At 37.7% G+C, this 57,671-nt stretch carries 48 protein-coding genes, 1 tRNA gene and 1 pseudogene (1 of these 50 running past the window's edge); 6 read left to right on the top strand and 44 right to left on the bottom strand.

The annotated features are described in order from the left end of the window. Positions 1–435: 435 nt before the first annotated feature. The 8 genes from QZR90_RS00925 to QZR90_RS00960 all read right to left on the bottom strand — a co-directional run bounded on the left by QZR90_RS00925 (position 436) and on the right by QZR90_RS00960 (position 8,644). Positions 436–807, bottom strand: a complete 372-nt coding sequence (locus tag QZR90_RS00925; RefSeq protein WP_295787757.1) for a pyridoxamine 5'-phosphate oxidase family protein — start codon at positions 805–807, stop codon at positions 436–438. 132 nt (positions 808–939) lie between these two features. After that, positions 940–1,767 carry a hypothetical protein gene (locus QZR90_RS00930; protein WP_295787759.1) on the bottom strand — a complete coding sequence of 276 codons (828 nt, stop codon included), beginning with the start codon at positions 1,765–1,767 and terminating at the stop codon, positions 940–942. Between the two features lie 12 nt (positions 1,768–1,779). Then, positions 1,780–2,577: a hypothetical protein gene (locus QZR90_RS00935; RefSeq protein ID WP_295787760.1), complete on the bottom strand. Its 798-nt coding sequence runs from the start codon at positions 2,575–2,577 to the stop codon at positions 1,780–1,782. A 110-nt stretch (positions 2,578–2,687) separates the two neighbouring features. Next, positions 2,688–3,422 (bottom strand): DUF805 domain-containing protein, encoded by a 735-nt coding sequence (locus QZR90_RS00940; protein WP_295787762.1) that lies wholly within the window; start codon positions 3,420–3,422, stop codon positions 2,688–2,690. 51 nt (positions 3,423–3,473) lie between these two features. Continuing rightward, positions 3,474–3,713 carry a helix-turn-helix domain-containing protein gene (locus QZR90_RS00945; protein ID WP_295787765.1) on the bottom strand — a complete coding sequence of 80 codons (240 nt, stop codon included), beginning with the start codon at positions 3,711–3,713 and terminating at the stop codon, positions 3,474–3,476. A 934-nt stretch (positions 3,714–4,647) separates the two neighbouring features. Beyond that, complete coding sequence (locus QZR90_RS09390) at positions 4,648–4,695, bottom strand: hypothetical protein (protein WP_366208656.1); 48 nt, start codon at positions 4,693–4,695, stop codon at positions 4,648–4,650. A gap of 899 nt (positions 4,696–5,594) precedes the next feature. Next, positions 5,595–7,136 carry an AbgT family transporter gene (locus QZR90_RS00955; RefSeq protein WP_295787769.1) on the bottom strand — a complete coding sequence of 514 codons (1,542 nt, stop codon included), beginning with the start codon at positions 7,134–7,136 and terminating at the stop codon, positions 5,595–5,597. Positions 7,137–7,507: 371 nt separating this feature from the next. After that, positions 7,508–8,644, bottom strand: a complete 1,137-nt coding sequence (locus tag QZR90_RS00960; protein ID WP_295787770.1) for a zinc ribbon domain-containing protein — start codon at positions 8,642–8,644, stop codon at positions 7,508–7,510. A gap of 291 nt (positions 8,645–8,935) precedes the next feature. Between QZR90_RS00960 and QZR90_RS00965 the strand changes: the two genes are divergently transcribed. Beyond that, positions 8,936–9,346, top strand: coding sequence for a hypothetical protein (locus QZR90_RS00965; protein WP_295787772.1), 411 nt, complete (start codon positions 8,936–8,938; stop codon positions 9,344–9,346). A gap of 67 nt (positions 9,347–9,413) precedes the next feature. Here the strand turns inward: QZR90_RS00965 and QZR90_RS00970 are convergent, their stop codons facing one another. Beyond that, positions 9,414–10,055 carry an NAD(P)H-binding protein gene (locus QZR90_RS00970; RefSeq protein WP_295787774.1) on the bottom strand — a complete coding sequence of 214 codons (642 nt, stop codon included), beginning with the start codon at positions 10,053–10,055 and terminating at the stop codon, positions 9,414–9,416. 301 nt (positions 10,056–10,356) lie between these two features. Next, positions 10,357–10,445, bottom strand: a tRNA-Ser gene (locus QZR90_RS00975). 295 nt (positions 10,446–10,740) lie between these two features. Here QZR90_RS00975 and QZR90_RS00980 point away from each other — a divergent pair. Then, positions 10,741–11,940: a hypothetical protein gene (locus tag QZR90_RS00980; RefSeq protein WP_295787776.1), complete on the top strand. Its 1,200-nt coding sequence runs from the start codon at positions 10,741–10,743 to the stop codon at positions 11,938–11,940. A 91-nt stretch (positions 11,941–12,031) separates the two neighbouring features. Here the strand turns inward: QZR90_RS00980 and QZR90_RS00985 are convergent, their stop codons facing one another. The 19 genes and pseudogenes from QZR90_RS00985 to QZR90_RS01080 all read right to left on the bottom strand — a co-directional run bounded on the left by QZR90_RS00985 (position 12,032) and on the right by QZR90_RS01080 (position 35,296). Further along, a complete protein-coding gene (locus QZR90_RS00985; RefSeq protein WP_295787777.1) occupies positions 12,032–12,484 on the bottom strand; it encodes a GNAT family N-acetyltransferase in 453 nt (150 codons plus the stop codon). 50 nt (positions 12,485–12,534) lie between these two features. Then, positions 12,535–13,239: a B3/4 domain-containing protein gene (locus tag QZR90_RS00990; protein WP_295787779.1), complete on the bottom strand. Its 705-nt coding sequence runs from the start codon at positions 13,237–13,239 to the stop codon at positions 12,535–12,537. 351 nt (positions 13,240–13,590) lie between these two features. After that, positions 13,591–14,550 (bottom strand): magnesium transporter CorA family protein, encoded by a 960-nt coding sequence (locus QZR90_RS00995; protein ID WP_295787780.1) that lies wholly within the window; start codon positions 14,548–14,550, stop codon positions 13,591–13,593. A gap of 238 nt (positions 14,551–14,788) precedes the next feature. Next, entirely contained in the window at positions 14,789–16,912 is a 2,124-nt protein-coding gene (locus QZR90_RS01000) for a heavy metal translocating P-type ATPase (RefSeq protein ID WP_295787782.1), read from the bottom strand. Positions 16,913–17,229: 317 nt separating this feature from the next. Beyond that, the gene (locus QZR90_RS01005; protein WP_295787784.1) at positions 17,230–18,000 is read right to left on the bottom strand and encodes a transcriptional regulator; all 771 of its coding nucleotides are present in this window, start codon (positions 17,998–18,000) and stop codon (positions 17,230–17,232) included. Between the two features lie 70 nt (positions 18,001–18,070). Beyond that, entirely contained in the window at positions 18,071–18,925 is an 855-nt protein-coding gene (locus tag QZR90_RS01010; RefSeq protein ID WP_295787786.1) for a DMT family transporter, read from the bottom strand. A gap of 163 nt (positions 18,926–19,088) precedes the next feature. Then, positions 19,089–19,760: a TerC family protein gene (locus QZR90_RS01015; RefSeq protein ID WP_295787788.1), complete on the bottom strand. Its 672-nt coding sequence runs from the start codon at positions 19,758–19,760 to the stop codon at positions 19,089–19,091. Positions 19,761–19,778: 18 nt separating this feature from the next. Next, complete coding sequence (locus QZR90_RS01020; protein WP_295787790.1) at positions 19,779–20,963, bottom strand: M20 family metallopeptidase; 1,185 nt, start codon at positions 20,961–20,963, stop codon at positions 19,779–19,781. Between the two features lie 112 nt (positions 20,964–21,075). Next, a complete protein-coding gene (locus QZR90_RS01025) occupies positions 21,076–22,500 on the bottom strand; it encodes a YfcC family protein (RefSeq protein ID WP_295787792.1) in 1,425 nt (474 codons plus the stop codon). A gap of 22 nt (positions 22,501–22,522) precedes the next feature. Beyond that, complete coding sequence (locus tag QZR90_RS01030; protein WP_295787794.1) at positions 22,523–23,560, bottom strand: uroporphyrinogen decarboxylase family protein; 1,038 nt, start codon at positions 23,558–23,560, stop codon at positions 22,523–22,525. Between the two features lie 5 nt (positions 23,561–23,565). Next, a complete protein-coding gene (locus QZR90_RS01035; protein WP_295787795.1) occupies positions 23,566–24,813 on the bottom strand; it encodes a serine dehydratase subunit alpha family protein in 1,248 nt (415 codons plus the stop codon). A 262-nt stretch (positions 24,814–25,075) separates the two neighbouring features. After that, on the bottom strand, positions 25,076–25,444 hold the full coding sequence (locus tag QZR90_RS01040; RefSeq protein WP_295787796.1) for a Rid family detoxifying hydrolase: 369 nt from the start codon (positions 25,442–25,444) through the stop codon (positions 25,076–25,078). 283 nt (positions 25,445–25,727) lie between these two features. After that, positions 25,728–26,285 carry a Fe-S-containing hydro-lyase gene (locus tag QZR90_RS01045; protein WP_295787798.1) on the bottom strand — a complete coding sequence of 186 codons (558 nt, stop codon included), beginning with the start codon at positions 26,283–26,285 and terminating at the stop codon, positions 25,728–25,730. A gap of 17 nt (positions 26,286–26,302) precedes the next feature. Continuing rightward, positions 26,303–27,145, bottom strand: coding sequence for a fumarate hydratase (locus QZR90_RS01050; RefSeq protein ID WP_295787800.1), 843 nt, complete (start codon positions 27,143–27,145; stop codon positions 26,303–26,305). 675 nt (positions 27,146–27,820) lie between these two features. Beyond that, a complete protein-coding gene (gene narI / locus QZR90_RS01055; protein ID WP_295787801.1) occupies positions 27,821–28,483 on the bottom strand; it encodes a respiratory nitrate reductase subunit gamma in 663 nt (220 codons plus the stop codon). Beyond that, the gene (locus QZR90_RS01060) at positions 28,476–29,081 is read right to left on the bottom strand and encodes a nitrate reductase molybdenum cofactor assembly chaperone (RefSeq protein WP_295787803.1); all 606 of its coding nucleotides are present in this window, start codon (positions 29,079–29,081) and stop codon (positions 28,476–28,478) included. The genes narI and QZR90_RS01060 overlap by 8 nt, the downstream gene beginning before the upstream one ends. A gap of 1 nt (position 29,082) precedes the next feature. After that, positions 29,083–30,630 carry a nitrate reductase subunit beta gene (gene narH / locus QZR90_RS01065; RefSeq protein WP_295787804.1) on the bottom strand — a complete coding sequence of 516 codons (1,548 nt, stop codon included), beginning with the start codon at positions 30,628–30,630 and terminating at the stop codon, positions 29,083–29,085. Continuing rightward, positions 30,620–34,433: pseudogene (locus QZR90_RS01070) on the bottom strand (nitrate reductase subunit alpha). Before QZR90_RS01070 ends, narH begins: the two are co-directional and overlap by 11 nt. A gap of 179 nt (positions 34,434–34,612) precedes the next feature. Continuing rightward, positions 34,613–35,296 (bottom strand): Crp/Fnr family transcriptional regulator, encoded by a 684-nt coding sequence (locus QZR90_RS01080; RefSeq protein ID WP_295787813.1) that lies wholly within the window; start codon positions 35,294–35,296, stop codon positions 34,613–34,615. Positions 35,297–35,497: 201 nt separating this feature from the next. Between QZR90_RS01080 and QZR90_RS01085 the strand changes: the two genes are divergently transcribed. Next, positions 35,498–36,832 (top strand): MFS transporter, encoded by a 1,335-nt coding sequence (locus QZR90_RS01085; RefSeq protein WP_295787816.1) that lies wholly within the window; start codon positions 35,498–35,500, stop codon positions 36,830–36,832. Between the two features lie 171 nt (positions 36,833–37,003). Here QZR90_RS01085 and QZR90_RS01090 read toward each other — a convergent pair whose 3' ends face one another. The 4 genes from QZR90_RS01090 to QZR90_RS01105 form a co-directional block, all read right to left on the bottom strand. Beyond that, positions 37,004–37,438, bottom strand: coding sequence for a DNA starvation/stationary phase protection protein (locus QZR90_RS01090; protein ID WP_295787819.1), 435 nt, complete (start codon positions 37,436–37,438; stop codon positions 37,004–37,006). 394 nt (positions 37,439–37,832) lie between these two features. Next, positions 37,833–38,633 carry a sulfite exporter TauE/SafE family protein gene (locus tag QZR90_RS01095; RefSeq protein WP_295787822.1) on the bottom strand — a complete coding sequence of 267 codons (801 nt, stop codon included), beginning with the start codon at positions 38,631–38,633 and terminating at the stop codon, positions 37,833–37,835. Positions 38,634–38,817: 184 nt separating this feature from the next. Beyond that, positions 38,818–39,537, bottom strand: a complete 720-nt coding sequence (locus tag QZR90_RS01100) for an LrgB family protein (RefSeq protein ID WP_295787824.1) — start codon at positions 39,535–39,537, stop codon at positions 38,818–38,820. Beyond that, positions 39,531–39,908 (bottom strand): CidA/LrgA family protein, encoded by a 378-nt coding sequence (locus QZR90_RS01105; protein ID WP_295787829.1) that lies wholly within the window; start codon positions 39,906–39,908, stop codon positions 39,531–39,533. The genes QZR90_RS01100 and QZR90_RS01105 overlap by 7 nt, the downstream gene beginning before the upstream one ends. A gap of 204 nt (positions 39,909–40,112) precedes the next feature. On the opposite strand from QZR90_RS01105, the gene QZR90_RS01110 reads away from it, so the two are divergent. Then, positions 40,113–41,018, top strand: a complete 906-nt coding sequence (locus QZR90_RS01110) for a LysR family transcriptional regulator (protein WP_295787832.1) — start codon at positions 40,113–40,115, stop codon at positions 41,016–41,018. A 206-nt stretch (positions 41,019–41,224) separates the two neighbouring features. Here the strand turns inward: QZR90_RS01110 and QZR90_RS01115 are convergent, their stop codons facing one another. From QZR90_RS01115 to ahpC, 6 genes are all read right to left on the bottom strand, one after another. Beyond that, positions 41,225–41,611, bottom strand: a complete 387-nt coding sequence (locus QZR90_RS01115) for a hypothetical protein (RefSeq protein WP_295787835.1) — start codon at positions 41,609–41,611, stop codon at positions 41,225–41,227. Between the two features lie 68 nt (positions 41,612–41,679). Beyond that, positions 41,680–42,921: a hypothetical protein gene (locus QZR90_RS01120; protein WP_295787839.1), complete on the bottom strand. Its 1,242-nt coding sequence runs from the start codon at positions 42,919–42,921 to the stop codon at positions 41,680–41,682. 12 nt (positions 42,922–42,933) lie between these two features. Beyond that, complete coding sequence (larA, locus tag QZR90_RS01125; RefSeq protein ID WP_295787842.1) at positions 42,934–44,259, bottom strand: nickel-dependent lactate racemase; 1,326 nt, start codon at positions 44,257–44,259, stop codon at positions 42,934–42,936. Further along, positions 44,216–45,412, bottom strand: coding sequence for a DNA polymerase IV (locus tag QZR90_RS01130; protein ID WP_295787844.1), 1,197 nt, complete (start codon positions 45,410–45,412; stop codon positions 44,216–44,218). Before QZR90_RS01130 ends, larA begins: the two co-directional genes overlap by 44 nt. A gap of 4 nt (positions 45,413–45,416) precedes the next feature. Then, positions 45,417–45,752 (bottom strand): helix-turn-helix transcriptional regulator, encoded by a 336-nt coding sequence (locus QZR90_RS01135; protein ID WP_295787846.1) that lies wholly within the window; start codon positions 45,750–45,752, stop codon positions 45,417–45,419. A gap of 349 nt (positions 45,753–46,101) precedes the next feature. Beyond that, entirely contained in the window at positions 46,102–46,665 is a 564-nt protein-coding gene (ahpC, locus tag QZR90_RS01140; protein ID WP_295787848.1) for an alkyl hydroperoxide reductase subunit C, read from the bottom strand. Between the two features lie 1,026 nt (positions 46,666–47,691). Here ahpC and QZR90_RS01145 point away from each other — a divergent pair. Both QZR90_RS01145 and potE read left to right on the top strand, forming a co-directional pair. Further along, a complete protein-coding gene (locus QZR90_RS01145) occupies positions 47,692–49,878 on the top strand; it encodes an ornithine decarboxylase (RefSeq protein ID WP_295787850.1) in 2,187 nt (728 codons plus the stop codon). Between the two features lie 276 nt (positions 49,879–50,154). After that, entirely contained in the window at positions 50,155–51,489 is a 1,335-nt protein-coding gene (gene potE, locus QZR90_RS01150; RefSeq protein ID WP_295787851.1) for a putrescine-ornithine antiporter, read from the top strand. A gap of 218 nt (positions 51,490–51,707) precedes the next feature. On the opposite strand, the gene QZR90_RS01155 is transcribed toward potE, so the two are convergent. The 5 genes from QZR90_RS01155 to argS form a co-directional block, all read right to left on the bottom strand. Continuing rightward, positions 51,708–53,282: a glycine betaine ABC transporter substrate-binding protein gene (locus QZR90_RS01155; protein WP_295787853.1), complete on the bottom strand. Its 1,575-nt coding sequence runs from the start codon at positions 53,280–53,282 to the stop codon at positions 51,708–51,710. Position 53,283: 1 nt separating this feature from the next. Beyond that, the gene (locus tag QZR90_RS01160; protein ID WP_295787855.1) at positions 53,284–54,411 is read right to left on the bottom strand and encodes a betaine/proline/choline family ABC transporter ATP-binding protein; all 1,128 of its coding nucleotides are present in this window, start codon (positions 54,409–54,411) and stop codon (positions 53,284–53,286) included. A gap of 320 nt (positions 54,412–54,731) precedes the next feature. Beyond that, complete coding sequence (locus tag QZR90_RS01165; RefSeq protein ID WP_295787856.1) at positions 54,732–55,370, bottom strand: GntR family transcriptional regulator; 639 nt, start codon at positions 55,368–55,370, stop codon at positions 54,732–54,734. Between the two features lie 96 nt (positions 55,371–55,466). Continuing rightward, the gene (locus tag QZR90_RS01170) at positions 55,467–57,077 is read right to left on the bottom strand and encodes a CTP synthase (RefSeq protein ID WP_295787858.1); all 1,611 of its coding nucleotides are present in this window, start codon (positions 57,075–57,077) and stop codon (positions 55,467–55,469) included. 48 nt (positions 57,078–57,125) lie between these two features. Next, on the bottom strand, positions 57,126–57,671 hold the 3' end of the coding sequence (gene argS / locus QZR90_RS01175) for an arginine--tRNA ligase (protein ID WP_295787860.1). Its footprint extends 1,119 nt past the window's final position; 546 of the gene's 1,665 nt are visible here — the last part of the coding sequence; its start codon lies beyond the right edge, outside the window; it ends in the stop codon at positions 57,126–57,128.

Here is a 57,671-nt window from a genome sequence, read left to right on the forward strand (position 1 = left end):
TAACTCAATATTGAATTTTATCTATGTACTTACTGTACTATCTTACCTTATAGAGGCACCTTTTACAACTTTCTTATTTTATAAGCATTTAATCCCCATTTCTTTTTAACCTGTTTTTACATACGCCATTCTTTTTATAATTCTATTTTTAATTATCTATTTCTCTTAATACCTCTTTTTCATGCGCATTTCTTTTGCTTTTTTACATAGGCATTTCTTTTTAAGCTTCATTACATATATAGTTTTTATGCTATATTGCCAACTGTCATAGTAAAAAAACAAAAAAGCTGAAGCCCTCTGCTGAGAACTTCAACTTTTTTGCATTTCATTAAACTAAGCAAGGATTATATATTACTCAAGCACATTCTGCTCATACAGACTTACAAACAAATGTAATCTTTTAATACAAACAAGATACTATGCTAGGTAATTCAATTAAAGTAATTGTTTAACTGCATTCGCTTTTACAGCTAGCACACGAGTTAAGAAAGGAAATTCTGTTTTCATTTCTTCAAAAACAGCGCCCCCTGTAATAAAAGAGGCTGTCCCTTCAATGCGGAACCCCGTGCCTTGGTAGCCATTGAAGCCTTCTACTTCACGAGCGCCTAGAGTAATAATAATGCGTTCGTTAACCTTTAAATCTGCCTCCGTACTGGTCATTCCTGCTGCAGGCAATAAAATAGTATCATCTTTTATCTTTAAATACGAATTCCATGTATTAGTTACATGCGCTTCATTATGACTCCAGGTAGTAAGAGAAACAACACCTTCATGAGAAATTACATCAAAAAACTTTTGTGGGAACATATTCATATCTCCTTATACATACTAGTAGTACCTTAATAAACGATACATACATTCTAAACATATGTTTACATTATACCACAGTTTAATGAGTAATAATATCAAAATTAGTATTCCTAAATTAACATGCCTAACTTAACGCGCCAGCTCATAAAAAAGTTTCGTATGATGAATGACGCGCTCATCTTTTACTGGTGCTTGATAATGACTTGGTGAACCACCTAGAGCGCTAGTAATACGCGTTTCATCTAAACCAGATGAGCTCAAAGAAAAATAAACTGGTATATAGTGCATTTGACCTGACCAAAATCCTAAATCTAGATCGGCTGTCTTATAGTCTTTATCAAAAAAGCCTAAATTCAAAATCCATACACCATTATATTCTCGTCGCTCTGGCGTCACTGTAATCACATCTTTATACTTTGCATCATACAAATAATGAGCCCCTCCAAAAACTTGTTCTTGGCGATGAATTACTAATGCGTAAAAACCATCAGAATTAGCTTTTTCAATACTGATTTTACCTAAAGGCCCTGTATACTTCTGCAAAATATCTGTAAGGAATTCATTTTTCTCTTTATCGTAAAAATCGAGCCAATTAGTTTTATGACGACCATTAATGCGCATCTTATCCCAATCAATGGAATCCCCACGCTTATTCACCGGCAATTCAATATCATCATTCTTGTAAACAGCTTTTACAATGGGGCCTCGCTCTGTATGTCCAGCAGCCCATTTAATCTCCTCTGGTTTTATTTCTATATTATCGTTTTCAATAGAGAAGATTTTATTGACTAGTGTTTCACCGGTATATTCTTCATATACCTCTGGCACCAATGAATTTTTCGCAATAGAGATTTGTTTATTACTTTCATGCGTGCGGTACCCCCAAAAGCCAGCTATACAGGCAATAATTACACTCATCACAATAATGGCAATTGGCCAAACTTTATTCTGTTTCATCAGAGCCCCTCCTTAATTCCGAATTAATCCAACGGATAAATTGCGCCGTTTTATATCAGCCATTAGGGAGTTAGCTTGATTCACTACTAGATTGGCCATGCGAATCGTAGCTGGATCACTGAGTTCTTGGTTATACTCTGGTGGTGATGTTATAGCTGTCGTTTTCATATCTTTAGCCTGAGCTACTCCATTCGCTACAGTATACGCAGTCTTAATCGTAATATAATCACCAATTGCTGAAGGCCGTATATATGCCCTATCTTTATTGTCATTTAAAGGATAATGCATATTACCCAAAGGGAATCGCAAGGAAAAAATGAGCTCATAATCACCAGCAGTAGGTGCTGTAAGGCGTACAAAATCTGATTTAAAATTGGTCAAATTACCATGCACAAAAGTCCAAGCTTTAGTAGGTCTATCAATAACAATGAGTCGAGAATATGCATAATCAGTAGATCGTGCTAACACAACTACACCATCTTCAGAAATATCAGATGTAGCCAATACGCGATAGCCACTGCCGCGCTCATCGAGTAGCTGCTGTGCTGCCACTACATTGTTTACCATTTGCGTAGGCGTCACTACGCCTTTGCCTTCACTCATAGGAACTACTTTCATATTAGGCGCCGTAACTGCATTGTCACCCATTTTAGCATAAGCAAAGCTAGCGATTAAGGAAACCACTACGATAGCTCCACCTATAATACTAGCTAAAGTTACAGCTTTTTTATTAGAACCACCACTAGGCGCGCCAGAGTTCATAGGTGACATATTAGGATTCATGGATTGTCCATTATCTTGTAAACTCATCATATTCCCCCTTTATTCGAAAAGAAACCTAGGCAAGTATATCACCTAGGTTTTTGATTTTATATTACCCTTACATGTATTCAAACAAATTGCTATTTATAAAAATCTATCTAAGCTTGAGGTGGTTGTACTACACGGTCCGGACCAAATTCATTAGGCCCTACCATGCCTGGTAAAACAAGAAGAACTAATTCGGCTAAGTATATAACACCAAGTGCAATTGTGAAGAATGTATCGGCACGGCTATCAAAGAGTGTTTCTAAGCCTACATTAGCAGAACAAGCTATAATCAAAATCATCAACGCCAACACACCAGTAATAGGCAATGCCGCCTTGCGAAGATCTTTTATATCTAGTAAACGTCTAAAACTTAAACATAAGAAAGAGGCCCCATACGCCATAGTGACTAAGAAGAATACAATTTGTCCACCGGTATCAAGATAGCCAAAGAATGGGTCTCCAAATAACTCTCGTACTAATAATTCAACAACCAAGTAAATAATTTCTATAATTAAGAGCCGCTTAAAATAACGCAACCGATTTAAGCGTCCTTTAAAGGAAAAGAAATTTTCTACAATCCCTACATCATTCATAGTTGGGCTATAAAACTGCATATTTTGAATATACTGATTCACAGCCTGCATACCTTCCTGTGCTAATTTTTGCCCATCTTGCACTAGCTTTTCACCGCTTTGCTGCAAATTGTTTAGTGTATCTTGTGCGCCCCCATTACTTTGAGTCCCCTGGTTATTTGCTGCACTGACATCAACGGGCGTGCCACAATTATTACAGAACTTACTCCCTGGTTCTAAGGCATTGCCACAATTAGAGCAAAACTTACTCATATTCATCCCCACCTTACCTACTAATAACTAACTATTTTGTTTTATCATACTTCAATCGAGCTCATTAGGATGTAAAAATGCACTCACTTCCACTTGAAGTGCTTCAGCTATATCAAGCAATAAATCTACCGATAAGCTCTGCCAATACTGGCCTCGTTCTATGCGACTCAATGTGCCACTACTTATGCCTATGCGCTCAGCTAACTCACTTTGTGTTAGCCCCCTCACTGATCGACAATAGGCAATTTTTGCCCCAATTAATCGATGAGCAGTCCCATGTTTAGCTTCCAATCAAACTCACCTCAAAAAATATACAATCATTTAGTAATATTATTACAGAAATTTGTATATCCAACCTAGGCGCAGTCTGCCGCAAACTAAACACATAGAGATTAGTTTCAGGCTCATTAAGTTCAGTCCATTACACTTGCCCTATCTTTTCATCCCCATACGGGGCTTTTCATTAAATATTTTAATGAAAACACCTATTTCAATACAGTATTGTCAACAACCACTGTATGTCCATTGGTATGAATATTACTATTCGTACGATCTTCATTGGCAAGTTTAGTTACATAGGAGTCAGCCGTTACATTCCAAGTTGAACCCTTTCCTATATATAGTTCTACAGACTTGGCTTCATTTCCTGCATTAATAGCGCCAGTTAATGTAGAGTTCTCTAATTTTACTTCAACCTTACTAGTACGATCCGCTACAATATGACCCGTTAAGTTTTCGCCCACAGCCTTCAAAACGAGTGCACTATTTCGCTTACTGTCCCATTGGCCTTGACTAACACTCACTAGAGTTTGACTCTTTGGCATAGCTATATCCACACCGGATAAATTCACTTGCGCCTTCGTGTTTTGCACCGTAATAAGAGCGCCTGTTCCCTTCATTACAAGCGAGCCACCATCTATAGTGAGTTTACTAGTTCCTGATTTAGCTAAACCTAAATCACTTTGATAGAGAACCACACCAGATTCACCTTGAAAACGACTGTTTTTAAGCTGTACTTCACTAGCCCCCTCGAGCATGAGTATTTCACTTTGGGATTGTCCCACTACATCAATTAAGTTCATTTCATCAGTGCTATATAGTAAAGGCGATACAGCCCCTGTAGTCACTAAATTCATTTGACTTATCTTAAGTGTGCCTTCCTCTCGGTCAATTGCTAAGGCCGGGGAGTATTTGCCAGCCGTCTGAATAGATCCACCCTTCATGGTCACCGCCCCTTTATAGGCCACGTTAATGCCACGAGAATACATGCCATCAGTCTTAATTTGAACTGATTCACCTTTTATCTGAGCTTCCTTCCCACTAGCAACAAGGCCACTAGCCCCAGTACCAGATGTAGTTATACTGGTGTTCTTTAATTCAGCCTTACTATAAGGAGCTACTAAGACGGCCGCATTCTGACCTCGCCCTAAGCTTTTCTCCAAAGAAGAAGCTTCACCAGTTTTTACAATCGTTGCGCCTTTTAGCGTAGCTTTCCCTTTTTTCTGGACCAATACTACATTTTTATCTGAATCAGAATTTGTCAGCCTTTTCTTTAAAGTTTGGCTTCCATTCACTACTTTAGTGGCTTTAAATTTATAATTAGAGTCCACCTTCTTACCATTTTTTACATCCTTATCTGAATCCTTTACAAGGCCTAAAATTTTGCCAGCCATTTTTAATGGATTTAGACTAATGGAAGGTAAAGATGGCACTGGTAATACTTTAGCAACCACAATCTCGCTCAGGCCATATGCTTGAATCGATGTAGTGAATACAGAGCTACTTCCCAATAAAGCAAGCAAAATACCACTTACCAACACGCGTTGTCTTAATTTTTTATTTAATCTCATAGGATACCTCTCATCATGAATCAATATCCCCTATTTTATCAAGAAACGCCTCTTAGGAATAGTCAAGTTATACAAATTTAATAATAAATCAAGTTTTATTATGTCATAATTGCTTTTTTACCATGCGCCTAAATACAGTCAATTTTGTCATACATAAAACCAAAATTTGCACAAATGGTATTTCTACTCCCTAGCATTTTATTACAGTCTATATTTCTACTTTTTAGCAATATAGATTGACGCGATTATTAGCCAAAACACAAGCTAACACAAAAAGCTCTTCTCGAAGTCATCCTTCGAAAAGAGCTTTAATAGTAAGATATTATAAATAAATATTACCGCCAGGTCCTAATGGTAAATCAAATAGCATCCATACAACAATCATAATGAGCCAAACTATGGTAAAACAGAAAGAATATGGCATCATATTAGCTATAATTGTCCCCATGCCTGCATCTTTTTCATATTTTCTCACAAAGCCTAGTACTAATGGGAAATAATAGAACAATGGAGACAGTGGATTCGTAATAGAGTCACCAATGCGATACGCCACTTGTGTCAACGCTGGGTCATAACCTAGCATCATCATCATAGGTACCATAATAGGTGCTAGAATAGCCCATTTAGCAGAGGCAGAGCCAATGAAAATATTAACAACACAAGATACTAAAATTAAACCTATAATAAGAGGAATTCCAGTGAAATCCCAAGCTTGCAAAGTTTCTGCCCCTTTAACCGCTAGCACAGCACCTAAATTAGACCAGTTAAAATAACTCGTAAATTGTGCACAGAAGAAGCATAGCAAAATATAGGATGAAATATCTTTAAACGCCAAGGATATATCAGCAAACATATCTTTATCATTCTTATATTTCCCTGATGCAAAACCGAAAACACAGCCTGGCACAAAAAGAATCAATGTTACGAGTATGATAATCCCCTGCATGAATGGTGATTTGCCATCCATAATAGAACCTGTTTCAGGGTCCCCTAAAATTGGTTTATCGCCAATACAAAGTAATACAATAACTGCTAATGTAATAAATAAAGCCCAAAGTGCTTTTGTAACAGCCTTACTTTTTTCTGGTGTTAATTCAAAAGCTTCATGATCCAACTCATAGTTCTCTAAATTATCATTTGAAAAACGAGGGGCCATAATTTTTTCTGTTACAAAAGTCCCCGTAATACTTAAGAAAATACAAGAAGCAAAGAGGAAATAATAATTTATTGCCGGCGAAGCCATATAATTAGGGTCTACAATATGAGCCGCCGCTTCTGTAAAGCCATAGGCTAAAGAATCTGACATGCCCAATAATATATTGGCACAAAAACCTGCTGCCACACTGGCAAAGGCGGTAAATACACCTAATAATGGATTTCGTCCCATGCCCAAGAAAATAGCACCAGCCACTGGTGGCAATACGACAAAGGCTGCATCGCCAGCCACATTACCATTAATACCAATGAAAATAATAACAAATGTAACCATCGCCTTTGAGGCATCACCTAACATTTTTTGCATAAAGGCCGATAGAAAACCACTTTTCTCAGCCAAGCCAGCACCGATTACAGCCACTAGCACCATGGCTAAAGGAGCAAAGGTGGAAAAATTACTTACAGCTTTTGACCAGATTTCGCGGAAGCCATCTACCGATAAAAGATTTACAACTTTAATCGTTTTATGTGTCCCTGGATGAACAACTTCAACTCCTAAATTCGCCATAATAGCAGAAATAACAATGGTCACTAAGGCAAGAATAATAAATAAAGATACAGGATCTGGTAATTTATTCCCCACCGTTTCTACACCACTTAAAAATAACTCCATAATCGTTTTTTTATTTTTTACTTCAGATTTTGCCATACTTCTCCCTCCTCGTGCTTTTACAGACTATATATCTGATATATCGCCAAATAAATCATTATATGTCTACAAAAAATAAGGAATCTAATCAAACTACTGTACTTCTATACAATTGGTACCTTTTTTGATTAGATTCCTCATTGAATCAATATTATTTTTTAATAAGTATTTATACATATTTCTATAGAATACATATTAACATTCTTTTCAAGTCTATGTCAAGAAAACATTTGTATATAAAAATAAAAAGCAGGTAGTGGCATAACTACCTGCTTTAATACTAAGAAAGGAAATTACTTATAGCTCCTTATATAAACAACTAATTGTAATTAACCTTCCCATAGTTATATATTGTTTCATTATCTCCATTATTAAGAGAATAAATCGCTGAAAAAGTCTCCTAGTGCATCACCCGCATCACTCACTGCATCGCTAGCATCACTAACTAAGTCTCCATCTAAACTTTCTTCAGCCAAATCATCTAGAGCTTCAAATGCGCCATCAGATACATCAGCTAGGTCATCCACTAGATCATTAACCTCTAATCCTACATCAGCCACGATATCATCAGCGGCAACCGCCATGTCGTTCAATGCTTCAAAGGGAGTCGCAACCAATCCATCTAAAGTCTCTGATGCATTATCAGCCATAGCACTTAACTCAGCTGTTGCCTCATCCAAAGTATCTTCTAAAGAAGCAAGCGGTGCCGAATTATCATCACGCAACATATCTCTAACTACACCGCTCGTCACGCCACCAACAACACCAGCTACAGCAGCTTGTCCCCAATTAGAACCAGTTCCAGTTGCCCCCGTATTAGCCGCTGCATGGCCTACTGTACCAGGTACACCATTAGTGCCTGTAGGCATAGAGACACCACCTAACTTACCAGTGCCACCAAAGGAGTTAATAGCTCCACTATGATGGGCGCTACTTCCTTCTACTTGCTTAAGCGCTTGCTGTAATTGATCAATTGATTCATATAAATGAGCCAATGATAACAGTAAAGACGCCTTTGCTCCTGGATTCGCCACTTGCTGTAAAGAAGCCATGGCCTGTTTATAATCTGGCATAGCTACATTGTTAAGTAATATTTCCTCTGCTCTCGCCAGTTCATTGGAAGCCACTGTTGTTGGATTACGCTTTAATTGAGCTGGCTGTCCAACTTGATTTGATGATATATTACCACCTGGTAAGGTAGCTCCTGCCAATTGAACATCTTGTAATGGTGTAGTACCCATCGCATCTGGTGCTGGCTGTGCGCCTTGCTCTGCCAAAGGCCTCGTAGCGCTTGGCCCTGTAACACGCGCTGCAGGACTTACTTGGGCGCCACCTTGCCCAGCTCCTACTACTTGACCGCCCTGTACAGATTGGCTAGCTACTCCTTGAGGCCCAGTTTGTACATTGACATTGGCTGCAGCAACACGTTTCCCACAACCGGTACAAAATACAGAGCCTACCTTTATAGCCGTTCCACAAGAAGTACAAAACTTCGGTGTCCTATTCATTTCATCACCCTAATCCTTTCCATGCAATCGACCTAACTAAACATATACTTTATTTTAAATTCATTTTATCTTTATATTTTAATTGTAATAGAGATTTAAATATTTTTCTACACATAACACGTATATTATTGACACAAATAGGCCTACTTTTTTCTCAACTCATCATATAGACGATATAGTCATTTTCATTTATACTATTATTAACAAGTATTTCTTCATCTATTTTTTATTTTCAAAGATTGTTTCTTTCATCTATGTACCAAACAATCTAACTGCGAAAGAAGGGATTTTATGTTCTCATTGACTCAATTGCAACATCAAAGAAAATGGCGTATGCTCCTTTGTGTAACGCTCCTTTTACTCATGACGGCCCTCATTGCCGGCTGTGGCAATGATAAATATGTAGATATCGTCAGAGAAGGAAATTTTTATAGCCACCCTAATATAAAAATTGGTAAAGCCTTTGACCAGTTCTTTGAGGATAGCAAGTGGAAATCCTTTACTAGCGATGATGGCCGTAAAGTTGTTGAGTTTACAGGCAAATGTCTCGTACTCAATCAAAAGTCTAAAGTAAAAATTCAATTTATTGTTAAAAAAGACGAAACCTTCGAAGTAAACTATGCCGACATCAACGGAGAGCCTATGTTAGAAATCGTATATAGCGCCCTCATTGATAAAGTTATGGATAACTACGAAAAATAAATATCTAAAACAAAAAGCCACTGAATTTTCCAGTGGCTTTTTCTCTATGTGAATCTAGGTGATACGCTCATATGCGCCACAACTCATCTGCTCCCCACGTCACTACACCAGGAGCCTGAATAATAGATGCTTTTACCATAGCATCTGCCACAACCTCCGTAGGCATAGGCTTGAATTTCGTAAATATACCAAACTCACTGAGCTTATTTAACAGTTTAACTGATAGCCCTTCGCTCCATCTTTTTTCCTTTGCCTTCCGGATTAAAGACGGTGGCTGTACAATAGTTGTCTTTGTAAAATTCAATTGCTTAATGGCCTCTTCTAATTGCCCTTTCATGCGTAAATAAAAGAAGGATGAGCCTGAATCAGCACCTACCGATGATACTAAAATATAATGGGTAACGCCCTGCTGCTTAGCCATTTGTGCTACTTGAAACTGATAGGCATAATCGACCTTCCATTGTAATTCTTTGCTGCCGGCCGCTTTACGTGTTGTGCCTAAACAAGAAAATAACACATCGCCAGTTAATAAATGCCCCCATTCACTGATACGATCAAAATTTACCAAATGAGTCACTAACTTCTTATGGCTAATGCCTAGACTTTTTCTCACAAATATAACCACTTCTTCATAGCGGTCATCTTGTAATAGCAAATTAAGTACATCACGCCCAGTTGCACCACTAGCACCTAAAATAAGCGCCTTCATATCATACACCTCTCTTTAAAATCAATTTATTTCTATTAGCATACATTACAATAATTCGATATAGGGGAGCAAAACTCCTACATAAAGAGAATTTTCCCCTAATAACTTTTCTTTTATCTCCGACAAACCTGTCTTCAAATACAACAAAATTTAACAGCACTGACTCTATTAGGCGACTCAATGAGCATCAGCTTTAAACTAATTGCCCTCTACCTAGCAAAACAAGCGACAAAACAAGCAGCAAAAACTAAATAATAAAAACAAGCTACTTTTCAAAACACTGAAAAGTAGCTTATATACATGGCGGAGAGGGTGGGATTCGAACCCACGGCCCCTTGCGGAGTCACTGGTTTTCAAGACCAGCTCCTTAAACCACTCGGACACCTCTCCATATTAAATTGTACTATAATATAATACTCTTTTTTTTCTAACAAATCAAGATGTATTCCTAAATTTTGCATACACTATCTCTGCCTAATTTAGCCTATACTATCTTTTCCTCATCTTACCTATGCTATCTCCACCTGATTTTGCATATACTATTTCTATCTCATATTATATATTACTATCTCCATTCATTTTCCTCATGTAATATTCATAATCACCTTCCCCTAAGCAAATCCTTTATGTTATGATTTTACTATATAGTTAATTCTTTTTATCAGTTTTGAGGAGGTCATTTATAATGAAACGCTTTTTTATATTATGTATCCTAGGAACCTTTTTATTTTCAGCCCTCCCAGTCCCCAGTGAAGCCGCTTCATTTTCACAAATTGTAGTAAAAAAACTATTCAATGCCTTTACCAATGAATACAAGGAAAATACAAAAAAGACAAATGACACCACTAAAACCGATAAAGCACGCAGTTCCTCCAGTCAAACAGACTCAGATGTACATGATTCAACCCAATGGGTCTCTATAGATTCAACGAACTCATACTTAAAAGACTGGTATATCAGTACAGGAGATATTAAAGAACATAATGATCCAAATGCTATGCCCGTACGCGTCAAAAACATTGATAATAAAAAGGGAACCTATAGCATTAAATATATATTAGCCTTTAAAGACGCTGATTATCTTCGGGTTGAAAAAACAGAAACCTATAATTTAAAATCTGGTCAACTATTAACTACCTCTCCGGCCTATACAGACCGTCTAAATTCGTTCAATGGACCACTCGTAAAAAAAGTATTTGAATTGCAAGAAATCGCTGCACAAGAAGTAGAAGCTGCTGAAAAAGAAGCACAAGAAGCTAAAGAAAATTCCATTATCTATACCTCGATTATAGGCGCTACTCTATCCCTTATCATTGGCGGTGTAGTAGGTGCATTCATAGGCCGGCGCAAAGCTAAAAAATCAGTATTACCACTTTTCATTTTATTCTTGCTAGCCAATCCTATTGTACATGCCGAAGAGTGGGTGAAAGTCCCTACCTATGAAAGCCATATCAATATGTACATTGATGCCGATGATATAAGAAAATCCTCTAACAACAAGGCTATTGAAGCGGCTGTTAAAATTGAGTATCCGAAAACTCCAGGCCGTTTCTATATGCAAAATGTGCTCTTTTTGCCAAATAATCTCTATTTAGGCGTAAATAATACAACCTCTACCAATACAATCACTAATGAAACGAAAAAGCTTTATAAAGCAGGTGGTTTTGATGGAAATAAAGAATTTATCTACGCTGATCTTCATAAAGAGGCGTGGCGCATTCGCCATGAAATAGATATGGCTAAAGCAGAAGAAGCAGCCGAGGAAAGACAAGCAGAAATACAAAAAAATATCTATCGTCTTCTCGGAATCAGTCTTGTATCCTTACTTATTGGTGGCGGAATCGGCTATAGCATAACAAGTCGCCGTAAAAAAGTACAACAATAAACACCAAAAATCAAATGGCACTATACTCTAGATACAGGAGTATAGTGCCATTTTTTTACTAATGCCTAAATTAATATCTAAATACAGTCAATTATAAATTAATTTCGTAATTTAACCATTCTGTATTTTCTTCAGCGCCAATGCCTTTGTAGAACTTCTTACCTGCTTCATTCCAATCAGCCACAGTCCATTTAATTTGTGTACAGCCTTGCGCCTTAGCTTCCTCTTTAAGGGCCGCCATTAGTTTTGTCCCTAAAGACTGGCCGCGATACGCTTCATCTACATAAAGTTCTTTCATATAAATAGCTGGTTTGTTTTGTGCCGTATACATCAAATAATAATACACCAACATGCCAGCTATTTTACCATCCACTTCAGCAACTAAACAGTAAAATAGAGGCTCATCTGTGTCTAATCCTTTTTCTAACACAATCTCTGGAGTAATATTAAAGCTGTTAATGTATTTCTCAAATACAGCCAAGCCCTTCATTAACTCATATACTTCTGCCACATCTTCTTTTCTTGCTTTTCTAATAATAGCCATCATATTACCTCATTTCTTAATATATTTATATTTCAAAAAAATATACAAATCTATAACTCAATAGCAGGTTCAGCTTGAGTTACTATATATTTATTTACCTTAGCCTGTAAAGTAGTGCTAGCTTTTTCTACAATAAAATCAAGTGCCTCCTGCAAAGCAGCTTCACGACTCGGATCGACAAGCTCAATCACCAAGAATGCATTTTTTGTATTTGGCGTAATCATAGTACGAGCCCCATCGCGCCAATTGAAGCAGCGACATACCGCACCGGCGTCATCCTTATAGCACAACTCATTCGGCAATGTTGGATTATTTTCTTCTTCCCCAATTAGGTAAAATTCATCGCCCCCTTCAGTGATTGTCAATCGTAAATCACCTACAAAGGTATCCATATCTTCTGCCCCACAAGGAAGCGCATAGCGTAAGCTAGCTGCATTGTAAATATCTACTAAAGGATTAATGCTGCCTACGGCCTTCTCCCCCTGGGAGCGTTTCAATAAGTTTTCAATGCTAGAGCGCACACCTTTTTTAGTCTTAAACTTTTTATACGCATCGCGATACACCTTAATGACCGCATTATCGCTGAATACAGGTTCAGTTAAATAGGCCGCGGCCATCTCATTACTTTCTTTTAATAAGCTTTCAAACTCTGGCAATTGCTCCTGAATATTGTTAAAATCTTTCAAGGTAACAACGCCGATTTTTGCATCAGGAAATAATTCCCAAAATGATGGATCAACAATAAATTGGCTCATAATAACACCTCCACAATCACTCGTGCAATATGCATTCCTACGAATAGTATTAACTATTCAATAGACTACTACCACACACTATGTTAGGTTACCAATGTCCTCACTAGTTATATAATCCTCTAGCCATCTACTAGGTCTCCTTTTACAAAAAAAGCACACCTTACATATCTTCTAAGACCTAATGATATGCATGGCATGCTTTCGCACACTACCCGGTGGCAGTATTTCATATTAGATTGTACAAATAAAATACACTTTGTAAATTATCAAACATAAATTAATACAACATGAAGTACATACTCAATAACTCAGCTTTATACTCAATTAACGATGACTACATATTCTATTAGCTTATAAGAAATCATTTTTCCATAATAATATACTTGCAATGCAAGTAACTAACACAGCTATGCCAATGACAATCTCAAAGCCACCGCCTCCAGTCCAATCTTGGAATGGCACCGGTACATTGACCCCCCATAAACTAAATATTACAGTAGGTACAGCTAAAATAATCGTCATAGAAGCCAACAATTTCATAACCATATTTAAGTTATTAGAAATGATGGAAGTAAAGGCATTCATCATATTCATTAAAATATTGGAATACATTTCAACCATTTCAATGGCCTGCTTATTTTCAATGATTACATCTTCTAGCAAATCTTCGTCTTCATCGTACATCTTGAGCAAATGACGCACATCTTCATGGCGGCGAATACGCAAAATACGCTCCATCACCGTTCCATTAGTTTTAAGTGCAGATGTAAAATACGTCATAGACTTCTGCAATTCTAACAATTGGAAGAAATCCTTATTTTTAGTAGTATGACGCAATTGAATTTCAATATCATCACTACGGCGATTGATTTGTTGCAAATAACGTAAAAACAAAGTGGCTGTGCGATACATAATTTGAAATAAGAAACGAGTTTTCTTATATGTATAAAATGTGGCCACTTGATTATTTAAAAATGGATATAAAATTTCAGTTTCTTCTAAGCATACAGTAATAAAGAAATCGGGTGATAAGAAAATCCCCAATGGAACTGTATCATAGCTATCGCTGCCACGCAAAGCTGGAATATTGATTACTACAAAAATATAGTTTTCTTCAATTTCCACGTGAGAACGTTCTTCCGTATCCAGGGCTGTTTTGAGCACATCCGTAGGGATTTCCGTCATAATATTGACAAGTGCTAGCTCATCGGGGTCAGGATTCACCAAGTTAATCCACGAGCCCTTTGTTGCATCCGCTACTGTTGTATCTGATAAAAGCTCGCCGTCTTCATGTTTGTATACCGTGAGCATACGCCACCTCCCATTCAATTTATCTTATACTTCATCATAAACAACAATGATAAGGTTCGTCAAGAGTTGAAACTAGGGATTTTTCAAAAAGAAAATATCCTGCTCTTATGTAATTTACTCCGTGTAAATTTGTCATATAGAGCAGGACTTTTTCTCAAAATTTATACTATTTTATAGAATCTTAATTTAGTTTTATTTTAATCTATATTTATATTAATCTATTTTTACAAAATTCACATTATTTTTTATACAAAATGCGAATGGCATTTAAAATACAGATAATGGATACACCAGTATCAGCAAATACAGCTAACCACATATTAGCATAGCCAAGAATACCGATAATCATGACCAAGATTTTTACACCAAGGGCGATAATTACATTTTGCCACGCTATACTTAAAGTGCTCTTAGCAATGCTTAAGGATCTAACAACAGACTCCATACTTGGACTCATATACACTACATCCGCCGCTTCAATAGCCGCATCAGCACCGCTACCCATGGCACCCCCTACATCGGCCCCTGCTAATACAGGGGCATCATTGATGCCGTCACCTACAAACATAGTAGGCCCATAGGCTGTACGCAATTCTTGCATAACTGCTAACTTATCTACAGGCAAAAGATCGGCTCGTACATCATCAATACCTGCTTCAGAAGCCATGTATAAAGCACCTGCTTTTCCATCGCCAGTGAGCATTACTGTTTTTAATCCTCTATTCTTTAAAGCAGTAACAGCAGTTTTAGTATCCTCTTTTAGACTATCAGAAATTAAGATAGTGCCCACATATTCTGCGTCAATAGCTACTAATACTTCGCTGCCATAAGAAGGTGCTTCAGGCAACGCCCCCTGCACACCAAGTTCAGACATTAAGCGACGATTCCCTACAGCCACAGATTTTCCAGCTACTACACCAGTCATACCACGACCAGATAGCTCCTTTAAGTCCATAGCTTTTTCAAAATTTAATCCCCGTCGACTTGCTTCATTGACGATACTAACCGCTACAGGATGAGTTGATTGCGACTCTAGACTTGCAGCCATTTTCAATACATAATTGTCTGCTCCTTCAAGGCTATCCTCTAGGTCTTTTACTTGGTCCGCCAATTTCACTTCACGAACTGCAAATACCCCTGTAGTCAATGTGCCCGTCTTATCCATAGCAATCGCCTTAATATGACTCATAGCCTCTATGGACAAACCACCTTTAAATAAAATGCCATGACGCGAGCCCTTACCAATCCCTGCAAAGAAAGCAAGTGGTACGCTCAATACTAATGCACAAGGGCAACTGATTACAAGAAAGGTTAAGGCTGTATAAATCCAATGATTCCAGTCCCCTGTGATTAAGGACGGAACGATAGCCACCAAGACAGCCGCTGCCACTACGATAGGCGTATAAATACGAGCAAAGCGCGTAATGAAGCGATCCAATTTAGGTTTAGTAGCCGCCGCATTTTCTACTGCTTCTAAAATCCGCGTTACCATGGAGTCTTTCAAGGCTTTGTCGACCCGCATCACTAAACGGCCACTTTCATTAATACAACCAGATAATACTTCATCACCTGGCTTTACTTGAATTGGTACTGGCTCGCCAGTTACCGGTGCTGTATCAATTCGAGTAGTTCCTTCTAATACTGTGCCATCTAGAGGAATACGCTCCCCTGCCAACACTTCCATAGACTGTCCTACTGCCACTTCTTTCGGATCCACTAAAGTTACATTTCCATCAGCATTGACTAAGCGCACTTGTTCTGGTCTCATATCAATGGCTTCCATAATCGCAGAGCGACTGCGCGCCGTTGCTTTCTCTTCAAAAAATTCGCCAATTCTAAAGAAGAGCATAACCCCTACAGCTTCTGGCGCTTCACCAATAATCAAGGCCCCTAATGTGGCCACACTCATGAGGAAGTTTTCGTCAAATACTTGGCCAGACCCGATATTCTTAATGGCACTCCATAATACATGCCAGCCTAAATATAAGTAAGTAATAACAAGCATAGCTAACTCAATATGAGACGGAATACCATCCACTAAAACATCAATGAGCATAACAATGGCACCAATAAGGATAGCTATAATATCGTTACGACTACTTTCATGATGATGGTGGTGGGACTCACCTTTATTGGGCCGTTCATACATCTCTACAGCCACACCATCTTCAATGGAGTCGCAAATCGCTTGAATATCTTTGATAAGCACTGCATTATCCATTTGTGATGACGTAATCCTGAGCTGCTGCGTCCCAATCGAAAACGACGCGGCTTTCACCGTATCCATTGTTTTTATTTTATCTTCAATTTTTGCTGCGCAATTGGCACAAGTCAAATTCTTTAATAGAAGCACCCGTTCCATATTATAGTCCCTTCTTTACAATATACTATATACAAATCCTCATAACTTCGCTTCTCTAATGCGCACTTGCACACTTTCATTTACTCTTTGTTAAACTACTATCACTAATCTACATATTGCTACTTAGCAAATATACTACACATTCATCGGAATAACATATGAACAACTGTTCATATGTTTCTTTATATATATTATAAAATGACTGGAAAGATAAAGTCAATATGGGGGTAGGGGAATAAAAAAGGAACTGTAATAGATTAAATGTATCTATTACAGTTCACTTCATAAAATTAATATTTAGCAATAATTTAGCAGTACTATGCTCTCATCTTTTTTATATTATTTATATATCTATAAATAGTCGGTTCAGAAACCCCTAACTTAGATGCAGTTGCACTAATGCCACCTTTTAAAAGGAATAACCCATTATCATATAATTGAGTCACAACTTCCATACGTTCTACTTGAGATAATCTATTGGCTTCAACATTATATGGCAATAATTGCTTTTCAATAATGTTTTCAATCAAATCGTCTGCTGTATGGAAGAAGCTTTCAGAGATATCTGACAAAGAAATATGCTCATCGTTAGTTTCTTCTACTTCCTCAGCAGCATTAGTAGCATTACTGATTCCTTGTTTCAGTACATCTGTAATTTCTGGTATATTAACAGGTCCCTTTACAGGTAATTCCAAATCCTTCATAGCCGCATTAATAAAAAACAATTTATCAATAGTCTCACGTGCTTCAATATATGGACTCAAATCATAATTAATACATAAAACTCCAATAGGCTTTTTTTCACTATCATGTATAAAAAATGAGGAGCAACGTAATTTATGACCCTTATAGCTTTTCGCCATATAATTAGTAATATAATTAACTTTCTTTTCACTGCGCAGTTGCATCAATTTTAAGACAAAATCTGTTGCAGGACCACCAATATGTCTTCCACTAATCTCACTATTTGCAATAGCAATAATAGAGTTTTCTAGATTTGTTATATCATGCAATACTATTTCACAATTTTTCCCCAACACTTCGCCTAAAAAAGGTACTAGTAACTCATATTTTTTTAAAATACTCATAATTCTACTCTTTCTATAAAGGCATAACGCCTTTAATTTAATTGCTCTCAAACAACACACTTCATACACATTATATGTGTTTCTCATTTTCCTTAATTTTAGCCAACATAACTGATGCTATAAATAATACAATTCCTGATCCCAAAACAACTGGTGACAAGAATTCATCAAATATAACAAATCCCCAAAACGCATGAAAAAACACTGATATATACTGCATAAATTGTGCAACAACAGCATTAGTTACAATAAATGCACCAGTCATAAAGAACTGTGCAACTACTGAAATTAGACCTATGATTATGATATAAAGCCATTGTGTCTCATTTGGTACGACAAAATCATTTATCATAAACGCCGCCCCAACTATTGTACTTGTAATCAAAAAATACGCCATAATCTCATATGTACTATGCTTATTGTTTAAACTAATTTTTCTAATCGTTGTATAAGCTGCTGCCGAAAAAGCCGCCCCACCTATTGCAAATAATGCATATATAGAAAAAGAAGAATATGTCCATGGATTTACCATAAAAATTACAGCTACTAATATTACAAACAGCCATTTTGCCGAGCCTTTAGGTAACTTCTCTTTCAATACAAGCGTACTAAATATGAATACAAAAATCCCCGATAATTGAAATAATATAGAGGCATCAGCTAACTTCATTTTAGCCAAAGCCAGAAAATTACATAAAGTACCTAGACCACCTAAGACGCCTCGTACAAAAAGTAGCCCTTTATCTTCACTCGAGAATGATATATTCTTTATCCCCATATAGATTAATACAGATACAGTGCCTATTAATCCTCTAAAAAAATTTATCTCTGCTGAAGGCATTCCTTGTCCTAAAAGCTTTACGAATACATTCATTATACTAAAACATAACGCAGAACTCATAGAAAATATAAAAGCCTGCTTCATACATCTCACCCTTTTACACTTCACATCCAAAAGAAAAAGTAAATTAAAACATTTTTAATTGTTTCAATTTACTTTTATAGACTTCTATTAATAGCTTCTATTAAATTATAAGAGTTTATCACTTGTTTGGCAACATTCATAAAAATTTTTTAAGTCAATAATGCTATGATATTTTCTCTTTAGAAGTCTTCCAAATTGAAACCATTATTACTAAAGCTGTACAAAATAGTTTTACGATAATCTCATGACCAGCTATAAACTCTTTAATAAGATTATCTTCTACAATCATACCACCAGCTACCCATCCCAGTAAGGACCCACCTAAAGTCAAAATTATTGGATATTTGCCAATAATTTTTGCAAAAAATGCAGAGCTATAGACTATAATAGGTACTGTAATCAAAATCCCTGCCACAACTAATGTATAATTGCCATTTGCAGTGGCAACAACAGCAATTACATTATCAATACTCATCATGGCATCTGCTAAAATAATTGTTATAATCGCCTCTTTAAGCGAACTCTTCGCTTCAACCTCAGTATCCTCATCATTTGCTAATACTAATTTTAGAGCAATCCACAGCAGTACAACACCTGCAATAAGATGTAAAGCAGGAATAATATGAAGTGCTTCAACTAAAAAGAATGCCATTATAAGCCGAAGTAAAATAGCTCCAGCTGTTCCAAACATAATAACCTTTTTTTGCGAGTCAGCTTCTAATTTACTTGCTGCCATACCAATAACTACAGCATTATCTCCAGCTAATATAATATCTACCATAATTATCTGCAAAATAATTATCCAAGTATTTAATTCCCCAAAATTTATCTCCATATACCAAAATCCTCATTCTTACTTATTTATATAATTATATGCATACATAGTATATAATAATGATCCTTGAATAAAAACAGACTCATCAATATTAAATCGCCCAGTATGATGATTGTGATGGGTCTCTGGATTTTTACTTCTAGCGCCTAAAAAAGCAAATACTCCCGGTACTCCAGACTCATGAAGATAATAAGCGAAATCTTCACTTCCAGTCTTTTTCCCAGTTTTATCAATTCTCAATCCTTCATCTACTTTAGCAATTGTATCATAAAATATATCTGTACTGTGCCAACTATTAATTAATGGCGGCGTAGATGCTTTATAGGTAAATTCAACTTCACCTCTATACATTTTAGCAATACACTTTGCATAGCGTTCCAAAGCAGCTTGAATAAACGTTCTACATTCATCATTAAATGTCCTTACAGTACCTGTAATTCTAGCCACATCAGAAATAATATTTCGCGCCTCTCCAGCATTAAACGTACCAAAAGTAACAACAGCTGAATCGATAGGACTAATCTCGCGAGAAATGATTGACTGTGCATTCATTACAAAAGCACTTCCCATTAAGACTGAATCAATGCCTTCATTAGGTCTTGCACCATGGCCTTTTTGCCCACGAAACTCAATATCTATAGAATCACTTGCTGCCATCATTTCACCTGGTGGACAATATATAACGCCTTTAGGGACAGCACTATTAATATGAAGCCCCATAACACTATCTACGGCATCTAGCACACCTGCATCAATCATTTTTAGTGCCCCTTCACCAGTTTCCTCTCCCGGTTGAAAGACAAATCTAACAGATCCATTTAACTGATCCTTAATACTCCATAAGGCTTTACAAGCACCGAGTAACATCGCTGCATGTGCATCATGGCCACAAGCATGCATTACACCATCATTTTTTGATTTATACGAAATATTATTCTCCTCTTGAATGGGTAGTGCATCAATGTCGGCACGCAGTAGCACTTTAGGCCCCTTTTTTGAAGCATTAATATCAGCAATAATTCCAATATTATCAATAATTTTATATGGTATACCAATCGCATTTAATTCACTGGCTATTCTCTTTGTTGTTTCAAACTCCTTCATTGATAATTCTGGATTCTCATGAATAATCCGCCTTATAGCTATGATATTACATTCTTCTTTTTTTAATAAATTTTTTACATGCAATACTATCTCATCCATTTAGTTCCCCTTATATAAAAAGTAATCCACAGTTAAAGCTTTAATTATTTGGACGTGGACCAAATATTACATCATAAAACTTTTCACTGTGGATTCTTTAAATTTGTAATTATTAGAATGGTCCAATTTGAACAATTGCAGCTATAGCTACTAATATAGCAGCCCAAATACTATTTGTAATAAAAATTCGACCGGCAAACTTTAAGTACACACGATAATCAATATCTGCGATAGCAATCGCGCCTGATGTTAGTGGAGATGTTGGCATAATCATATTGCCTAAAGCACCACCAAGTACTACTGCAGCACAAACCGTCTGTTGTGTAATACCTGCTAAATCACCTATTGGAGATAAAATTGGCACTAAAACCGTTGCAGCCCCTGCATCAGAAATAATGAAGAAATTCGTAATATGTCCGATTAAATACATAAGCTCAGCAGTTAAAATCCCTGGAGCTCCATCAACAATTTGTACGGACCAATGAACGATTGTATCGACAATGCCTGCACTATCAAGAATTAAAGCAATCGCTTTAGCAAAACCTACAACAAGTACGCCACCAACTACACCTTGAGTCCCTTTAACAAACTGGCGGAAAATTTCGTTTGGCGAGTATCTCATGATAGCACCAACAACAAACAACATAATTAAGAATACGGCTGGAATTCCATTTTTAAAATCCCCACCAGACAATGCTGTATAAATTACATAACTCATACCAATTAATACAGTTAACAAAATCAGCTTTCTTCTACCATCAAATTCAGGCATTTCAATATGAGCATCAGCAGCTTTTTTCTCAGCGCGTAACTCTACATCTCGAATCCAACTATTTTCAGGGTTTTGTCTTAATTTTAAGGCATATTTTATTGTCCAAAATGATACCGATGCATTAAAACCTATAAAAGCTAATATACGTAACCACATACCAGAGAATACTGGCAAACCAACAAGCCCTTGAGCAACACCAACATTAAATGGATTGGTAATCCCACTCGCTAAACCTGCACCACCAGCACATACTGTGATAGCTATACCTACAATAGCATCTAACTTCATTGATCGAGCAATCATAACACCTAATGGTACAAAAGCTAGATATGCTTCTAAAGTCCCCATTAATGTAGGTACGATAGAGAATAAGAAAATAATAACAACCAAGAAATAAATATCTTTACCTTTACTTTTTCTAATTAAAGCATTTAGACCCGCTTGAATTGCCCCTGTGTTACTGATAACGCTATAAGCACCACCAACAATTAAAATCAAGAAACAAATCCATGCTGTTGAAATAAAGCCCTTAGGAACAGATCTAAATATATCCATAAACGTTGCTGGTTTGGAAGCTACAAATCTAAAGGAGTCTGGATCAACAACTGTTCTCCCACCAACTTTGAGCATTGTATATTCGCCACCAGGAATTATATACGTTAATGCTGCTGCTATAAGAATAAGAGCACTAATAATTACCAGGCCACTCGGAAACTCTCTTGCTTCGGCCTTTGCTTCTACTGCTTGACCTTTCTTTAAATCCATACTAGCCACCTGCCTATCTTGGTTAACGATTAACAGCACTTCTTACTGCATGTAAGTTTTCTTTAGATGTTTTAGGATCACAAACACAGCCCGGTCCTATAATTAAACCTTTTCCATCAACACTATCAATAGCCTCGTGAACATGCTTAATTACTTCTTCAGGTGTTCGAGTTCCTAAGAAACTTTCATAAACTAATCCATTTTCAGTAATATGAGGAACTTCCATAATCCCGCCTAATAATGTTTTATTAGTAATCTCACGAGCCTCTTTCAAACTCGGCTTAGTATCACGATCATGCCAGTTTAAGCAATTACATGGATAATTCTTCACCACATCAAACATAATATTTGATCCATGAATATGCATTACATTAAACCATGTCTTGTCTTTATACGCTTGAATTACTCTGTGATCATAAATTTTACAGAACTCTGCAAACATAACATCATCCATTAAATCATAAGAAGCAGTTTGAGTTGCAAAGAAGAAACCACTTACACCTTTTTCAATATTTGCTTCAACAAAGTTTATAGTTGTTTCAGTAATTGCATCTAATGCTTTATGAACTTTCTCAGGATGTTCCTTCATATCTTGGAATACACGAGCTCCACCTAATTTTCTTAAAGTCGTAGATGGACTAAATATTGTCTGTAAGAATGGCGTATGGCTATCAACGAGTCTCGCCACATGATCTACAATTGCAAGAGTCTTTCCCCATGTACCATGAGTAGCTCCCAAACAATTAATACGGTCATAATCATCTATGCATTGAATGGCAGGTCGTACAACGATTGGTTCTTTATAAGGTGTGCAATAAAATTCTATTTTTGCACCCCAGTCTTGAGTTGAATATGCGCCAAAAGGCATAAGTTTAATAAAATCATAATCAAATTCTTTATTAAACTCTACTAATGCTTCAGCTAAACTCACTGGATCTTGGTCGACCTTTGACATATGCATCCATACGCTACAAGGAATTCGGTCCGGTTCTTTTCCATCTAAAACCGCTTTAATCCGTTCATCTTTATACATTGTACTACCTCCCTTAACCCTAAACAAAAAACCTAAGCCCTAATCATTTCATTAAGAATAACGATATCTGTTTCTTTCATGCCCTCTTTAGCTACAATCCCTATTCTCCGAATTGTGTCATCAACATTTGTTGCTACTAATCCATCTCCTTCCTTATAGCTATTATTGCTCTTCGCTTGACGATATCCCATAAAAGCTCCATCTAAACCAATAGCAATTTTCCCTGCACATGAAGGTTTCGCACCATCACACACAATTCCCGACAGACTAGCCAACCCATTAACTATAGTCTGTGCAATGATTTCCTTATCTTCACCCTTTAAAAAGGCTACACCAGAAACTCCTGCTACTGAAGCACTGATAGCACCGCAATAAGCAGATAATTTACCTATTCCCGCTTTTTGGTATAAGCCTATTAAATTAGCAAAAATTAATGCTCTATATAATTCATCCTTTGATGATTTTAAATATTCTGCAAAAGTTATTACCGGTAAAGATACAGTTATTCCCTGGTTCCCACTGCCAGAATTAATATAAACTGGTAATGCGCAACCACTCATTCGTGCATCAGAACCTGCTGCTGCTCTGGCCTTACAAAGCGCCTCTATATTATCTATACCATTAGCATCTAATATTAATTTACCAATATTTGCTCCGTAATTATTTTTTAATCCTTCATCAGATATTTTTTGATTATACTCTATCTCTTTATCTAAAATATCTTTAAGCTCTGTATAATCAGCATTCTTTGCAAAATCATATATCTCATCAAAACACATCTGATCTTGTACCATCTCTTCAGTTAATACCGGAGGTTTTTCTAATAATACCTGATTATTTTTTTCTATATACGTAATATTAGTATGTGCATCCTCTAATCGCACTTTTACATATTCATCTTTATAAGTAGCTAATATCTCTACATATAAATTAGCTACGCCTTCAGCTAAACTTACTTTACAAAAATCTCCTTCCCCAAGGCGATTCATTAATTCACGATCTTCATCTGTAGCTGACTCAAGAATTTCTAACTTCTTATCCGGCTTCCCTATAATCGCCCCTAATACAATGGCATATACTAACCCCTTTTTGCCTCCTGAATTAGGAATTACTACGCTTTTAACGTTCTTAATAATATTGCCACTACATTTAGCCTCAATTTTTTCAGGAAAATTACCTAAATTAGCAACGGCTTCAGCCGCCACATAAGATAATGCAATTGGCTCCGTACACCCAAAAGCTGGAATAATCTCTTTCTTAAAAAGCCCCACATAATCCATACCTAAATCCCTCCGTGAATAAACTTAAAAGTATAATTTATAGTGAATTTATTAAAACTTTCAGGATTCCATGCATATCTTACTTCTTTATAATAATTTTTAACCGAAATAATAAATTATTATTATTTTTATAATTAAACTTTATCACGCTTTCTATTGAAAGTCAACAAATTTCTTTTCATTATAGACAAAAAAGCACTAGGTGACTCCAACTCAATCAGTAGAGCCACCTAGTGCTTATATACAATTAACAATATACTAATTAAATTTCGGCGATTACTTCAATTTCACATAAGAAATTAGCAGGTAATTCTTTTACAGCTACACAGCTACGGGCAGGTTTGCTAATAAACGCTTCACCATAAATTGCATTAAATGCAGCAAAATCACTCATTTCATGCAAGAAACAAGTTGTTTTAACAACATTTTCAAAACCAATACCAGCTTCTGTTAAAATAGCTTTAATATTAGCAATTGCTTGCTTTGTTTGTGCTTCAATACCTTCAACTAATTTACCAGTTGCTGGATCAATGCCACCTTGACCAGAAATAAATAGTAAATTCCCTGTTACCATTGCTTGAGAGTAAGGACCAAGTGCCTTAGGTGCATTTTCAGAAAATACTGTCTTCATTATAAAACTCCTTTAAATTAATCTAAAAATAAATATCCCGAATTTAACCTATATATATTATACATCTTTATCATTATCATTTCAATAATTTTTTATTATTTTAGTTGCGACTCGATAATTTTTTATCACTTAGAGCTAAAAATAAAAAGGATGCAATTAACCTCCGAAATTAATTGCATCCTTTTTTATGTACATTATTATTGAATAACAATCCCCGCCATTAAGTTGAGCTAACTTTATAACGCGTTAATAGCAAGTTTCATCATCCAAGAGGTATATATATTTAGTCTTGACGATATGGTTCTTGACCAATTTCATAGTAGTTATTGCCTTCACTATCGATAACTACGATAGCAGGAAAATCAACTACAGTTAATTCAGCTAAAGCTTCTGGGCCTAAATCTTCATAAGCAAGTACTTTATAGTCTTTAATGGATTTAGAGATTAAAGACGCTGCACCACCTACTGCAGCAAAGTATGTTACGCCATTTTTCTTCATGGACTCAATAACATCTTTAGAGCGAGAGCCTTTACCGATCATGCCCTTAATGCCTTGATCTAACATAGTAGGAGTATATGCGTCCATACGACCAGAAGTAGTAGGACCTGCTGCACCAATTGGATCGCCAGGTTTAGCAGGAGAAGGTCCTAAATAGTAAACGATTTGATTAGTCCAATCAATTGGAAGCTCTTCACCGCGTGCTAAAGCCTCAGTCATTACTTTATGCGCCGCATCACGGGCACTATAAATTTTACCAGTAATCAATACGCTATCACCAGCGCGAAGGCTTCTAGATACTTCCTCAGTTAAAGGTGTCGTAATGTGTTTAGTTTCAGCCATTTTTATTTCCTCCCCTATTAAATAACTTCTTCAGCATGACGGCTTGCATGGCAGCAAATTGTCACAGCTACAGGAAGGCCAGCAATATGAGTAGCAGCCCATTCAATATTTACTGCTAAGGCTGTAGTTGTACCACCAAGTTGTGGTCCAATGCCAGTTTTATTAATCATTTCAAATAATTCTGTTTCAAGTTTTGCGTAATCTGGATGTTCATTGCGCACTTTTGTATTGCGAAGTAATGCTTTTTTAGAAAGGAATGCAGCATAATCCATAGTGCCACCAATACCGATACCAACTACCATTGGAGGGCATGGATTTGGGCCTGCTTTTTTAATGATATCCATAACGGCGTTCTTAACGCCTTCAACACCATCAGCTGGAACCAACATTTTAAGACCTGATTTATTTTCACTACCAAAGCCTTTTAGCTCCATATCAATCTTAACCTTATCACCAGGTACAATGCGTGTATAAATAATAGCAGGTGTATTATTGCCAGTATTTTTACGATTAAATAGTGGCTCAGCTACTACAGATTTACGTAAGTAACCTTCTGTATAGCCTTTAGCTACACCAGCTTGGATAGCATCTTCTAAAGCGCCACCTTCAAAATGTACATCTTGACCTACTTCAAGAAATACAAGTGTATAGCCAGTATCTTGGCAAATTGGACGATCTTCTTCTTTGGCAATTTCAGCATTTTTAATAATTTGATCTAATACAACACAACCCACTGGGGATTGTTCAGTTTCACGACCAGCTTTTAATGCATCATATACATCTTCAGGCAAATAATATGCCGCGTTCTTGCACATCTGTGCAACTACATTTGTTATTGTTTCCACGTTAATGGTACGCATAACAAAACCTCCTCACTACTAAATGAGCTTACCTAATGACCTAATGATACCATACATTATGGAGGCTTTCAAATTATTTTAATGCATAATTTGCAAGTAAATATGTTTATTGAGATGCTTTCGCAAAATTCTAAAATGTTAGGTATTTTCTGTATTTTATATGCATAAATAGAAAGTGGACATTAAAATTCAGCAGGATTATTTTATCGTATAAACGAATAATTATGCAACCAATTTTATTATACTTTTATAACACCTATTAATAATCTCCATATTTGCATTGCTATAACACCATTTCCATAAATGGACAATTGTCTATACCGTATAGATACAAATAAATCCTTCATACATTATAAATCTAATCAAAAGTATACTAAAAAAAGGGAGTTTTTCTAATTTATAGAAGAACTCCCTTTTTATAACGATATATTTCAACTAAAATGCCATTGATATTCTATAAATACATCATCTCTAAAATAAATCGACCTCTTAATTGAAATATATTATCAACAACTTTCTTTGTATTTATAGAAATTTACTTTATTAGATTTATCTTGGAAACTATATAATCTGCCTGTATATTACACTTAAATATACAGTTATATGAGATTTGCACTATAATCCCTATACATACAATCCTAATAGGCTATATCATTATACATTAAACGCAATAGATTATCGTTTCCTATATACAATAGCACTGCGCCATATATATACAAAAGGAATGCTTAAGCAATGAACTAAGCGAGAAAATGGAAATAAAATAGCCACTATCATCCAGGAGATCATATGCACTTTAAAAATTAGGGGAATATGAATCATCAATTCTGGATGGGGCTGCATCATCAATAATCCACGGAACCAAGGGCCAATATACAGTCGATAATTAAAGGCTCCATCTGCATTCATCATAGTGCCCATAAATCCAGTTAAAATAGTAAGCCCTAAAAATAGGAAGATCCACACATCCATAGTGGACGTATTAACTTTTAAATATGAAGACGTACTGCGTCGCCACATTAACAGTATAAAACCTAACACTAATAATATCCCAGCCAATCCACCAATATATAAGGCACCTTGATGATAAAGATGTTCCGTAATTCCAAAGAACTCTGTCACTTCCTGCGGCACTAACACCCCGCCTACATGCCCTAAAAATACAAGCAATAAAGAGAAGTGAAATAAAGGTCCTGCAATTCGCAATTTCTTCTTTTCTAAAAATTGACTCGATTTTGTTGTCCAAGTCTCTTCAGAAACAATAAATCTCACAGCTGAGCCAATCACTAAAAAAGTAAATGCAATATAGGGCAAGGCTACCCATAAAAATTCATTCATCGTGATTTCGCTCCTCTCGCTCAATATATTGTAATACTGTATCAATAATGAATACTTGAATATGTCGCCCTTTTGCCAATTCGTCACGCAATGTTTGCAAACCGCTCTTCATATGTTTCAAAATAGGCCAAGCATCTGCCTCACTTAAATAAGTACATAGCTCCAACAAAGCCGGCACATAATCGGGCAATTCCTTTTGCACTTCATAGCCATGACGCAAAAAGAAATCTTTATACACTAATAATTTAGCGGCTTGTTCTTCTGCATTAGTACTATCATAAGAAGACAAATACATATTGGTTTGACTGCTAAAGTCAAAGAGGCGCACATATTCGTCTTCATAGTCGCCTTCAGGCTGCTCCTCTATATAGGCAATAACATCAACTAAGCTATCTAACTCAGGCAAGGTTCCTACCTGAGTTTTTATTTCTTTTAAGGCATGCCACCAAGCGGAGCTAGGATAGGTCAATAAAAAGGCACAATAAGCCAATATATCTGAACCTGTAGTATCCTTAGATTCACTATAATCTAAAGATTCTGTACTCGAAGGATTGGCATACGCTGAACTAGCTATTTTAATTTGGCTCTTATCTAGCATCCTATGCCCCTCCTTTACAACTAGAGCAACTACTGCTTGATGATCTCTCAGAAAAACCTGTTGTTTCACCCTTCACAGATTGATCAATGCTACTAGTGCCAGAACAGCCGCCTACAGGACAGCTTCCCATATCGCCTAGTACATGGTCGGTAAAACCATTTACACCTTGACGAAGTCGTTGTTCTTCTTGTGCTACTGACACGCCGGAAGGAATAATAAAGCGATCTCGATACTTAGCAATGCCGAGGAGTCGATACATTTCATACAATACATGCTCCCCATACACTGCGTCATAGGCCTCTGTAGATTGCCCACGAGTTCGTTGTTGCATATAATGGCGTAAATCTAACAAGGTCTTGAGTACCTGGCGAATGATATCCTCATTACCAGCAGAGAATAATTGAGCCAAATAAGCCACAGGAATACGCATGGTATCACTATCAGGAAAATGTGTATGACTAGCATCCTTATGTAATATAGGACTCATCGGTGGCACATACCAAACCATAGGCACAGTGCGATATTCTGGATGAAGCGGCAAAGCAATGCGCCATTCTTTTACTAACTTATACACTGGCGACTTTTTCGCTGCTTGTAGCCAATTTTCTGGAATTCCCTGCTCTTTAGCAACGCGGCTAACGTCCTCATCGTGAGGATCTAAAAGAACCTCAGTCATAGCCTCATAAATATCTTGTGGGTTCGTTGTAGCCGCCACGTCAGCCACCTTATCCATATCGTAAAGCAATACCCCTACATAGCGCATGCGCCCTACACAAGTGTCGGCACAGATTTGTGGCAAGCCATTTTCTAAGCGAGGATAACAGAACACGCATTTTTCAGCTTTATTAGTTTTCCAATTATAGTAAATTTTCTTATACGGACAAGACGGCACACAATGGCGCCAACCACGGCATACATCTTGTGATATAAGCACCACTCCATCTTCATCACGCTTGTAAATAGCGCCTGATGGACAGGCTGCCACACAAGCAGGATTTAAGCAATGATTACAAAGGCGAGGCAAATATTTCATAAAAATATCGTGGAAGTCTAGAGCAATATCTTGTCCTGTGCGCTTCAAATTAATATCCGCACGAGCTGTATTGCCGCCAGCTAAATCATCTTCCCAATTCGGCCCCCACTCAATTTCCATCTTTTCCTTTGTCACAAGAGAACGTGGACGCGCTACTGGCTGATTATTCTTTCGTTTTGAGTGAATCAAGGTTTCATAGTCATAGGTCCAAGGTTCAAAATAATCCTTTAACTCTGGCTGTTCTGGATGGAAAAAGAGCTTCATTAAGCGATTACCCTTAGCGCCCGTAGCAAGCTGCAACTTGCCATCTTTTAAAATCCAGCCACCCTTCCACTTATCTTGGTCTTCCCAATGACGTGGATAGCCAATACCCGGCTTAGTCTCTACATTATTAAAATACATATATTCAGCGCCATCGCGATTTGTCCACGTATTTTTACAAGTAATGGAGCAAGTATGACAGCCGATACATTTATCTAAATTCATGACCATAGAGATCTGTGCTTTAATCTTCAAGCCAGTTCACCTCCTTCATCTTCCGTACTACAACTAGCACATCACGTTGATTGCCCGTTGGTCCATAATAGTTAAATCCATAACTAAGTTGTCCATAGCCACCAATCATATGAGTTGGTTTCATATGCAAACGTGTTGGCGTATTATGAGTGCCTCCACGACCACCAGTTAAGGATGTACCTGGCACATTAATATGGCGGTCCTGTGCATGATGCATATAAGCCACACCGCGCGGAATACGTGGTGTTACTACAGCTCGAGACGCCACTACACCATTGCTATTGTATAGTTCAATCCAATCATTATCAGCTACACCGATTTCATTAGCATCATCTTCATTGAGCCATACAGATTGACCACCGCGGAATAAGGTTAACATTTGCGGCGTATCAAAATACATACTGTGAATACTCCACTTATTATGAGGTGTTAAGTATTTTAAAGTAATTTCAGGTGTCCCATCAGCCGGTAACGCTTCGCGCATAGGCGCATAGGCTAGAATCGGCTTAAATGTAGCCATCTGTTCACCCCATTCACCCATTAGTTCATGATCCAAGAAAAATGACTGACGCCCTGTTACGGTGCGGAATGGCATAAGTAACTCAATATTATTGGTAAATGGTGTATACCGTCGATTATCTTTCCCATTGCCAGTGAAAATAGGAGTCGGTATAACTAATCGTGGCTGTGCCACAATATCTTCAAAAGTAATCTTTTCACCTGCCCGACCACTGGTCATGTCTTTCAGATTGGTAAGCCCCGTTAACTCTTCCGCCTTACTCCAACTCTTATGAGCCACGGCTCCATTCGTAGCAGAACTCATGGTTAACACCGCTTGGCATGCATCATAACAATCTTCAATGCTTGGGCAACCAGCACCTACTCCAGGTTCTGTAATCACACCATTGCGCAACTTAAGGCTTTCATATTCTTCACCAATCGATACGGCAATACCATGAGCACCTACAGAGCCATTAGCTAAATTAGGCCCTAAGGCTCTTTGTTTATTATAAATTTGCGTATAATCCCGTTCGATTTCAATTAATTGCGGCATAGTTTTCCCTGGAATAGGGTCGCACTCGCCGCGACTCCAATCGCGAATCTTGCCCAATGGCTGCGCCGTTTCTGCTTCAGAATCATGTTGCAAGGGCACCGCTACTATATCGCGATACACCAGCAAGTTAGCCTCTTTAGCCAATTTAGAAACCGCTTTACCCAAGGTTAAGAAAATATCCCAATCTGTTTTAGCTTCCCAACCCGGATTTACAGCCGGTTGGAAGGGATGTACAAATGGATGCATATCCGTAGAGGATAAGTCTGTTTTTTCATACCAAGTGGCTGTAGGTAATACAATGTCAGAGTACAGCGCGGACCCGGCCATGCGGAAATCTAAGTCTACTAATAAATCTAATTTCCCCTCTCCAGCTTGTTCACGCCATTTAATTTCACTAGGCTTACTTGGCGAATCATTAGCCTCTAACAAACCATCCTTTGTGCCAAGCAAATATTTCATAAAATATTCGTGACCTTTTGAAGAAGATGTAATTAAATTAGCGCGCCATACGATGAGATTTCGTGGGAAATTCTCTGATGCATCTGGGTCTTCAACGGCAAACTGAAGTTCTTTAGCCTTCAATTGGTCCGCCACATATTGTTTTACCTCATCAAAGGCTTCATGTCCTGCCGCCTTTGCATCAGCAAAAATCTGTTCACTCCCTTTATTAAAAGTAGGATATGATGGTAACCAGCCAAGGCGAGCAGCCAATACATTATAATCCCCAGCATGGCGATATTTAGGAGATTTTAAAGGAGAGGTTAACTCCTTCGTATCCATTTCATCAGTACGCCATTGATCAGTTGAAAAATAAAAGAAAGATGTACTATTTTGTAAACGCGGCGCCGCTTGCCAATCTTTTGCCGACATAATGGCCCCCCAGCCTTCAGCAGGGCGCAATTTTTCCTGCCCTACATAATGCGCCCAGCCGCCGCCATTCTTGCCTTCACAGCCACAGAATAATACGAGATTAAGTACAGCGCGATAAATTACATCGGCATGAAACCAATGATTAATGCCCCCGCCCATAATAATCATGGAACGGCCATCTGTAGCAATGGCATTATCTGCAAATTCTTTCGCTGTATGAATGACCATTTGAGGATCTATACCAGTGTATTTTTCCTGCCAAGCCGGAGTAAATGGCGTATCAATTTCGTAAGAGCTTCCCACTTCACCGCCAAGGCCACGATCTACACCATAATTAGCTAAAATTAAGTCAAAAACAGTTGTTACTAAACGTTCGCCTGCAGCCGTTTGAAGCTTACGCACTGGCACGGCACGCTCTACCACTTGCTTTTCATCTAAATGACCAAACATAGGTAACGCAATAAGACGTACTGCATCATCCTCTTTTGCCTTGCTAACTACATATTCATTGTAGTCTTTGCCCACAGCTTGAAAACTATCTGCACGTACAGTTTCAACAGCATCTTTATGTACAGCTTGAATATCACTTTCATATGTAGCCTTAGATGCTCCTTTATACGCATCTAAGATAGATAAATCAACCGCTAACTCTTCACCAGTCTCGCTATTTTCTTGACGAAGATTCCATTTCTCTTTCGCCGTCCATCGATGCCCCATAACACCATTTGGAATAGCTAACTCTTTAGTCTTAGCGTCTATGACATAATATTTAAATTCGCTTTTTTCACTGCCATCGCCCATATCCTTCGCCGTAAGAAAACGATCTGGCACAAGCTTGCCCTCTTCTTCAGTGAGCATTACAAGAAATGGGAAATCTGTATAATGTTTGGCATAGTCCTCAAACATTGGCACAGTTTGTTTAACATAATATTCATTTAAAATTACATGTCCCATAGCCATAGCCAAGGCGCCATCAGAGCCAGCCTTTACATTTAACCAAGTATCAGCCGGCCGTCGTGCTCTCCGCATAATCTGGGGATACGGAAATAACCTTCGTTCCTTTATAGCGCACCTCAGTTAAAAAGTGTGCATCTGGTGTACGCGTTTGAGGCACATTAGAGCCCCAAGTCATAATATAACCAGCATTATACCAATCGCTGCTTTCAGGCACATCAGTTTGATCGCCCCATACTTGAGGACTTGCTGGCGGTAAATCAGCATACCAGTCATAGAAGCTTAAGCAAGCACCGCCCATGAGGTTCATAAAACGAGCACCGCCGGCATAGCTGAGCATAGACATGGCAGGAATTGGAGAGAATCCAAAATTTCGGTCAGGCCCATATGTCTTAGCTGTATACAACATGGACGCTGCCGTAATCTCCGATGCCTCTTCCCAAGTCGAGCGCACAAAGCCCCCCATACCGCGGGCCGATTTATATAATTTAGTTTTTGCCGGGTCTGTCACAATGGACTCCCAAGCTTCAATCCCATTTGTATGCTCTTTTTTAGCCGCGCGCCATAAATCAGCTAGTTCACCGCGAATATATGGATATTTTACACGCAATGGACTATACATATACCAGGAAAATGAAGCCCCACGTGGACATCCTCGTGGTTCAAAATCTGGCATATCCGGACTCGTCTCTGGATAGTCGTGATTTTGATTTTCCCAAGTAACGATGCCATTCTTTACGAAAACATTCCAACTACAAGAACCAGTGCAGTTTACACCATGTGTGGAACGCACTACTTTATCATAGGACCAACGATTGCGATATAAGTCTTCCCATTCGCGTCCCCCTTGATACACCGCTTGGTGACCACTTGTACTTTTTTCTACAGGTGACACATAGGAAAATTTTTTAAAGAATGATTTCATGCTTAGTCCCTCCTTATCTTAGTATTAGAATAGCAAAGGGACTTGTTCTGTTCTGTGATTAATGTCACATGGTAGAAAAAATAGCCCAAAAGGACAAACAAAAAGGACCCCTCACGGAGTCCTAACAGTTATAAGTATAAGTTCACATATAAGTTCAAGTCCGACACTGTACAACACAATCACTCATGTACTGGCGCCAACACTTTAAAATGATTTTTTTCAAATGCAATGAGTCCATCATCTTGCATACGACTCAATTCTCTCGTCAATGCACTGCGATCCACACATAAATATTCACTTAAGGCTACGCGCCCTAAAGGTAAATCAAATTCCAGCGAATTATATACCTTCGCCATAAATGATAAGTAGGTCATAAGCTTTTCTCGCAAAGTTCGCTTCGACACAATTTCTAACTTTTGAACAAAGCGCACATTCTTATCAGCTAGCAAGGTCATGGTATTCTGCCATAATTGTTGAGCCACTCCACTGAGTTCAGAGCCTTTAGCTACTTCTTTAAGTAAGGATTCATAAGGAATATAGATAGACTCAACTTCCGATGCCGCATAAAAATTGACTAATGATACCTGATTAGAGCTACAAGCAAAAGACTCACCAAATAAATCACCGCGATTCATAAAGACAATGATCGTGCGATTCCCCCACATATCTTCGCTCACCATATGTACAATGCCACTAATAATGACACTCACACAAGGCACTTCATCTTCAGACAATGCAATATATGCACCTTTTTTAAATTTTTTGCTAAACATGCCAACAGACTTATATAATGCCAAAAAGTCATCCTTACTTACATCTTTAAAAGCCCGTAAATCCCGCACTCGCTCATATGTATTCTTCATCGGACGCCACCTTATTCACACCGCATATAATATACTCTTTAGAGCATCCTTTCCCTTAACTTTATATATATCATTATAGCATAGAAGTAGCTCTTAGTGATAAATGTCACATACAGCGCTTCAAATATTTTCTATACTCCAAAGAGACAACGCCTCATGCATAGGCTTATAGTATGTTATTCAAAAGGAGTGTGCTAGTATATGTCAGCAGTTCAGTTAGGGCCTAATCCTAGCCGTCAAGAAATCTTAAAGCAATGGAATCCTGAAAATGAAGTTTTTTGGGAGCAATATGGACAAAAAATTGCCAGGCAAAATTTAATCGTATCTACTATTGCCCTTACCTTGTCCTTCTGCGTTTGGACACTATGGTCTACTATTGCTGTAAAGTTAAATAGTATTGGTTTTAGCTTCACAGATGAGCAGCTTTTTACCTTGGCAGCAATTCCAGGCTTAATTGGCGCTACAGGAAGATTGCTATATACGTATATGCCCGGATTAGTGGGTGGCCGCAACTGGACTTTTTTCTCTACAGCCCTACTACTTATCCCTCTTTGGGGTCTTGCTACAGCCTTGCAAGATCCAACTACAACATACGAAACCTTCTTCATTTACGTTGCCTTTCTCGGCATTGCTGGGGCTAATTTTTCATCCTCCATGGCCAATATTGGACATTTCTTTCCCCGAGCACGCCGTGGCACAGCCCTTGGCATTAATGCAGGTATCGGCAATCTAGGCGTTTCCATCATATTCTTACTCGCTCCTGTTGTTATGGGCATAGGCCTAGGCAATACCTTCTTAGGTGGCCCTCAAGTAATGAATGATGGCAGCTTAATTTATTTGCAAAACACTTGCTATGTAGGTATTGTACAAATTCTATTCACCTTAGGATTAATAATAAAATACATGGACAATCTACCACTGCCTAAACAGAAGCCGTCTGCCATGGTAAGTATTTTTACTAATAAGCATACTTGGCTGATGACCTGGATTTATACTTGTGGCTTTGGTTCTTTTATTGGCTTTTCTGTGGCTTTAAGTTTATTAGTAGGTAAAGAGTTCCCTGAAATCCCCTTTGCATACGGCGCCTTCTTAGGCCCTTTCATCGGCGCTGGCGTGCGCCCTATTGGTGGTTGGCTAGCCGATAAAATCAATAGCGGCTCTAAAGTGACTTTACTCTCCCTAATCGGTATGTGTATTGCCGGTGTTTTAGTCATCATTGGCCTAAAAAGTCATAACTTTATTCTATTCTTCATTGCATTCCTAGGCCTATTCTTTATGACTGGCTTCGAAACAGGCGCCTCCTTCCGCATGATTCCGTATATCTTTACCAATGGCATGGAAAGTTCATTAGTTACTGGCTTTACAGCAGCTATCGGAGCTTATGGGGCCTTCTTCATCCCCAAGATCTTCGGTTGGTCCTATGCTACCTTTGGCATTGTGCTCCCAGCCTTATATATTATATTAGCCTTCACGATTCTAACCGTTATCATTACATATTGGTTCTATGTGCGCCGTGGCGCTCATATGAATTGCTAACTTACAACACTTAACAATACATTTATTTTATCTATTACTTTATCTATTATTTTATCTGTCAATTTATACACTAATCCAATACACCAAAAGACCTGTCACAAAAGTGACAGGTCTTTTTTATATTAGAGGGTTTGGATTTGTTGCTTAGTATAAATTATTCACTTTTTAGGCTTATGCTAAAGTAGAACGCAAGAACCAAAGTTGTTTTGTATAGTATTCCAAATGGTCTTCCATTAACGCTACTAGGGCAAAGTTATCTTCTTCATCAACACCGCTACGAATTTCTTTTGCTAACTCGCTCATTAAATTAAAATCAGCTTGAAGAATTTCATATGCTTCTTTTACAGGGAATGGGCGACCATCTACTTCTTCAAGAGATGCAATTTTTAAGTACTCATTTAAGCGAACTACTGGCTCTTGACCTTGCATCTTAATCAATTCTGCCACCGCATCATAGTATTCAAATGCATTGTCATATACACTTTCAAGATATTCATGAGCTGGCACAAATTGAGAGCCCACTACATTAAAATGTAAATTATGTAATTTTACATTCCAAATCGCTAAGTTTGCTAAATATTTGTTTACTAATTCTAAATTTTTCATAATGTAATTTCCTCCTTAGGACTATAAATCTTATTCTAAATTTTATCTTATTTTCAATTAAGAGTTACGAATCTATTATATTACCAATCTTACAAACTAAGATTATTGCTACATAGTTTCGCTAATTAAACGCTAACAATTAGCTAACTTTTATAATTTATAATCATTATCCGTTTCTCTATGTCTGTATTGTAACATAGAGGTTTATCGATGTCAATATAATTAATAATAATTTTCCATTAAAAATTTATATCCATAATAAAAGGTGAAATCAATTACAAAAAACATACGTAACACGCAGCTTCTTTTCTCTGAAAGCTACAATCTAAACTGCACTTTTGAACTAACTAAATAAAATCAATACAAATAATTGTCATCATCTGAAATCTAGGATCTAAAATAATTTGCCAGAAGAATAAATTAATTGCAAAGCTAATAAGCCTATCCCCGAAGAGAACAAGAGTAAAATGCTTCGTGCCCGTAAGCGCTTAGAAATAGCCGCCCCAATCTGTGCGCCCATAACTACGCCAATAATACAAAAAATAGCTACAGCCCACTCAATATGACCTAAATATTGATGCGTCACTACACCGCTAACTGTAGATAAAGCTAAAATAAAATGACTCGTCGCTGTCGCTACATGCGTTGGAAAGCTAAGTAGATATACGAGCGCTGCTACATGTATTAATCCGCCACCAATGCCAAAAACGCTAGATATAAAACCTACACCAACACTGATGACACAGCCAATCCATTTACTGTATTCAATCTCTGTTAATTGCAAAGACTCTTGCTTACGTTCACCCTTTTTATAATTCTTATAACCAATAAAAGTAGACATAGTGAGCAGAAATAAACCAAACCAGAACTTAAATCCTAGTACATCAAAATAATCTGATGCTATAGCACCTAAATAGGAGCCTGGAATTGACGACAAAGTAAACCATATAGCAGCACTATATAATACTTTCTTCTGACGGACATAGGCAATAGATCCAGAAATCGCATTAAACATAACAATCGCTAACGAAGTCCCTACAATCATGCCAGGTGTCCAATCTGTGAAAACATATAAAAATACTGGTACAAAAATAAAGCCACCACCAGCTCCAATAATTGTGCCAAAGGCGCCAACAAAAATGCCTAATAAAATAAATTCAATGGCTCCATACACTGATAAAATTAAACTCTCCATAATATACTCCCTCAAAATAATTACATTACCTATTTCTAGTATCTAATAAGAAAAATAGATTAAACTTATGAAACTTAGTATACTTCATTTAAAAATAAAAAAATACCTCTTTTACCAAATATGAATAAAAGGGGTATTTTTATAAAGTGAGTTAACTTTCACGCATAAGATTTTCAAAAAGATATTAAAGTATTTCCGACATAAAAGATACAATCGGTGCAATAATAGTGGTAAATATGCCCATAATTATCATAGTTAAAGAAGCAATAGCACCTGTTTTAGGGCCATCTTCATAAGCTTTAGCAGTTCCTGTACCATGAGCAGAAATACCATAAAGCATGCCTTTTAATAAACGATTATGGATATGAGCACGTTTCACTAACATAGTGGTCATAATCATGCCAATAAGGCCTGTAGCTATAACAAGAATCGCTGTAATCGTAGGATCTCCTCCCATAGTGTGAGACGCTGCAATAGCCAATGGCGTTGTTACAGACCGGGGTGCTATACTATGGACAAGTTCAGGGCTAAGTCCAAATAATTCGGCAATGCCCATAGAACCTAGAAAAGCTACTGAACAGCCCATGCCAATAACAACTACAAGGGGCGTAGCATATTCTTTAACAACATGGCGGAATTTATATAATGGCACTGCAAAAGCCACTGTAGCGGGTTGCAACATCATGGAAATATATTGACTGCCCTCTTGGTATGTACTATATGGAATATGCATGGTAACCAAAAACAAGCCAATAACGAGAGGCACTGCCAATAAAGGATTTAAATATAACTTCTTGCCAGAACGCTCATATAATTTTTTACATAAAAAGTATACCAAAACAGTACCTACCAATGATTCGATGATATGAATACTAATTAATTGGAATATTGTGTAGTTTACCATAATCGATACCCCTTTCTACGTAATTTCATAATGCTTAATGTAATAACTAAAACAGAGGCCAATAGTGTAATCACACTCGTCACAATAACACCTAATAACATAGCACCAGTTGTTCCGAATAATTGTGTATATTGAATTACACCGATGGCAGATGGAATGAAAAACAAAAGCAATTCCCCGATTAATACAGCCGCCCCTTGCTCAACCCATTCAAGTTTTACTCCCCCAGTCATCAATAAGACAAATAGTAATAACATGCCTACTAAAGTACCTGGTAGAGGCAAATTAAGCCACTGTTGCAAGTAATTACCGGCTACCCCAATCAGAGCCAGAACCAATACTTGCGCAATAATAATTGCAAATCGTTTCATCGTCTTCACTCCCTCTATACTCTATACAATTCATCTTCATTCATTTAATGAATACAACAATCTTAACTTTTGAAGCCCTATCTTTTGCTAGAACATATTGTAGACCATAATCTAGAAAAATAAAAATATTTTTTCCCTATACTCTATTATTCTTTTTGGCTATAATATAGATAAGTATATTTTCACCCATGACCGGAGGTTTCTATGGATATCACACATTTAAAATATTTTGTAGAAGTAGCTCGTCAAAAGAGTTTTACCAAAGCTGCCCAAACCTTACATGTAAGCCAGCCCTCTCTCAGTAAAGCTGTGCGTCTCTTAGAAGGCGAATGGAATAAACAGCTATTCCGTCGTCGCGGTCATCGCATCGAACTCACCGAAGAAGCTTGTGCCGTATTGCCCCAAATCGAAGCCCTCGTGCGCCAATTTGAAGTACTAGAGCATCAAATGAGTCACACTAATGATTTGGAATCAGGTGAAATTAGCCTTGGCATACCACCTATGATTGGCACCTCTTTCCTATCACCCATTATTCGCGACTTCATGCACAAGTATCCGCGCATCTCTTTAAAAGTAAGTGAGTACGGGTCCCCTCAAATCGCTCAACTTGTACAAGATGGTCAATTGCAAGTCGGTTTCGTTACCCTACCTGTGCCAGACTTTACCAATAAGGATACGAAAACTTATATTTTCAACCATCAACCACTGCAATATGTAGTAACCACGGACTCTCCATTTGCGCAAAGAGAAGTTATTACCTTGCAAGATATAAAAAAAGAACCACTCGTATTTTTCCATCATTCCTTCTCTTTATATGACATCATATTAGGTCGATTCCAAGAAATTGGTGTTGTACCACCAATTGTAGCACAGAGTAATAATTGGGACTTTATCGCAGAATTAGTAAAAAGTGGCCTAGGTGCGGCTATCTTGCCTCAATCAATTTGTTCGCGCCTTCACGAGGATAGCCTCGTCTCCATCCCGATTACACCACGCATTGACTGGGTGCTAGGCATGATTTGGAATGAACGCTCCCTTATCATCCCATCTATCAGACTTTGGGTGAATTACTTCCACAATCGCGTCCCAGAAACCTTATCTATCCGTTAATATCAATAAAATAAACATTACAAAAAGCTTATAAGCAAAAAGACCTATCATAGGCGCCCATAGTAGCAGTATAGGGCCTTGCTGTTTAGATATAATCCAACAGCAAGGCTCATTCCATGTACTAAGGCCTATGATAGGTCTTATTATTTTTTATATACCTTAAATACTTTTATAACTCCATTACTTATTGCTTCATCACCAATCACTTAATCAGCAACTTTATATGGTCCACCAGTATACCCTAAGCGCTCTAAAATTCGTCGACGCTTCTTGCAATTAAGGTTCACCGGATCGCAGCGTTTACTACAGCATTCGCAACGGCCGCGTTCATCAACCAAAACAGGTTTAAGTTTATCTCTTCTAATTTTAGTGGGCATAAATTTACGAGGTTTTCGTGATACACTCGATGTATTTGCACTGCATGACGTACTAGACTTGTTCTCACTACTTAATTTTTTTAATGTGTTCATATCACTTGGTTCCTGAAAGGGCTCTGTATCCATCCTGTTAATACCGATTACATCAGCCTGCTGCAATACATCATCTAAAGCGGAACGCAATTCACCTTCTATATTAGCCCCCACTTGACCCACAAGATCTGCGGCTATATGGCCAACCTTGGCTATATCTAATGCACCGAATAAAGATAAACCAAGGTCTACTACTTTTTTATAGGATTAGTATCTCCCTCTACCTGAACTGTTTCACTGACTCTAGCTTTTGACGTATTCTGTTTAGAGGATTCTTTAACTTTCCCTTGGGAAGACTTAGCTTCGTCTTTTGCTTGTTTATTAGAACTAGGATTTACCCCTTCTGCAATATTGTTATAATCAGACTCTTCAGGTTCACTCTTTATGTGCTCTTTACAGCGCTCTTTCTTATTTCCCTTTTTTTCAGCTTTCTTTTTACTCTTTTTAGCTGCTCGTTTTGCCTCTTTACGGGCTTTCTTCAAGGATTTCTTAGCCGCTTTAGCTAACTTTTTGAACTCTTTCCATTCTGTATTGCGCACCAATTCTTCAAGGCTAACCGTCGGCGTTTCCACTTTACCAATCAATTCCAATACATCTTTAAGGAATAGCTCACCCTTACTATCGCCACTATTATCACTCGCAGCAAAATTAAAAGAATCCGCTTCATCTGTAGCATCACGCTCAGAAGCTACAGGCTCTTTTTTATCCTTCTTAGTTTTTTCTGCTACAGCCTTATCAAAAGCAGCTACTTCATCATCCAAAGACTTTGCAGTATCTTGATTCTGCAAATGTACAGATGAATCAGAACTAGTTGCCAAACTGCCATCCTGCTTATTCTGCGACTGCAAATCACCTACTTCAATAGGCATATTACGAAGAATATCAATACTCTGTAACGGGCGAATAGCTAATGAAGCATCCCCACGGCCTACTACTGCTCCTTGCTGTCGTGCAATCATAGCCCCTTGTGCACGCTCTAACATAGAGCCTGTGGCACGCGCGGCCATAGCTTTTGTGACCGCTTCAGCATAGGAGTCATTAGATGAAGAGATAGACTCTTCACTTTGCTGCGCATCACTCATATCTACATCTTCTAGCTCTACATTATGAATTGGCAAGTCCTCATGCTCCAATCGCCCTTTGGCAGAACTATATTCTTCCTCCAAAGAATCGTATACATGAAGTTGATCATATAAATCCTGCGTCTCTTCAATCTCTTGCCACAAACCATCTAATAAGGCGCTATAGCTTAGTCGCTGCTTAACTTCTTCATAGGCTTGCTTAGTGATTTCTAATTCCTGTTGACTCAAGTCTTCCGTCAAAAATTCTTCTAGCATGAGCTTAATTTGTTTGTCTTCCTCGTATTTATTGAGCAAGGCGCGACGAACTGATTCAATAACGGCAGTGCTAATTATTCCTTGGCGACTATGCATGTAATTCACTCCTTATTTTAAAATAGGCATTGTATTAGAGCCTTGCGGCATAACAGTGATTGTAAAATCCTCTTTTCCTAAATACTTAGTAGCGAGTTCTATGGCCTCTTCGACAGTGGTCACGATTGGTAATCCTAAAGTATCTTCATAAGCTTTATTGTCCTCTAGGGTAACTAAAATATGATGATACTGCTCTAGAGCCTCACCAAATAACAGCGCAACAAAACCTGGCACAGTGAAACCTTCACGTAAGGTTTTCTCCCTATCATATAAATCCTTAATATTAAACCACTTCATAAAATCAGCAGGCTCATTAATATCCTCTAATTCCATTAACATAATCACTACACCGCCAGGCTTACAAGCTTTTATAGCATTCTCTTGAGCTTTTAAGGCTTGATATAGATTAATATCCTTAGGATAGCCGCCGGGAGTAACTACAACACAATCCGCTAACTCGTCAATGGAAACACCGTAAATTTGATTTACCAACTCCGTGCCTTCATGCCAAGCATCATCCCAGTGACCGCACACGAGTCTAGCAATTTTGTCCTCTGCATTGAGCACCACATTGATAAGAAAATCTGCGTCCAGAGCTGACGCATGCTCCACTTGGTCTTGGTGCATTAAATTTGTGGCGGAAATATTGCCACTTACAGCCGCCTCACTAATACCATCACCTTGATTCGGACCTAAACACAAGCAGTGATTTCTTTGGATCGCCGCATAGGATGAAATCCCTGGTAGTACTGCCTTACGGCCACCACCAAAACCTGCCATCGAGTGATACATAATGGCCCCTGTTAAAATAACGCGATCTGCATTAACAGCTAGTTCATTAATTTCAATAGGCCCACCATGACTGGTATTACCTAAATGAACGAACTTGCTATCAGGATTGATGCCACTACTATGCTCGATGCGTAAGCGATTAACAATTTCATCGCCAAACTCCATGCGACATTCTGCTTCTGTTTGTAAGCGATGAGCCCCATAAGCAATTAACAAGAAAATATTCTCATCGGGAATACCAGCTTCATTTAAATAATTCACAACTGCTGGCAAGAATAAATCATAACGAAGCCAAGCGCGCGTAATATCTGATACAACGATACATACAGTTTCACCTGCATTCACTATTACATTTAAAGGCGCTGTCCCCACTGGATTATTGAGGGCTTCTACTACAGCAGTCTCTATATTGTCTAAGGCCTCATAGGGTGCCCCTTCAATGACATGAACTAATCGCTGCTCTGGAACATCTAAACCTAATGTAGACTTACCATATTTTAAATCAAAATGTGTCATCCTCATCGTCTCTCTTTCTATGCTTGCCATGAGCGCGCTCCCATAAGGCGCCCTTCATTACAATACCTTCACCGAACTTCTTCTCCAATAAGTCCACCGCTTTAGTAAGATCTTCATGATGGGCAGGTTCTTCAAAAAGACCTATTTGCTCATCTGCCGCCACTAAGCCGCTCACAGATAAGCCTAAAAGCCGAATAGGCTTAGTAATTTTTACCTTATTATACAACATCACACCTACACGGTACAGAGTTTCCTCACTATTCGTCGGTATTTGCAGGCTAGTTTGCCGAGTTAAAGTCTTAAAATCATTGAATCTAATTTTTATAGACACTGTTTGCCCTTTTACGCCAGCCTCACGTAAACGTTTCGCTACTTTATGAGCATAATAATACCACTCTCGATTGATTTCCTCAGGATCTATTACATCATCCAAATACGTTTCTTCATTTCCTATGGACTGAATTACCCGGTCATATTCAACCGGTCTATCATCAATCCCCTGTGCCATAAGATATATGCGTTTTGCCTGACTACCTAATAAAGGAATTAAAGCTTGCTCATTAGGAAGTGCAGCAATTTGTCCAATCTTATAAAACCCCTCTGCCTTTAGTACTTCTTCCGTGCGCTTACCAACACCCCATAAGCGCTTTACTGGCAGCTGAGCTATACTGCGCGCCTCTTCACCATAAGGAATTATTACTAATCCATCAGGCTTACGTAAATCTGAGGCTAATTTCGCCAAATATTTATTTGGTGCAATGCCAACAGAGGCAACTAAGGAAGTGGCTTCCCAGATTTCGTCTTTAATCGCACGCCCCACTTCATACGGTCCTTTATACTGCGTATGAAGCCCTGTTAAATCTAAAAAGGCCTCATCTAAACTCAGCGGTTCAATATAAGGCGTATAATGACTCATAATTGTATGTATTGCATCAGAAATTTGACGATACACTTCAAAGCGTGGGCGCAAAAAAATTCCCTCTGGACAAAGCTTGCGCGCCTTCACCATGCTCATAGCAGAGTGAACACCCAATTCACGCGCCTCATACGAAGCTGTGGCTACTACACCACGCGAAGAAAGGCCACCCACAATTACAGGGCGGCCTCTATATTCAGGGTTATCTCTTTGTTCTACAGATGCATAAAAAGCATCCATATCTACATGCATGACCCATCGTCTCATAGTATTACTCCGGTTTATCTTCTAAGCGGCAATATTTAATCTGAGCACAAATACATTCATCTTTAGTTTTATACAATTCAGGAAGAATTTTTACAATGTCATCAAATGTTTTTTCATTAATTGAATAACGTGTCCACAAACCATTGCGTTGTGAATTCACCACGCCTGCATCAATTAAAATCTTCATGTGATAACTCAATGTAGATTGAGACAAATTAAAACTAGCCAATATATCACAAGCACAAAGCTCGTTACAGGATAGCATATCAATGATATGTAATCTTGTTTCATCGCTTAATGCTTTAAACACTGTAGCCAATCGTTCGTATGATACTTCCATACCCGTACTCCTTCTTCATAACTTATATATAATATCTATTTCTCTTATTATATAACAAAATCATCGATAAATCTAATTATATCAATATGAATTTTACATAAACTTGACTTTTTTTGAAAAACTTCAACAAAACACCTAGTTTTTTGAAGACTATAACTTTACATTTCGTAAATAAATCCTCTGTAAAAGTATTATATAAGCAAAATAAACTAAACTACTTAAAGCCTCTTATATATTTTAACTATTATATATAGTCTCTATATAAAAATATAATTATCCATATAAAACAAATCGACGGGCGCTAAAAAGCGCACCGCCGATTTGCAAGAAAAGGGATTTATTGGGAGGATTATAATTTACCTACTAAATCTAAAGAAGGAGTGATTGTATCAGCACCTGGTTTCCATTTAGCTGGGCATACTTTATCGCCATGTTTTTCAACGAATTGAGCTGCTTGTACTTTCCGAAGAAGCTCTGCCGCACTGCGACCAATACCCATGTTATGAATTTCAGCTGTTTCTACTTTGCCTTCAGGGTTAACTACGAAGCTACCACGGAAAGCGCGACCTTCTTCTTCACTGAATGTTTCAAAGAAATCAGCTAATTCATGTTTAATATCAGCTAGCATAGTGTATTTAATGCGGCCAATTCCTGGAGATGCATCAGCCCATGCTTTGTGAACGAATTCAGAATCAACAGATACAGAGAATACTTCCACACCTAATTTTTGGAATTCTTCGTAATGATCTTGCAAATCTTCTAATTCTGTAGGGCAAACAAATGTAAAGTCAGCTGGGTAGAATACAAATACGCTCCATTTACCAACTACATCCGCTTTAGTTACAGTTACCACATCTGGGTTTCTAAATGCTTCTAATTTAAAATCTGGTAACTCTTTGCCAATAATTGCCATGAAAATCTCTCCTTTATATTAAAACAACGCATCTAACTTATAAGAGTTAAAATGCAAAATAAATCTACAAGGTAGTAAATATACAGACTTTGTTTATTTACTCTTTTGGATAATTGATATTGATTAACAATAATAACAGATTATCCTTACAGCTATAATATACTAGAAAAAACGAAAAAAATCAATATAATATCTATTCTCAAAATCGATAATTAAATCTAAATTTTACATACTTTTCATATTACAGTACTTTTTTACATCACTTTTACAAGTCAATATACCTGCCTAACTCCTTCTTACAATTGATAAATATAAATACTTATAAAGACTCTTAAATATTTAACTATAAGCTAAATATAAAACTAATCTCTTCATATTAACGATAAATATTTTCATTAACTTATTTCGCTTTTATTCAACATACATAAAAATTCTTCATTATATTTCATTAAGTTCTAATTTTTTCTTATATTTCGCCTCAACTTATATGTTTTATGCATAAGTTAAAAAAAATATTTTTTCTTCGCTATATATAGTAACATTACAAAATAAAAATAATTGCTTACAATCCGCATTTAAAGATTTTCTGTAGAATATATTTAAAATCTCCCTTTTTCTACCTAATTCGTACACTGACATCAAAAAACTATCCTTTTGGGGCGCACTTTAAAAAGAAAATTAAACATTTCTTTAAAATGTATGATTATTTCTCATACCTTTTACTTGCGCATTATTATACAATTTTAATAACATTAAAATTCATATTTAAGATTCCAACTAGCATTATAAGGAATCCTCACCAGGATATTAATACCATTTAAAGTTTATTTATTCACGCCGGTAATAGTCAAATTACAAAAAGTTATCACCATATACAAAATATGAATTAGAGTTAATTTCAATATACCTATACAATATAAATGAGCTATTCCCGGTTCGCTAACACTAAACCAGGAATAAACCTGTCGACAAGGTATACTCGTTAATTGCAAAAAAGTGTATAGGAAAAAAATAGGAGGCTTTATAATGAAGCACTTAAAAATCGCTTTCTCCGAAAAAGCGTTACCTCTCTTTGAAAGCATGAATGACCGCGCTGTTGTAGATGTAAATGCAACAGATTTTTCTGATGTAGCAGCTATTGTTATTACAGATGCTGATCAGAACGCGCTTACAAACCCAATGATCGAAGCTCTAAAAATCCCTGTATTTTTAGTAAAAGTTGAATCTCAAGAAATTAAACCTGAATTCATCGGCAAAATTAATCGTGTAATCGATCTTAACTCTATTAACCACGATTTATATACAAAACAAATTGCAGCAGCTGCTGATCGTTACGAAGAAGATCAATTACCTCCATTCTTCCGCGCATTAGCTGATTATGTAGGCGACGGCAACTCTCAATTCGACTGCCCTGGCCATCAAGGTGGTCAATTCTTCACTCGTCATCCAGCTGGCCGTGCATTCTTTGATTTCTACGGCGAAAACGTATTCCGCTCCGACTTATGTAATGCGGACGTTAAACTTGGTGACTTATTAATTCACGAAGGTCCTGCTTGTGACGCTCAACAACATGCAGCACAAGTATTCAACGCTGATAAAACTTACTTCGTATTAAATGGTACTTCTTCTTCCAACAAAATGGTAACTAATGCGTTACTAGCTCCTGGAGATATCATTCTTTACGATCGTAACAACCATAAATCCATCAGCCATGGTGCATTAGTACAAGCTGGTGCAACTCCAATCTACCTTGAAACTGCACGTAACCCATTCGGTTCTATCGGCGGTATCTTGGAACATTGCTTCGACGAAAAATACATCCGTGATTTAATCGCTGAACATGCTCCAGAAAAAGCTAAAGAAAAACGCCCAGTTCGTTTAGCAGTTATCCAATTAGGTACTTATGATGGTACTATTTACAATGCGCGCCAAGTTGTTGACAAAATCGGTCACCTTTGCGACTACATCCTATTCGACTCCGCTTGGGTAGGTTACGAACAGTTCATCCCTATGATGAAAGACTGCAGCCCATTACTTCTTGAATTAGGACCTGAAGATCCTGGTATCTTAGTAACTCAGTCCGTTCACAAACAATTGGCTGGTTTCTCCCAAACTTCCCAAGTACATAAAAAAGACTCCCATATTAAGGGTCAAGATCGCTATGTAAATCATAAACGCTTAAACAATGCGTTCATGATGCATGCATCTACTTCTCCATTCTACCCATTATTCGCAGCTCTTGACATCAATGCTAAGATTCACTCTGGCAAAGCTGGTATCGAATTATGGAAAGATTGCGTAGAAACAGTTATCGATGCTCGTAAAGCAGTATTAAACAACTGTAAATATCTTCGTCCATTAGTACCTCCAGTAGTACATGGTAAAAAATGGCAAGAAGGCGAAACTAGCAAAATGGCTAACGACGTTGCTTACTTCGCATTCGAACCAGGTGCTAAATGGCATTCCTTCGATGGCTACGGTAAAGGTCAGTACTTCATCGACCCTTGCAAATTCCAGCTTATCACTCCTGGTATCAACATTGAAACTGGTGAATACGAAGACTTCGGTATCCATGCTAATATCTTAGCTAACTACCTACGTGAACATGGTATTATTCCAGAAAAATGTGACTTGAACACTATCTTGTTCTTAATGACTCCAGCTGAAAGCAAAACTAAGATGGATGACTTAGTAGCTCAATTAATCCGTTTCGAACAATTGATTGAAGAAGATGCGCCAATGCAAGATGTATTGCCAACTATCTACTACAACAATATCGACAAATACAAAGGCTACCATATCCGCAGACTTTGCCAAGAAATGCATGACTTCTACAAAGAACGTAAAGTAAGCACATTACAAAAACGCTTATTCTTACATGAGTACTTACCTGAATATGTAACTACTCCACAAGATGCTAACTTTGCATTCGTACGTGGCGAAGGCGAATTAGTTGCTCTTTCTGAAGCAGTAGGTCGCATCGCTCTTGAAGGTGCTTTACCTTATCCTCCAGGAGTACTTTGTGTACAACCAGGCGAACGTTGGTCTGAAACTGCACGTGACTACTTCTTAGCTCTTGAAGAAGGTATCAATAAACTTCCTGGTTTCGCTCCTGAAATCCAAGGCGTTTACTTAACTACTCAAGAAGACGGAACTAAGAAAGCATTTGGTTACGTATTGAAAAAAGAATTTGAAAGTAAACTTACTAAATAAGCATCTGATTTACTAATTTCATAACTAGTGAATGAGGTTCGTTGAGAAGGATTCTGATTTGCTAACCAAAGAGGAGTCCTTCTCAATTTGTTGTTATGCTTATAGAATAAGTTAATGATAGTGTCCATTATTTTAAATACGTTTACTCATGTAAACTACTTGATGTAAGGATCTATCCCAAAAACTGTAATAAGAAATTTATTGTAATAAGAATTTGCTATAATTTAAATCTATTATGCTCGCTTTTCCAGAGCATATGGACAAAGAGGATACAAAATGAGTGAAAATAAGAATAAAATGAGTGTAATGCAGCTCACCATCTTAACAGCCGTTAACATGATGGGTTCTGGCATTATCATGCTACCGACAAAGCTTGCGCAAGTTGGTGCTCTTTCCATCGTTTCTTGGTTAATTACAGCGCTTGGCTCCATGGCTCTTGCTTATGCCTTCGCTAAATGTGGTATGTACAGCCGTCGTAGCGGCGGTATGGGTGGTTATGCAGAATACTCCTTCGGTAAAGCTGGTAACTTCCTTGCCAACTATACATATGGCGTGTCTCTTTTAATTGCTAATATCGCTATTGCTATTTCTGCAGTAGGTTATGGCGCAACATTTATGAATGCTGACCTTTCTCCTTTCATGACTGGTATGTGGACTATTTTTACCCTTTGGTTAGCAACTGTACTTAACTTCGGTGGTGCTAGCATTACTGGTAAAGTATCTGGTGTTACTGTATGGGGCGTAATCGCACCTGTATTCGTAATCTCCACAGCTGGTTGGTTCTTCTTCTCTGGTGATATGTACATGGCTAACTGGAATGTTAACAACCTTCCATTTGGCGAAGCAGCTACTAGCTCCATTGCAATGACTTTATGGGCATTCCTTGGTCTTGAATCTGCTTGTGCTAACGCTGATGCAGTTGATAATCCTGAAAAGAACGTTCCTAAGGCCGTACTTGGTGGTACTTTAGGCGCTGCGATTATCTACATCTTATCCACTAACATCATGTTCGGTATCGTTCCAGCAGCTGAACTTGCCAACAGCTCCGCTCCATTCGGTTTAGCATTTGCTAAAATGTTCAACCCAACAATTGGTCAAGTAGTAATGGGCTTAATGGTTATGTCCTGCTTCGGTTCCTTACTTGGCTGGCAGTTCACTATTGCGAACGTATTCAAACAATCTTCCGACGTTGGTTACTTCCCTAAATTATTCAGTAAAGTAACTTCCAAAGAAGCTCCAATCGTTGGTATGGTAACTATCACTATTATCCAATCCTTAATGAGCTTGATGACAATCAGCCCATCCTTGAACGAACAGTTCGAAACTCTTGTAAACTTAGCCGTTGTTACTAATATCATCCCTTACTTATTATCCATGGGTGCTATTATCGTAATTATGAAATCTGCTGATAAATTGGGTAGCGAATTAAGCACTACTACATTTATCGCATTCATCGGCTCCTTATACAGCTTATATGCTCTATATGCATCCGGTTTTGAAGCTATGACTTATGGTTCCATCGTAACATTTGTTGGTTGGACTTTATACGGCTTCATCTCCGATCGCTTTGACTTAGATAGCAACAAAAAATACCATCTTGAAAATAAATAAGATGAATGTTTAAAAGCATCTAGTTATAAGCTAATAAAGGCTATAACCAAAGGCCCCAGTCAATGACTGGGGCCTTTTCTTTTGTGGAAATTTTGATTAAAATTACATGCTCTACTTTATATGTACTCATCACTCATCAGGCAATTATACTAAAGTACTGGCCTATATTTCAAAACATAAAAATAGGACTTCAATCATAAAGATTGAAGTCCTATTCATTATTTTACAAGGCCTTCGTTAACTAAGTATTCATGAGCCACTTCTTCAGGGCTTTTATGTTCTACGTCAACAGCGTAATTTAAGGCCTGCATTGTCTTTGTGTCTAAGCGTTCCATCATTTTATTAATTAATGGAGCTAATTCAGGATGTTCTTCAAGTACTTCTTCACGTACTAAAGGTACCCCATAGTATGGTGGGAAGAATTGTTTATCATCTTCAAGAACAACTAAATTATATTTCTTTAATAAGCCATCAGTAGAAAATGCATCTACGATCTGTACAGTACCATTTTCTAAAGCTACATAGCGAGTGGCCCCGTCAATGCCTTTAGCGTCTTTAAACTTAAAGCCATATGCTTCATTAACGCCTGCAAGGCCATCTTCACGATTTAAGAACTCTAATGTAGTACCAGCGTGCAAGTTAGATCCTACACGAGCTAAATCGCTCATTTTAGTTAAATTGTATTCATTAGCTAATTCCTCACTAACAGCTAATGTATAGGTATTACTAAATGGTGCAGCCTCTAACATCTGAATATTAGACTTCTCAGCTAATTCAGCCTTAGATTCCTCGTATACGGCTTTAGCATCACTCTTAGGGGTATGCTTAAGCATATCTACATAAACGGTCCCTGTGTACTCAATATAAGCGTCTAAATCATTACTATTCATCGCACTATACAATACTTGAGTACCACCAGCACCTAAATGCTTCTCTACTTCTAAATCGGTGTTCTTTTCAATAAGCTCACTGAGCATATTACCTAAAATAAGCTGCTCCGTAAATTGTTTACTGCCTACGCGAATCATCTTATCGTTCTTAGCTAAAGCACCATAGGCGCTATTACCTAATAAGACTACCACTAAAGCAACAACAACGCCAACAGTCCATTTTTTACGCTTACGGCTATGTAAAAGGCTTTCCTTATTGCCTACTACATTAGGTTGCAAGCTAATAGGCGTTACTAAATCTTCCACATAGGATAAAATCCAGTCAATAAAGAGCGCCAATATACATGCTGGCACAGCACCGGCCATAATCATGCCATTATTGACCGAGGAAATACCACTAAATACTAAGAAGCCTAAACCACCTGCGCCGATAAAGGCTGCAATAGTCATAAGACCTACGGCTGTAACGGCAGAAATTCGTACACCAGCCATGAGAACTGGTAAAGTTAAAGGCAATTGCACGCGCCATAAAATTTGAGCACGGGTCATACCAATCCCTTTAGCCGCTTCAATAGTGCCAGATTTAATTTGGCTAATACCGATGTAAGTATTCTTTACTATTGGCAAGAGGGAATACAAAAATACTACAATAACTGCTGGTAAAGTACCAATACCGAGGAGCGGAATGGCAAAACCTAACAGCGCCATACTTGGTACCGCTTGAATTAAGTTAGTCGCACCCATAATTGGTTTATTTAGCGCCTTCACATAGCTAATAATAATACCTAAAGGTACACCCACTAAAATAGCAAGCCCTACTGCTACAGCAGTTAAACGAATATGTTCTAATAGCAAGGAACCAACCTGGCTATAGTTTTGAATCATATAATCAAAAATACCCATATTATACCACCTCCAATTCATCTACATACTGACTACCAAGAGTGGTAATTAAACTACTTTGCGTAATCACACCAGCCACACAATCGTCATCATCTAATACGAGCATATGCGGACGGTGGAATTCTTTTATAGTATTTAATACATCAATTAAAGAATCTCCTACATGAGCCACAGCCTTAGGTTGTGCCATAATGTCTGATACAGGACCTTGTAAACTATCCTGCTCACGAATCATGCGCGCATTAACCAACCCACGGAATTTACGTGTAAAGCGATCCACAACGATTAAGTAATCTTGTGGAATATCCTTAATCTTTTTCATGCAGCGCAATAAGCTATCAGTAGGATAGGCTAAATTATTAGCCTCTACCATAATGTCTTCAGCCTTAATATATTCAGGGGAATTCCAGATACGGTTTTTCCCGATAAAGCTTTCCACATATGGTGTAGCAGGATTCCGTAATATTTGCTCCGGTGTATCATATTGCTCTACATAGCCTTCGCGCATCAAGCAAATACGGTCGGAGATTTTAATCGCCTCATCCATATCATGGGTTACAAAGACGATGGTCTTCTTTACATTCTCTTGTAAACTGCGCAATTCGTCCTGTAAAGTGACGCGTGTAATAGGATCGATAGCAGAGAATGGTTCGTCCATTAAAATAACCTCTGGATCTACAATAAGGGCACGGGCTACGCCTACACGCTGCTGCTGACCACCAGAAAGCTCTACTGGATAACGATCTAATAAGTCTCTGTTAAGACCTACTAAGTCCATCATTTCGTTGATTTTTTCAGTTCGACCTTCTTGAGGGAACTTATGCAAATCAAGTACTAAATCTAAATTCTTGCGAATTGTTAAATGTGGAAACAAACCTGTTTGTTGAATTACATAACCAATTTTGCGACGTAATTCTACAGGATTCATTTTATATACATCTTCCTCATTTACTAAAATCTGACCTGAGGAAATGGGAATCAAACGATTGATCATTTTAAGCAAAGTTGTTTTACCACAGCCACTACCGCCGATAATAGAAACAATTTCACCTTTTGGAATCGTAAGTGTTATATCATGCAATACTTCTTTTTTTCCATAGCGTTTTTTTATATTTTTAAATTGAATCATATAAGACCTCCCTAAGTCCAATGAATATAAACAAATAAGATAGGCTTTCAGTTTATATCACCTCATGAAAGATGGTACAATTGAAAGCCTTTAATGACTACTCTTACATATTGCTTTTAAATACATTTTTTCTTTCTTCAAAACCAACAACCTTATAATAACACAAAGTTGTTACTTTAGTCAATATCGATAAAATTAAATCTAATTATTTTTTACTAAATCCCTTAACTTTAATTCTATGCCCCATAACAATAAAACCGCTCCACCAGCTAGGGAGCTAAACCCATATAACCAGTGAAGCGGTTTTATAATCTATTAAATTATTCACTATCCCCATATAAATAATGCTCTAAGCGAACCCAACTATCGGTAGGTCCTATGAAATAAATCTCTTCACCAGCCTTTAACGTCGCATAAGGACCTGGCGAAATAACCATGGTCTTATCTTCCGTTTCAATGGCTACTACAGTAATTCCTGTATTCTGCCAAAGTTGTAAGGAGCCAATGGATTGATTTAAATATTTACAATTCTCTTTTACGGGCATCTTCATAGGCTGTAAAGGATTGGTATATTGATAATGAGACACGAGCTGACTTAATTTAGTCACCGTGTCCTTTAACTCCTTAAAGCCTTCCATCTGAGTCTCTATTTGCTGTACTACATCCTTATGCAAAGAATCTACAGAATCAAAATCATTAAACTGCATGCGGAATTGTTCCGCCTTTTTCTTCGATAACACAGTACAACCGCTTCCCTTAGTTACCTCAACTATGCCCAAATCAGCGAGCAAGGCAATGGCACGTCTAGAAGTTTCTGGCGACACCCCATAATGAACAGATAAAGCCGAGCGAGCGAAAATCTTTTCCCCTTCTTTATAGCCTCCCGATACAATTTTACCGGCCACATCGGCGGCAATTTGCTGGTATCGTGCTACACGTACATTTTTAGGTTTACTCACAGAGCCACCCCCTTCTTATATAATCCCTTATAGAGCTTTGTAAAAAAGCAGGCAGCCTTTAGGCCACCTGCTTCTTATGCGCTCTTACAAGACGTATTATTTTACTAAATCTAATACGGCATTAACAAAGCCTTTAAATAAAGGATGTGCATTAGTTGGACGAGATTTCAATTCTGGATGGAATTGAACGCCCACAAAGAATGGATGATCAGCAATTTCCACACACTCTACTAAGCGATTATCAGGGGATGTACCACTAATAATTAAACCTTTATCAGTTAAAATTTGGCGGAATTCATTGTTAAATTCATAACGATGACGATGACGTTCATATACTAAATCTTCGCCATATGCTTCGCGTACTTTAGTACCTTCCACGGTTTTACATGGATATACGCCAAGACGCATAGTGCCACCTTTTTTATCTACATCAACTTGATCAGGCATTAAGTCGATAACAGAATTTTCTACAGTTTCATCAAATTCAGTGGAATTAGCCCCTTCAAGGCCAGCTACGTGGCGAGCAAATTCCATAACAGCTGATTGCATACCAAGGCAAAGGCCTAAGAATGGCACTTTGTTTTCACGTGCGTATTGAATTGTACGGATTTTGCCTTCTACGCCACGTGCACCAAAGCCACCTGGTACTACGATGCCATCTACATCTTTATAAATTTCAGCTACATCGCAATCAGACTCTTCTAATTCTTCTGCATCAACCCATTTAATATTTACTTTAGTATCTGCTGCAATACCTGCATGAGTCAAAGCTTCTGCAACACTGAGGTACGCATCATGTAATGCTACGTATTTACCAACTAAAGCAACTGTGATTTCCTTCGTTGGATTTAAAATTTTATCTACCATTTCCTTCCAAGCTGTCATATCAGCTGGCACTTCTGGAAGATTTAATTTTTTCACAACGATGCTGTCGAGACCTTCTTCTTGCATCATGAGTGGTACTTCGTAAATAGTGCTGCAAGTTTGATTTTCAATCACTGCATCTGGATCAATATCGCAGAATAAAGCAAGTTTTTCCTTCATTTCATCAGAAATATGCTTTTCTGTACGACATACAATAATGTCTGGTTGAATACCAATACTGCGCAATTCTTTAACGCTGTGTTGAGTCGGTTTAGTTTTAAGCTCACCAGCAGCATTAATATAAGGTACTAAGGTTACATGAATGTAGAGTACATCATTGCGGCCTACATCTTTTTTAACCTGACGAATCGCTTCTAAGAATGGCAAGCTTTCAATATCCCCTACAGTACCGCCGATTTCAGTAATAACTACATCAGCATTGTCTTCTTTACCAACGCGATATACATTTTGCTTAATTTCATTCGTAATGTGAGGAATAACTTGTACAGTGCTACCAAGATAGTCGCCTTTGCGCTCTTTATTAATAACAGACCAGTATACTTTACCTGCAGTTACATTGGAGCGTTTGCCAAGATTAATATCAATAAAACGTTCGTAGTGACCAAGGTCAAGGTCTGTTTCAGCACCATCATCGGTAACGAATACTTCACCATGTTGGTATGGGCTCATTGTACCAGGATCAATATTAATATAAGGGTCAAATTTTTGAATCGTTACATTAAGGCCACGATTTTTTAAAAGGCGTCCTAAGGAAGCAGCAGTGATGCCCTTACCTAAGGAGCTCACAACGCCACCAGTTACGAAAATATACTTTGTTGCCATGATTCCTCCAAAAGCGATAAATGAAATGAATATAAAACCGTTCTATAATTACATTTTTTCCGGTGCGGAAATACCTAAAATATCAAGACCATTATATAGTACATGAGAGATTGCTGTAATTAGACCTAAACGAGCTTGCTGCAAGTCTTTTTTTACCCCCATAATACGACCTTGTTTGTAGAAGGAGTGGAATAAGCTTGCCAAGTCATATAAGTAGCGCGCAATGCGATGTGGCGCACGATGTTCAGCAGCGGAACGAATCTCTTCTGGATAAGCCGCTAATTTCTTAATAATGTCTAACTCAATTTCGCTTGTTAAGCTTGCAAAATCAACATCAGCCCAGTCGCCAAAGTCAATACCCGCTTCCTTAGCTTGACCAAAAATACTATGAATACGAGCATATGCATATTGAATGTAATATACTGGGTTTTCATGACTCTTAGATTTAGCCAAGTTAATATCAAAATCTAATTGACTGTCCAAAGAGCGCATCAAGAAGAAGTAACGCGCTGCATCTACACCTACTTCTTCAATTAACTCATCAAGTGTTACAGATTGACCAGTGCGCTTAGACATTTTAACAAGATCGCCATC

This window comes from uncultured Veillonella sp., from assembly GCF_900545795.1.
Classification (GTDB): domain Bacteria; phylum Bacillota; class Negativicutes; order Veillonellales; family Veillonellaceae; genus Veillonella_A.

Excerpts from the sequence above, each read along its gene's own strand:
- QZR90_RS00995 (WP_295787780.1), bottom strand. The coding sequence starts at position 14,550 with ATGCTCACGGTATACAAACATGAAGACGGCGAGCTTTTATCAGATACA.
- QZR90_RS01105 (WP_295787829.1), bottom strand. The coding sequence starts at position 39,908 with ATGAAACGATTTGCAATTATTATTGCGCAAGTATTGGTTCTGGCTCTG.
- QZR90_RS01015 (WP_295787788.1), bottom strand. The coding sequence starts at position 19,760 with ATGGAGATAAATTTTGGGGAATTAAATACTTGGATAATTATTTTGCAG.
- QZR90_RS01000 (WP_295787782.1), bottom strand. The coding sequence starts at position 16,912 with ATGGAACGGGTGCTTCTATTAAAGAATTTGACTTGTGCCAATTGCGCA.
- QZR90_RS00925 (WP_295787757.1), bottom strand. The coding sequence starts at position 807 with ATGTTCCCACAAAAGTTTTTTGATGTAATTTCTCATGAAGGTGTTGTT.
- QZR90_RS00990 (WP_295787779.1), bottom strand. The coding sequence starts at position 13,239 with ATGAGCCAATTTATTGTTGATCCATCATTTTGGGAATTATTTCCTGAT.
- potE (WP_295787851.1), top strand. The coding sequence starts at position 50,155 with ATGAGTGAAAATAAGAATAAAATGAGTGTAATGCAGCTCACCATCTTA.
- QZR90_RS01025 (WP_295787792.1), bottom strand. The coding sequence starts at position 22,500 with ATGGATTTAAAGAAAGGTCAAGCAGTAGAAGCAAAGGCCGAAGCAAGA.
- QZR90_RS01160 (WP_295787855.1), bottom strand. The coding sequence starts at position 54,411 with ATGATTCAATTTAAAAATATAAAAAAACGCTATGGAAAAAAAGAAGTA.
- QZR90_RS01085 (WP_295787816.1), top strand. The coding sequence starts at position 35,498 with ATGTCAGCAGTTCAGTTAGGGCCTAATCCTAGCCGTCAAGAAATCTTA.
- QZR90_RS00965 (WP_295787772.1), top strand. The coding sequence starts at position 8,936 with ATGTTCTCATTGACTCAATTGCAACATCAAAGAAAATGGCGTATGCTC.
- QZR90_RS01045 (WP_295787798.1), bottom strand. The coding sequence starts at position 26,285 with ATGGCTGAAACTAAACACATTACGACACCTTTAACTGAGGAAGTATCT.
- QZR90_RS01120 (WP_295787839.1), bottom strand. The coding sequence starts at position 42,921 with ATGCATAGTCGCCAAGGAATAATTAGCACTGCCGTTATTGAATCAGTT.
- QZR90_RS00980 (WP_295787776.1), top strand. The coding sequence starts at position 10,741 with ATGAAACGCTTTTTTATATTATGTATCCTAGGAACCTTTTTATTTTCA.
- QZR90_RS01020 (WP_295787790.1), bottom strand. The coding sequence starts at position 20,963 with ATGGATGAGATAGTATTGCATGTAAAAAATTTATTAAAAAAAGAAGAA.
- QZR90_RS01130 (WP_295787844.1), bottom strand. The coding sequence starts at position 45,412 with ATGAGACGATGGGTCATGCATGTAGATATGGATGCTTTTTATGCATCT.
- ahpC (WP_295787848.1), bottom strand. The coding sequence starts at position 46,665 with ATGGCAATTATTGGCAAAGAGTTACCAGATTTTAAATTAGAAGCATTT.
- QZR90_RS00955 (WP_295787769.1), bottom strand. The coding sequence starts at position 7,136 with ATGGCAAAATCTGAAGTAAAAAATAAAAAAACGATTATGGAGTTATTT.
- QZR90_RS00985 (WP_295787777.1), bottom strand. The coding sequence starts at position 12,484 with ATGGCTATTATTAGAAAAGCAAGAAAAGAAGATGTGGCAGAAGTATAT.
- QZR90_RS01155 (WP_295787853.1), bottom strand. The coding sequence starts at position 53,282 with ATGGGTATTTTTGATTATATGATTCAAAACTATAGCCAGGTTGGTTCC.
- QZR90_RS00930 (WP_295787759.1), bottom strand. The coding sequence starts at position 1,767 with ATGAAACAGAATAAAGTTTGGCCAATTGCCATTATTGTGATGAGTGTA.
- QZR90_RS01100 (WP_295787824.1), bottom strand. The coding sequence starts at position 39,537 with ATGGTAAACTACACAATATTCCAATTAATTAGTATTCATATCATCGAA.
- QZR90_RS01005 (WP_295787784.1), bottom strand. The coding sequence starts at position 18,000 with ATGAGTATTTTAAAAAAATATGAGTTACTAGTACCTTTTTTAGGCGAA.
- larA (WP_295787842.1), bottom strand. The coding sequence starts at position 44,259 with ATGGCAAGCATAGAAAGAGAGACGATGAGGATGACACATTTTGATTTA.
- QZR90_RS01080 (WP_295787813.1), bottom strand. The coding sequence starts at position 35,296 with ATGAAGAATACATATGAGCGAGTGCGGGATTTACGGGCTTTTAAAGAT.
- QZR90_RS01145 (WP_295787850.1), top strand. The coding sequence starts at position 47,692 with ATGAAGCACTTAAAAATCGCTTTCTCCGAAAAAGCGTTACCTCTCTTT.
- QZR90_RS01035 (WP_295787795.1), bottom strand. The coding sequence starts at position 24,813 with ATGGATTATGTGGGGCTTTTTAAGAAAGAGATTATTCCAGCTTTTGGG.
- QZR90_RS01010 (WP_295787786.1), bottom strand. The coding sequence starts at position 18,925 with ATGAAGCAGGCTTTTATATTTTCTATGAGTTCTGCGTTATGTTTTAGT.
- QZR90_RS01110 (WP_295787832.1), top strand. The coding sequence starts at position 40,113 with ATGGATATCACACATTTAAAATATTTTGTAGAAGTAGCTCGTCAAAAG.
- QZR90_RS01060 (WP_295787803.1), bottom strand. The coding sequence starts at position 29,081 with ATGCTAGATAAGAGCCAAATTAAAATAGCTAGTTCAGCGTATGCCAAT.
- QZR90_RS00940 (WP_295787762.1), bottom strand. The coding sequence starts at position 3,422 with ATGAGTAAGTTTTGCTCTAATTGTGGCAATGCCTTAGAACCAGGGAGT.
- QZR90_RS00960 (WP_295787770.1), bottom strand. The coding sequence starts at position 8,644 with ATGAATAGGACACCGAAGTTTTGTACTTCTTGTGGAACGGCTATAAAG.
- narI (WP_295787801.1), bottom strand. The coding sequence starts at position 28,483 with ATGAATGAATTTTTATGGGTAGCCTTGCCCTATATTGCATTTACTTTT.
- QZR90_RS01090 (WP_295787819.1), bottom strand. The coding sequence starts at position 37,438 with ATGAAAAATTTAGAATTAGTAAACAAATATTTAGCAAACTTAGCGATT.
- QZR90_RS01135 (WP_295787846.1), bottom strand. The coding sequence starts at position 45,752 with ATGGAAGTATCATACGAACGATTGGCTACAGTGTTTAAAGCATTAAGC.
- QZR90_RS00935 (WP_295787760.1), bottom strand. The coding sequence starts at position 2,577 with ATGAGTTTACAAGATAATGGACAATCCATGAATCCTAATATGTCACCT.
- QZR90_RS00970 (WP_295787774.1), bottom strand. The coding sequence starts at position 10,055 with ATGAAGGCGCTTATTTTAGGTGCTAGTGGTGCAACTGGGCGTGATGTA.
- QZR90_RS01040 (WP_295787796.1), bottom strand. The coding sequence starts at position 25,444 with ATGAAGACAGTATTTTCTGAAAATGCACCTAAGGCACTTGGTCCTTAC.
- QZR90_RS01050 (WP_295787800.1), bottom strand. The coding sequence starts at position 27,145 with ATGCGTACCATTAACGTGGAAACAATAACAAATGTAGTTGCACAGATG.
- QZR90_RS01170 (WP_295787858.1), bottom strand. The coding sequence starts at position 57,077 with ATGGCAACAAAGTATATTTTCGTAACTGGTGGCGTTGTGAGCTCCTTA.
- QZR90_RS01095 (WP_295787822.1), bottom strand. The coding sequence starts at position 38,633 with ATGGAGAGTTTAATTTTATCAGTGTATGGAGCCATTGAATTTATTTTA.